Source organism: Sphingorhabdus sp. (assembly GCF_041737645.1).
Taxonomy (GTDB): domain Bacteria; phylum Pseudomonadota; class Alphaproteobacteria; order Sphingomonadales; family Sphingomonadaceae; genus Sphingorhabdus_B.
This window is the reverse complement of sequence record NZ_JBGSRI010000058.1, coordinates 1-55,659: the sequence shown is the minus strand read 5'-3', so window position 1 is coordinate 55,659 and position 55,659 is coordinate 1. Positions and strand designations below refer to the sequence as shown.

The window sequence follows — 55,659 nt, the reverse complement described above, 5'->3', positions numbered from 1 at the left end:
GGTCAAATCAATCGGATTCAAAAGTAGATTGCGAATTTCAAGACTGGCTTTGCCGGTTGCGACATATTGCGCCTTGAACTTCGGTGATTCTTTTAATTCAAAATCCGCACAATGGTTGCAGGTATAGCTTAAATATTCGACGACTTTATTGGGCGCCGAAGGGTTGCCGATGATATGCGCGCCCTTGTCTGTGACCGTAAACGTCGAAAGCCAGTTGCTTTTCGCAGGCGCCGCAAGCGAACCGGCTGAAAAAGCCAGGGCGGTGGTTACCAGAATCGCGAGATATTTTGCATTTTGCGGCATAGGATTAGCATTACCCATATTTGTGACCCCGAACATCTGGAATCACTCACCGTCTTTGGCAAGGCTTTTTGCAAGACTTTCCAGCACGGCGAACAATTCCGGATCGCCGATCTCCCTTAACGATTCGCCTAATTCGAACGGGACCGGCTTTAACAAGGACGGGGTTGCGAGCTTGGCCTCGGGGGGCCGTGACACTGTTCCCTGTCGGATTTTGACGCGGGCAACGGCGGCATATCCGAAAAAGCGGTTTACCCGTTCGATAATCTCGGGAATTACGTGCTGGATCATCGTCGCGTGCGCGCCTTCAACGGTCAACTCCAGCGTTCCGTCAGATTTTTTGCCGAAGGGAAAGCGGATCGCTTCAGGGGCGGAAACGGTCGCATAACGGGTACCGACAATTTCATCCCAACGGCTGACTACCGAACTTTGGACAAATCCGAAACGGCGGAATGCAGCGCGGCCTATTTCGGGCATAAGCGCGGACACCGCCTTTGCTTCTCCGCCCCGGGGACGTTGATAGGGTTTGGGGGTGATCGTCTTTTTCGACCCCCGGTCAGATGTCTTGCCTTTGTCCATTGTCTCATCCATGCCATTTCTGATGAACGGCGTCCAACATTCTGGCCAGAAAATTGGGGATATCGCAGGGCTCCTGCTTGACCATTATGACCGGCATGCAAGGAATTTGCCGTGGCGCAAATTGCCCGGGCAGGGCTTGCCTGATCCTTATCATGTATGGATATCGGAGATTATGTTGCAGCAAACCACGGTTGCAGCTGTGATACCCTATTTCCAGAAATTCACACAGCGTTGGCCCGATTTTGCCGCATTGGCGGCCTGTGATGATGCCGATGTCATGGCGGCGTGGGCAGGGCTTGGTTATTACGCAAGGGCGCGCAATTTAATCCGGTGCGCGCGCACGATAATGTCTGATTTTGACGGCGTAATGCCTGAAGAAGAAACACAGTTGCGGACATTGCCGGGCATTGGCCCTTACACCGCGGCCGCGATAGCGGCGATCGCTTTTGGCAAAAATGCCGTCGTGGTTGATGCCAATATTGAGCGCGTCGTTTCGCGGCTGAAGTCTATTTCAACGCCGTTGCCGCAGGCAAAGCCAAGTATCTATGATGCAACGTCGGAAATTACCCCGAATTTGAGGTCAGGCGACTTTGCCCAGGCGATGATGGATCTGGGTGCGGGTATATGTTCGGTTAAGACGCCGTCTTGTCCTGTGTGCCCGCTAAATGCCCATTGTTCAGCATCAATCGCCGGAAACCCGCAGGATTATCCAGTGAAGGCGCCTAAAAAAGCCAAGCCTGTGCGAACAGGCACAATATATTGGATCACAAAGGATGACCTTGTCTGGCTTGTTCGCCGACACGACAAGGGGATGCTGGCCGGGATGCGTGCTTTACCAGATGATGGCTGGAATGCGCGAAGCGACGGCAATCAAACACCGCCGTTTGCGGCTGATTGGACTTTTTGCCGGACACACGTTTCGCACGTCTTCACCCATTTCTCACTGGATATCGTCGTTACCGTTACGGCATGGCGGGGTAAGGGCGATCCGCCGGTTGAGGGCGAGTGGTGGACCGTAAATTTGCTCGACAAGGCCGGTCTACCGACACTATTCAGTAAAGCAGCAAAAGTGGCAATCGCTTCGGGAGAGACGTAATGGAACATCAGGCAATCAGCGCAGCGGCATTAAATCGGCGCGGCTTTTTGGGCTGGAGCGGCGCGCTTGGTTTGGCTGGCGCGGCAACTGCATTCATGCCAGCCAAAGCTTGGGCATTGGCGATCGAGAAATATCCAACGATAAAGACTCAATTCGACAGCTATGTCGCATCGGGGAAATTGCCCGGAGTTCTGGCGTCGATCGGTAAAGGCGCAATCGCGACTGACGTGATTTCGGTCGGCACCATTGCCCAAGGCGACCAGACACCCGTTGATTTCGATACGCTATGGCGTGTGTATTCGATGACTAAGCCGATTACCGGCATCGCGGCCATGTTGTTGGTGGGCGATGGCAAAATGAAACTCGACCAACCCATTGCCGATTTCCTGCCCGAATTTGCGAAAATGACGGTTCTTTCCGATCCTGAAAATAGTCTTTCGGCGGTGCCCGCCAAAAACCAGATTACTGTCCGGCATTTGCTGACCCACACGTCGGGACTTGGCTATAATATCATAACCAAGGGACCGTTGTTGAAGGCATATAATGAACAGGGCATCAATCCTGCGATAATGAGCCGCTTCCCACTTCCCGGCTTTGAAACCCCGGCACCCACCCCCGATTTGAAGACTTTTGCCGAACGGGTGGCCGCTTTGCCCTTGATTGCAGAGCCGGGTTCAAAGTGGAGTTATTCCATTTCGCTTGATGTCCTTGGCCGCGTAATTGAAGCTGCCAGCGGGATGGATTTTGAAGCCTTTTTGAAAACACGGCTGTTTGAACCGTTGAAAATGACAAGCAGTTATTTCCAAGTGCCCGCCGCCGAAACTAAGCGCTTTGTGACCAATTATGCGCCCGTCAATGGCGTATTGATCCCCATAGATCCCGGGCCGACCAGCATCTATCTCGACAAACCTGCCTTTGCCTTTGGCGGGGCAGGTCTGGTGTGCTCGGCACGCGATTACGACCGCTTTTTGCACATGTTGCAAAATGGCGGGGAACTCGATGGGGTTCGCGTGATGGCGTCCGAAACAGCGGCACTGGCCATGTCCGATCTGTTACCCGCCGGCGTAAATACCGACGGTACATTCGTTGCAGGCGCAGGCAATGGCGCAGGTGGCCGCGTTGGCAAAGGTGCGTTTGAAGGAACATTTGGCTGGGGCGGCGCGGCTGGTACAGTGGCTTTTGTCGATACCCGCCGTAAGGTGCGCGCCGTGTGCATGGCGCAATATGTGCCAAGCAATGTATATCCCTTTCATGAGGAATTTGCAAAATGGGTGCTGAAGGATCTGGGCATAACGGCCTGATCTGATGATGAGCCCAGGCTTTACCGGATCACCTCTCGACCGTGCCGACCGTGTTCGGAATGATATAGAGGCTTATGTCGCGCTGTTGGGGGATTGGCGGGCACGGATTCTCGGGCTAGACGGGCTTGATCCCGTTGTCACCGCCGAAGGCGGATTGATGTGGCATTCGGTGGCTGAGTTATCCGGTTCCGAAGAACTCATCCTGCTTGGCTTGTCCGAAGGAAAGCCGCATTTTGTCGCTTTGGCTGAGGCAGAAGGCGATGTTTTCCGATCCCCTGCAATATGGCGCGCGCTTTCGATGTTACCGGCAGAAGACGCGGCGATATACGGCACCGCGCGTAGCTTGATTGAATGGCATAACGGCCATCGGTTCTGCGGCAAATGCGGACATCTGACGGCGTTGTTCCGCGCAGGCTGGGGCCGCAAATGCGGCAATTGCGGTAAGGAGCATTTTCCGCGCACCGACCCGGTTGTCATCATGCTGGCCGAATATGAAGGCAGGGCGCTCGTTGGTAGGCAGTCGCGATTTCCCCCTGGCAATTATTCGGCGCTGGCCGGGTTCCTCGAACCGGGCGAAAGCATTGAAGAAGCGGTGCGCCGCGAAATCCATGAAGAGGCTGGAATCACCTGCGGTAAAGTGCGCTATGTGACCAGCCAGCCTTGGCCCTTTGGTGGCGCGCAATTGATGATCGCATGTATCGTTGATGCGGTCGATGATGCAATAACGCTCGACACCGACGAGCTTGAGGATGCCAAATGGATCAGCAAGGAAGAGGCGCAAGCCGCGCTTGAAAATGCCGAGTCGCGCACCTTTAACGCACCACCGCCTTTTGCCATCGCGCACAGTTTGCTAAAACATTGGGCCATCACATGACGCCGTTGCGGATCGATATAGTATCCGATGTGGTTTGCCCCTGGTGCATCATCGGCTATCGCCAGGTGCAGATGGCATTGGAAATGTTGGATCAGCCGGTAGCGACCGAAACCTGGTGGCATCCGTTTGAACTGAACCCGAATATGCCGCCCGAGGGCGAGGATACGGCCGAACATATCGCCCGCAAATATGGCAGCACGCCCGAACAAAGTCACGCCAACCGGCAACGCCTTGCCGATATCGGCGAAAGTGTGGGATTCACTTTCAATTATGGCGAGGGGATGCGGATCTACAACACGTTCAACGCCCATAAGCTGCTAACGGTTTTTGGCTCCGAGCGCGGTTGGCAGGCGCAGACGGCTTTAAAAATGGCGTTATTCAAAGCCTATTTTCAGGAACGTCGCGACGTCAGCGATATGGCGGTGTTGGCGGAAATCGCGGAACAACAGGGGATGGAGGCGTCCGTCGCACAAGCATGGATGCTCGACGAAAGCCTGACGCAAGGCGTTCGGGCCGAACAGCGGCAATGGCTAGACGAAAATATCACCGGCGTGCCTGCAATCATTTTCGACCAGAAATTCATGGTTCCCGGTGCCCAGAGTGCTGAGACTTTTGCCGGGGTTATCGGCAAGGTTTTGGCAAAGCGCAACGCCGGGGCGGTTGTGGACTAGGTTGAGGACTGTCCTTTTATCTTAGCATGAAACAACCCCCTCTCTCCTTCAGGGGAGAGGATACGGAGCCTTGGCCGACAGGCCTAGGCGCAGTTGGAGAGGGGCCACAACGGCGAGGTATGTGCGCGATCTCCCCCTCTCCACTGCGTCTAATGGCTAAAGCCATAAGACTTCGTACCTCTCCCCTGAAGGAGAGAGGAGGGTAAGCGGCGGGAAGAAAAAGGCATTCTCCCAACATTTACCGCAGGCAAAACAGCCCTCTCTTAAACCAGCCCCATCTTCATCAAATCGCCCAGCATCTTGGACGGCATGACGTCACGGGCGTCTGCCTCGCCATCTCCAAGATCGGGCGGGGCGTCTTTTTCTTCGAGATAGCGCCAGCCTTGATGCGCGCGTTTGGGGACGCCGCGGACGGGAATAAGGCGCGGTTCTATCCGTATCCAGTGGCGGCCTGCACCATTCTCCATGAAACCGAGTATCGGGCTTCGGCCAATCATGGTGTGGGCATGTATCCAGTACAGCGATCCACCGGCCATTTCTGCGACCCGTTTTGGCAAATAGCGCGTCGTCAGCCGCACTTCGCCTGCCTGTGCATAATGGGTAAGGCGGTCCCGCAAATCGGCGGCACCGGTTGCACCGAAGGCAATTTTGGTCATGTTCAAAGGCATAAGTGCAATATGTCTATCGCAGCTTTACCCTGCAAGCCCACTGAACACGGCCAGCCCCAGGAAAATAAGAAAGCCCATCGAATCGGTGATCATCGTCACGAAGATCGAACTCGAGACAGCAGGATCTTGATCCAGCCGGTCGAGAATGACCGGAATGGCGACGCCGGACAGCCCTGCCAGCGAAATGTTGCACAATATGGCCGCCGCGATGACACCGGCCAGCAACCAATTGCCGAATATCAAGCCAGCGCCAATGCCAGCGATTATCGCGATGGTCGCACCAATCAGCAGCGCAACGCGAATCTCGCGCCAAATAGAGCGCATCGTATTTGATTGGGTCAATTGGTTGGTGGCGAGCGCACGCACCGTAACCGCCAATGTCTGCGTACCGGCATTGCCGCCAATCGAGGCCACAATCGGCATTAAAATCGCCAGCGCCACCATTGTTTCAATGGCCGCGCCAAACTGCGCGATAATGAAGCTTGCGACCATCGCCGTGCCCAGATTGGCAATCAACCAGCGGACGCGCGCCTTGTAACTATCGGCTATCGGCTCGTTAATGTCGCCTTCGCCCGCACCCGATAGCTGAAGAAAATCCTCATCTGCTTCCTCTTGGATGATGTGGACAATGTCATCTGCGGTTATAACGCCGACCAGCCGACCTGATTGATCGACAACGGCGGCCGAAATCAGGGCGTATTTCTGGAACCGGAGCGCGACTTCTTCCTGATCCATATCGACGGGAATTAACGTCTGTTCGTGTGCCATGATTGCGCTGACGGGAACTTTGCGCTGGCTTCGCATGATCCAGCTTAGCTTGCACGTGCCAACAGGCTTGTGCTGCGGGTCGACCACAAACACTTCCCAGAATTCCGTCGTTAGATCCTGATGGTCGCGCAGATAATCGATCAGCTGCCCGACGGTCATATGTTCCGGCACCGCGACCAGTTCGCGCTGCATGATGCGGCCTGCGGATTCGTCGGGATAAGACAGCGCGGCTTCGATGACGGCGCGGTCTTCGGGGTCGAGCTCGGCAAGGACGGCCTGCTGGTCCTCCTCCTCCATATCCTCGATAATTGCGACGGCGTCGTCGGTGTCGAGCTGTCCGGCAAGGTCGGCGACCTGTGCAGCCGGAAGCGCGTCGATGATATCATCGCGCACCCAGTCGTTGATTTCGGCGAGCACCTCGGCGCTCATCAAATCGCCCATCGCCACGGCGAGCGGTCCGCGCCGTTCCGAAGATGTCTGTTCCAAAAGGTCGGCAATATCAGCTTCGTGTAACGGCTCGACGAGGCGTTTGACCTCATCGGTGTCGCCGTCTTGCACCGCTTCAAGAACGCGGGCGACGAAGTCACGGTTCAGGATATTGTCTTCGTCCAGTGTTTCCATGACTTCTTCGTCGATGGTGACGGGTTCGGCTTGTTCGCTGGTCATATGCGGCCTCCCCTCGGAACGTTGGATGCAGGTTGGCATCCTCCTAAGCGTCCATGTTCAAAATGCAATGATTTTGGCTTGGCCACAGCGATTGCTTGCCCTAGGGCTTGCGGCATTCATTCCAGAAGGAGCACGCTATGTCAGATGAAACCCTAACCCTAAGCCTTGATGACGGCGATGTTGTCATCAAACTGCGTGCCGATCTGGCACCAAATCACGTTGCGCGTATCAAGGAACTGGTCGGCGAAGGATTTTACGATGGCGTGAAATTCCACCGCGTCATCCCCGGCTTCATGGCTCAAGGCGGTTGCCCCAATGGCACCGGCATGGGCGGGTCGTCAAAACCGAACCTGATGCAAGAATTCAACGCCGAACCCCATGTGCGCGGCGTATGTTCGATGGCACGGACCAATGATCCGAATACCGCAAACAGCCAGTTCTTCATCTGCTTTGACGATGCCTCTTTCCTTGACCGGCAATATACCGTTTGGGGTCAGGTTATCAGCGGTATGGAACATGTCGACGCGCTGCCCAAAGGCGAGCCGCCGGCGAATCCCGGTGTTATCCGCAAGGCAACAATAGCGTAAGTTTTTGGGGACTGTCCCTTTAGGGACGGTCCCCAATCTATTTCCTACTCGGCGTCGGCCTTTGGCGGCTCTGGCGGACGCATGGCTTCCATGGCGGTTTTTAGCTCGGCGACGGAGATTTTGCCGTCCTTGTCGGAATCGATGAAATCGAAATGCTGGACCATCGGGCCTTGTGCTTCTGTTTTGGCGATGAACCCGTCTTTATCGGCGTCCAGAAAAGCGAAAATCTGTTCAGGACCTGGCATGCCGCCGGCTGGTGGTGCAGGGGTCTGCTGCGCGAACGCGGCGGTGGCGCAAAACAAAAATGCGCCGATAGCGATTGATTTCAGCATGTATTTTCCTTTTTCCTAGTAAGAATTGCGTCGTGCTCAACCCAAGGTGAATGTGCCCTTTACGACCGTTACGCAGTGGCCGGAGAGCCAAGCCTTGTCTCCATCCAAACGGCATTTCAGATACCCGCCACGCGCCGATGCCTGGTGCGCCGTGAATTCGTTGCGGCCAAGTTCCGCTGCCCAATAAGGGGTCAGGACAGCGTGCGCGCTGCCGGTGACGCTGTCTTCATCTACGCCTGCGCCGGGTACGAAAACACGGCTTACCACATCGGTGTCGGTCCCGGGGGCTGTGGCCGTGAAGCTGTCATCGCCAAAGGCGGCCAATGCCTTCATATCAGGTTTCAGCGCAAGGATTTCGGCGGCGCTTTCATAGCGGAACAGATTGTAATGATCCGGATTGCGCCGCATCGACAATGGCTTGCCGCCCATTGCCGCCATCATTTCAGGGATAGTGACGGCGTCTGTGGAAATAGCGGGAAGGGCGACCGCATAGCCGTCCCCTTCGCGCCGGACTTCGAGGATTCCGGCCTTGCGCGTGCGGAATGTGATGCGTTCTTTTTGCGGGTACTGTTCGAGCAAAATATGCCCGCTGGCCAATGTCGCATGTCCACACAGGCGGATTTCGACCGCGGGCGTAAACCAGCGCAGTTCATAGTCCGCCGCGCCGGTTGCATCGGGAATAGTGAAGGCGGTTTCGGCGAAATTGTTTTCCTCGCCGATGGCCTGCATGACGGCATCATCGAGCCATGCGTCCAACGGCATGACCGCCGCCTGATTTCCGGTAAAAGGCCGGTCGGCAAAGGCATCAACGTGGAAATAGGGCAATTCAGTCATGGTCGTGATCCTGATGTTCAATTGTTTCGGACGGGATATAACCGAGTTCGTCCTTATGGCCTTCGGGATCCGGGTGGATCAGCACCTCGACACCGGGAAATTCCTGCATCAGCGCTTCTTCAACCTCATCCATGATTCTGTGCGCCTGCAATATCGTCATGTCGGGGTCGACCCAGACATGGAACTGACAGAAATCATGTACGCCGCTGGACCGGGTTCGCATATCGTGGATACCGCGCAACTGCGGATGACGCATCGCGACTTCGATAAATTGATTGCGCCTTGCCTCCGGCCATTCGCGGTCGAGCAATTGGTCGAGTGCCATTTGGGCGGCGCGAAAGGCACCCCATAACAACCAAAGCGCAATGACCAAGCCGAATAGCGGGTCGGCCCCACGCAGATGTAGAAAGGATTCAAGCGCAATGCCGATGATGACTGCGATATTGAGCAGCAGGTCCGACTGGTAATGGACATGGTCGGCGTGAATGGCGACCGAGCCTGTCTTGCGGACAATCTGCCGCTGATATGCAAGCAGAGCCAGCGTAGCGAAAATAGCAATGACCGAAACCCCGATGCCATATTCGGGGTGCGCCGTTGACTCGTTCGAACCCAGCCTTTCGACTGCACGCCAGCCAATCAGGATCGCGGACACGATGACCAGAACAACTTGGATCAGGGCCGAAAGCGCCTCTGCCTTGCCATGTCCGAAACGATGATTGTCATCCGCCGGACGGGCGGCATAGCGCACGCTGAACAGCGTCAGCAACGATGCGAGGACATCAAAGCCGGTGTCGGCCAGCGACCCGAGTAACGCCACCGATCCGGTTTCGGCGGCGGCAAACAGTTTCAATGCCAAAAGGAATAGAGCCATCGACACGCTGGCAATCGCCGCGCGGGTGGTCAGCGACCCGTGCATTTCGTGATGATGGTTGTGGGCCAGGCTCACGGATAAAGCATTCCACTGGTCCAGCCGCCGGCGGTGCGTTCGTACAGCCAGCGTTCGTGCAGACGGAATTCGCGATCTTGCCAGAATTCGATCCGCTTCGGGCTGACCATCCAGCCGGACCAATGCGGCGGGCGCAGGACGTCCTGCCCTTCAAAACGGGCTTCAGCTTCGGCAAAGCGAGCCTCGAACGTAGCGCGGTCAGCGAGCGGACGGGATTGGTTCGAAGCCCATGCGCCAAGTTGCGAATTGCGCGAGCGGGTGGCGAAATAGGCGTCGGCGACTGCATCTTCGACCGGACTTGCGCCCCCTTCAATCCGGATTTGGCGGCGCAGCGATTTCCAGTGGAACAGCAGGGCGACGTTCGGATTTTCAATCAATTGTCCTGCCTTGCGGCTTTCAAAATTGGTGTAGAAAACAAATCCGCCGTGCGAACCCAAGTCTGCGCCATGTCCCTTCAACAGAACCATACGCACCGACGGTTGCCCGTCCACCCCCGCTGTAGCCAGCGCCATCGCGTTGGAGTCGTTGATTTCACTGGCGCGTGCTTCTGAATACCAGTCATCGAACAGTATGAAGGGATCGGGTCTTTCCATATCGCGGCGATAGGCTAGACTTGCGTCAGTTGAAAGAGGGAAGACATTTTTATGCCTTGGGAAAACATCTTTACCTGGACGAACAGTTGGGCGTTGTTTTGCTGGCTTATACTTGCATTTGCTCCGCAACGGGACCGCGTTCTGCCCTATGTTTTCTATCTGGGATGCGGATTATTGGCACTCACTTATGCGTCGCTTATCATACCGTTGATGGCTGGCTGGATTGATGATGGCGGGCCAGTTGGTCGGCCGCCCGCAGATTTCACGAAGCTGTCGGGCGTTATGTCCTTGTTTGCAAGCCCGGGCGGCACGACAATCGGATGGATTCATTATCTGGCGTTTGACCTTTTTGTCGGCATCTGGGTTGCACGCAATGCCGACCGTCATGGCTATCACCGCGCTGTGCAGATACCAATTTTGTTTTTCGTCTTCATGCTTGGGCCCATCGGATTGCTTTTATATCTGATTTTGCGCGCTACACATAAGGGAAAACCCGAAAATTCAATGCTACCGAGTTGACTTATGTGCAACAATCCCGATTTAGAGTAGTAGAATGCTAACACAGGGACAAGAATGGCCGATCCATATTCGATTTTGGGCGTATCAAAGGACGCGGACGAGAAGGCGATAAAGACCGCCTATCGCAAGCTCGCCAAAGAACTGCATCCGGACAAAAATACTGATAATCCCAAAGCTGCCGACCGGTTCAGCGAGGTTACGCGCGCCTATGACCTTTTGTCCGATGCCAAGAAACGGGCGCAATATGACCGCGGAGAAATCGACGAAAATGGTCAGGCGCGTGCACCATATGGTTATGGCGGCGGTGGCGGATTCGGAGGATCAGGGCAAAATCCGGGAAGCGCGAACTTTGACTTTGCTGGCAGCGGCATCGATTTGGGCGACATATTTGACGGCATTTTTGGCGGCGGCGGTACTGCCGGTGCCAGACCGAACCCCGGACCGCGCCCGCAGCCCCAGCCTTTGGCCAAGGGTGCCAATATCGCCTATGAGCATTTGGTTTCCTTCACTGACGCTGCAACTTTAACCCCGCAGCGCATTACGCTGCGTGACGGCAAAACGGTTGAATTCAAGCTACCCAAGGGCGTCGTTTCAGGGCAGCAGATCCGAATTCCGGGCAAAGGTCAGCCTGGCCCTGCGGGTCATGGCGATGCTATGGTTACTCTGAAAATCGGGAAACATCCCTATTTGTCGCGCGATGGCGATCATATCCGTATCGACCTTCCGATATCGCTGAAAGAGGCGGTGGCTGGTGGTAAAGTCAAAGTGCCTACGGTCGATGGTCCCATATTGCTGACCGTACCGCCGCGTACGAATTCAGGCGCGACCTTGCGGATAAAGGGCCGTGGATTTACCGACAAGGCAGGGGAACGTGGCGATCAATTGGTCAGCTTGATGATCCATCTGCCGCAAGACCCTGCGGAATTGGCGAAGCTGAACGAATGTCTGTCTGATCAACCCGTGCGGGTCAATATGGGTGTCTGAACATTCTCCCCTCTCTCCAGAGGCCCGGGCGCACAGCGCCGCGTTGCATGGCGAGAGTGAAGCCCGCTGGTTCTCGCATCTCGATACTCCGCGACAATTGTGGGAGGTCATGAAGCGCGTCTTTGTCGGCGTGTATAGCGAAGGCTTTGTTCATGCGGGTAACTTTGCCTATCTTTCACTCGTCGTGCTGTTTTCCTTTTGTATTGTGGCGGCCGCGATTGCCGGTGCATTTGGCCAAACGCAATCGGGCATCGCGCTTATCAACGCTTTTTTCCAGACGGTACCGCCCGGCGTTGCTGATGCCCTGCGCGGGCCGGTGGAAAGCGCGATGGCGGCCCGATCCGGCCCACTTTTATGGTTTGGCGGCGCGGTTAGTCTATGGACGACGGCCAGCCTGATTGAAACCATCAGGGATGTGATGCACCGATCCTATGGTACACAGCCGCATCTGCATTTCTGGCAATATCGGTTGAGTTCGCTGGGGACAGTGGTGTTTTCTGTGCTTCTGGCGATGGCGGCATTCAGCGCGCAAGTTATGGTGACGGCAATCGAAGATCTTGTTTACCGCTTCATCCCGTCGGCGCAGAATATTGCAGGATATTTCGCCCTTGGCCGCTTTGTGCCTTTCCTTATATTATTTGCTGCTATCTATCTGATATTCCGGGGCCTGACCCCCCAGAAATATCGCGCGCGCATTTATCCCAAATGGCCGGGTGCGGCGCTGGTCAGTCTGTGGTGGCTTGGTTGTACCGCGGTTTTGCCGTGGTTTCTGTCCACCATTACCAATTACGATGTTACGTATGGCAGCCTTGCCGGTGTGATGGTCGCGCTTATCTTTTTCTATCTGGTCGGCTTGGGCATGGTGACCGGCGCGCAATTGAACGCGGCACTGGCCAACGCGCATGAAAATGGACTAAGGGACCGATAACCCGAACTTTTCAAGATATGAGGATAGTATGAGCGGATTGATGGCTGGTAAACGCGGGCTCATAATGGGCCTCGCCAATGACAAGTCACTGGCATGGGGTATCGCGCAGCGGTTGAAAGCCGAGGGGGCTGAATTGGCATTCAGCTATCAAGGCGACGTGATGGAAAAGCGCGTTCGTCCGCTGGCGGAGCAATTGGGATGCGACTTTCTGATTGATTGCGATGTTGCTGATATGGCCAATCTTGACCGCGCCTTTGCGACGCTCGCTGACACATGGCCGACCATCGATTTCGTCGTCCACGCCATTGGGTTCACCAACAAAGAAGCGCTGCGCGGCAAATATTTCGATGTCAGTCTTGATGACTTTCTCATGACGATGAACATTAGCGTTTATAGCTTCACCGCCGTCGCCAAACGCGCCGCTGCGTTGATGCAGCCGCTTGATCCGGAAACGGGCGAGGGTGGCGGTTCCATGTTGACGCTGAGCTATTATGGGGCGGAAAAGGTCGTCCCGCATTACAATGTTATGGGCGTTGCCAAGGCGGCGCTTGAAGCATCTGTCAAATATCTCGCCAACGATGTGGGGCCAGGCGGCATCCGGGTTAACGCGATTTCGGCAGGGCCAATCAAGACATTGGCGGCATCGGGTATCGGGGATTTCCGCTACATAATGAAATGGAATGAATTAAATTCTCCACTGCGCAGGAATGTAACCATCGACGATGTCGGCGCATCCGCGCTGTATTTCCTGTCGGACCTGTCCAAAGGCGTGACGGGCGAGACTCATCATGTGGATGCAGGTTATCACACCGTCGGCATGAAGCAGGAGGATGCTCCTGATATAGGTTTAGCGTGATGATATCGGGCCATAGCAACGAACTCGTCCTGCTCCTCGCCGGCTGCGCTTTGCTGGTCGGGTTGCACGGATATTGGCACGCGAAGCATTATTGGGAAGGCTTGCCGCCGATACTCGACGGCTTTGTGTCGATGGCTGGATTTTGCGCGGTGATCGCGGCTTTTGTCGGGGGCGGACGGATAGGGCTTGTGTTTAATCATCCCCATGCCGCGCGTGTTCTGGCGATTGCGGTGACAATAATAGCCTATCGCGCGGTGCGGACATGGATTGGCAAGGAACAGGTTCGTTACCACAAGCTGCGCTCGGAAGGGGCCGTAGATCGGTCGTGACGGTGCATCTGGACAGCGACCTTGCGCTGCCGCAAAAGGGCAAGGCAAACTATGCACCCGCTTTTGCGCGAATGGGATGACAGATGAGCTTTAATACCTTTGGCCGCGTTTTTCGCTTTACCACTTGGGGGGAAAGCCATGGGCCTGCTTTGGGTGCGGTGGTCGATGGCTGTCCTCCGGGACTGGCCCTGAGTGAAGCCGATATCCAGCCCTTTCTCGACAAACGCCGCCCCGGCACGTCGCGCTTTACCACCCAACGGCAGGAACCGGACGCGGTGCGGATTTTGTCGGGGGTCTTTGAAGGCCGCACTACAGGAACGCCGATTTCGCTGATGATCGAAAATGTCGACCAACGGTCCAAAGACTATTCGGACGTCGCCACCGCCTATCGCCCCGGTCATGCAGATTACAGCTATGACGCCAAATACGGTTTCCGCGACTATCGTGGCGGGGGCCGGTCTAGCGCACGCGAAACGGCCGCGCGGGTTGCCGCCGGAGCGGTCGCAAGGGCGGTGATCCCTGATGTCGAAATTCTCGCTTATGTCGCTGAAATCGGCGGCGATGCGATTGACCGCGATAATTTCGAAGCGGCACAGATCGGGAAAAATCCGTTCTTCTGCCCCGATGAGGCAGCAGCCGGCCGCTGGGAAAAACTGGTTGATGAAGCGCGCAAGGCGGGTTCGTCGCTTGGTGCGGTGATCGAGTGCGTTGCAACCGGCGTGCCGCCCGGCTGGGGCGCGCCGCTTTATGCAAAGCTGGATAGCGAGCTTGCAGCCGCGATGATAAGCATCAATGCCGTCAAAGGCGTCGAGATCGGGGCAGGCTTTGAAGCTGCGCGCCTGCGTGGGGAGGAAAATGCCGACCGGATGCGGCCTTCGGCTGAAGGTTCGAACCACCCCCAGTTCATGGCGAATAACGCGGGCGGTATCGCTGGAGGTATCTCGACCGGGCAGCCCGTTGTCGTGCGGGTTGCGTTCAAGCCGACCTCGTCCATCCTGACGCCCGTCGAGACCATTACGCGCGAAGGCGAAGCGACGGATATCATGACCAAAGGCCGCCACGACCCCTGTGTTGGAATAAGGGGAACCCCTGTAGTCGAAGCGATGATGGCGCTGGTGCTGGCCGACCAGAAACTGTTGCACCGCGCGCAATGCGGTTAGGAGAACGACCTTGCCCAAGCTGGACATCGAAGCCATCCCGCAAAGTAACGCCACCGGTTATCCTGCGCCCTTTGACCAAGAAGTAGAGGGACGATATTGGCGCAGGCTCGCTCCTGTCGCAGGATTGAGCCAAATGGGGGCAAGCCATGTCGTCTTGAAACCAGGCGGTTGGTCATCCCACAGACATTGGCACGAAGGTGAGGATGAATTCGTGGTCATGCTCTCGGGTGAGGCCATCTTAATCGAAGACGGCGGTGAAACCGTTATGCGTGCGGGTGACGTCGCGGCTTGGCCGGCGGGCGTTCCAAACGGCCATCATCTCGTAAACCGCGCTGACCATGACTGTGTTTTTATAGCGATTGGAACAGGCGACCGAAGCAAAGGCGGCGGATATTCGGACATCGACATGACCTTCAGCGATGAAGGCTATTTCCACAAGGACGGCACGCCTTACCCGACGACGCGGTTAATTTAAGTCGCTGCATCCTCGATGCGCTGGATCGTCCATGTTTCTTCGGCGGCTGCGGCGTACCATTCTTCCATCCATGGATGCGCCATCATTGCCTCGACATAGCTTTGGGCAAAGCCGGGCAGGGTGAAGCCATATGTGACAAAGCGGGTAACAACCGGGGCAAACATAATGTCGGCGGCGCTGAAGGTTCCAAAAAGATACGGCCCTTCTTTTCCGAACCGCGACCGCGCCTCCGCCCAGTTTTGCAAGATGCGGATCGCATCGGCGCGGGTTTCCTCTGATACCGTAAAGCCAGCGACGGTTTTGCGCGTATTCATCGGGCATTCGCGGCGCAGCGCCATGTAGCTACAGTGCATTTCGGCAACCATTGATCGCGCCATAGCCCGGGCGACCTCGTCCTTCGGCCAGTACCGGTCCCGTCCGACCTTGTCAGCGAAATAATCGATGATCGCCAGGCTATCCCACACGACGGCGTCGCCATCCCATATGATCGGGACTTTGCCCGATGACGGCGCAAGGTCGTCCTCACGCTTTCGGGCGTCCCAATTGTCGTCATAAAGCGGCACGATCAGCTCGTCGAAATGCAACCCCGATTGTTTTGCCGCAAGCCAACCGCGCAAGCTCCAGCTTGAATAGGCCTTGTTTCCGATGATGAGTTTCAGCGTCATGACGCGACCGCTTCTAACACCGCGTCGCGCAAATCTTCAATCCCTCCCTTTTTTTCAGCCGATGTCACCGATAAATCGGGATAGGCCGCAACGTGCTTGCGAAGTTTTGTCATTGTGTCGGTTTCGACGGCTTCACGCTCGGTCGCTTTGATCTTGTCGGTTTTGGTGAGAACGATGCGGTAGCTAATTGCTGCATTGTCGAGCATCTTCATGATTTCATGGTCGACTTCCTTGATGCCGTGGCGGCTGTCGATCAGGACAAACACCCGTTTCAGCACGGCGCGACCGCGTAGATAGTCGTTAATCAGATAGCGCCATTGCTGCACCGTTTTAACAGGTGCCTTGGCATAGCCATAGCCCGGCATATCAACGATGCGGAACAACGCAGGATCCCCAACATCAAAGAAGTTCAATTCCTGCGTTCGGCCCGGCGTATTCGATGCGCGGGCCAGATTGTTACGGTTGACCAGCGCGTTAATTAGGCTGGATTTTCCGACGTTCGACCGTCCGGCAAAGGCAATTTCTGGCACCGAGGGTTCGGGCAAAAATTCCAGTTTCGGTGCAGACTTCAGGAATGTAACCGGGCCGGAAAAGATTTTGGAAGTCATGTCATGCATATAAAAAACCGTCACCCTGAACGCGTTTCAAGGTCTTACTTATGCGGCCGAAAGCAAGCTGCTGAAGCGAGTTTAGCATGACAGTCTTTTTGGCGACCATCATTTTCACGTTCCCGCCTTCGCCTTCTCCCGCGCTTTTTCCTCGGCTTCTTTTGCCATCTGTTCCTTAAGAATCGGATGCCGCGAATAAAGCCATTTTTGTTGTGCGATGGAAATCACGTTCGACATAACCCAATAGAGCTGAAGCCCGGCCGCGAAAGGTGCCATGATGAACATCAGGAACCAGGGCATAATCGCAAAGACCTGTTTTTGAACCTCGTCCATCGGTTGTGGATTAAGCTTCTGCATCAGCCACATCGTCACGCCGAGCAGGATGGGCAGAACGCCAATCGCAAGGAATGTCGGCGGGTCAAAGGGTATCAGACCGAACAGGTTGACCGGAGTCAAAGGATCGGGCGCCGACAAATCCTTGAGCCACAACGCGAACGGCTGATGCCGCATTTCAATGCTCAACATCAAAATCTTGTACAGCGCGAAAAAGATCGGAATCTGCAACAAGATGGGCAGGCAACCGGCAAGCGGATTGACCTTTTCATCCTTGTACAGTTTCATCATTTCTTGTTGCAGGCGCGGCTTGTCGTCTTTCAACCGTTCCTGCAATGCCTTCATCTTGGGCTGAACAGCCCGCATCTGCGCCATCGAAGCGAACTGTTTCTGCGCGACGGGGAACATGAATAGGCGGACGATGACGGTCAGGCCGAGGATCGCGACGCCGAAATTGCCGAAAACACCGAACAGCCAGTGCAAAATCCAGAAGAAAGGTATGGCGATGAACCAGAACCAGCCCCAATCGATGGCATAATCCAGCAAAGGTATGCCCTGCTTGTTGGCATACATATCGAGCGTTTCGACTTCTTTGGCGCCTGCAAAGAGGCGCGAAGTCTGCGACATGGTTGCGCCGGGGGCCACTTTACTCTGGGTCGCATTCACCATTTGCGTCCAGTAATAGCCATCCGCAGTCTTGAACGAAGCGTTGGTTTTGACCTTTTGGTCGGGGACCAATGCGGTCAACCAATACATTTCGGTCACGCCCATCCAGCCGCCGGTGGTGCTGTAATCCAACTCGCTTTTGGGCGCTTCGATCACTTCATCATAGTTGATGTTGACAATTTTGCCGTCAAACACGCCCATGGGCCCGACATGGATCTTCCAGGTATCAGGGTCAGGTGATTTGCCATTGCGGCTTAACAGCCCGAATGGGGCGACTTCGGCTTCCGTGGCTGCGCCATTGGTAAAGCGCTGCTCTGCGGTAATCATGTAATATTTGTCGACCGTCAGGATGATTTCGAACTTCTGCAGCTCGGGGTTAATCCAGCTAAGGGTCACCGGCGTTTCTGGCGTCAGCTTATTGCTGCTTGGCGTCCAAACGCTTTTGTCATCGGGGGCAACAATGCCCTTTCCGACCCAACCGAAGCGGGCAAAATGCGCCTTTGATGTACCTGATGGCGCGAATATACGGACTGGCGGTGAATCTTTGGGCAATGCCGTGCGATGCGCAAGCAGTTGCAGGTCATCGATCCGCGCGCCTTCAAGGTTGACCGAGCCTTTCAGTTTTGGCGTTTCGATCAGGATACGGGCGGACCCTTTGAGTGCGTCGCCCAACGGAATATTTTTCGCGGCGGCGGCCGATGTGATGGCTGCACCTGTTGTAGCCGAGCCGCTGGGCGTGTCTGTCGGGGCACCCTCGGTCGGGGCAGTCGCGTTCTCTGCAACCGGAATGGCCGACGGGAAGAACGTGCTGGCGACATAGGGCCAGCCGAACAGGATAAGGCCTGTCAGCAAAACTGCAATTATCAGGTTACGCTTGTCGTCCACGTTTAACTTTCCCCGTTATTCAATCTGTTGGGTGGTTCATGGCACGGGGTCGTGCCCGTGTCCGCCCCAAGGTTGGCAGCGCAATAGCCGTTTGATGGCCAGCCAGCCACCCTTAATTGCGCCATATTTCTGAAGCGCCGTAATCGCATAGGCCGAACAACTCGGGCTGTACCGACACGTCGGTGGCAAGATGCGCGATGGGCCGATCTGCCACCCGCGTGCGACCAGTATGAGCACCCGTGCGATCATTGGCACAGCTTATCCAGCGCCTTGGCCATATCCGTGCGCAATTCGCCAAAATCCCTTTCAATCCCGCCATCGCGTCCGATCAGGATATGATCGGCTCCGGCTTTACCCTTCTCGGCCAGCATTTCCCGTGCAAGAGCGCGAAAGCGGCGGCGCATCCGGTTGCGGACGACGGCATTGCCCACCTTTTTGGTGATGGTGATGCCAAGCCGAATCTCGGGCTGGTCGTCTTGCCGGTCTTTTACCAGCAAAACAAAACCGGGAGTTGCGTAACGCTTCCCCCGGTTGGCGGCCAAAAAGTCGGACCGTTTTTTGATGACGCTGTAACCGCGCATGTCGCGGCCTGCCGTCGCTTGGATCAGGCCGAAAGTTTCTTGCGGCCACGCGCGCGGCGCGAGTTAAGGATGTTGCGGCCAGCGGCGGTCGACATACGCAGACGGAAACCGTGGCGACGGGCACGCACGAGATTGCTCGGCTGAAAAGTGCGCTTCATGACTGTAATCCTTAATTTTTAGTCGGTATGAAATGAAAAGGGCCGCCGAATCTGTCCAGCGACCGCCTTTGTTGACGTGGCCATTATGCCCGGGGCGAGGAAAAGTCAACATCGGTCATGGCAGTTTCATGCCGATATCATCGCGCCGGAACATATGCAGGATATCGCGTTTGACGTCAGGGAAGGGGGGGCGTTTCCGAACTTTGCTGCGCCTGAGGGCCCAATCTGCCCACCGGCCATATTCGGGGTGGCGCTTTGACAGCCTCGAATAGCGCTTTTTGGCCCACAGCGAATGCTTGAGAATAACTCCCAGCCCAATGATGAATAAAGCAAGACCGCCCGGCCCCGGAAGCCAGCTCACTAGAGGAGCGGCGACGATCAGAATCCAGCCCAATATCACCATCGCCCACCTGTAAGCGGATGAATCGGTCCATTTCTTTGACTGGGCTTTCTGCATCGTCATGATGTGGGTTAGCCACAACGGTGTTGCAAGTTAATGTCGGTCGGACCGAAACAGATTGAAGTTGCGGCGCAAATTTACAACACTGTAAACAATTTGTGGCAGGCAAGGATAAATTTGCCGCAATACTCTTCCAAAACCTACAGAAACCGCCATATAGATAGCATTATGCCGAACGCTCTCCCTCACCTTCACCATATTGGCGTACTGCCTGCCGATATTGATTTCATGGGCCATGTGAACAACGCCCGTTATCTGAACTGGGTGCAGGATGCAGTGCTTGCTCACTGGCATAAACTCGCGCCGCCAGAAACCGCGGCCAAATATCTGTGGGTCGCACTGAAGCATGAAATCACCTATCGAAAGCCCGCTTTCCTGGACGACGATGTGATCGCGATGGTTGTGCTTGAAAAAGTGCAGGGCGCCCGTTCATTTTACGATACGGTGATAAAGCGTGGCGAGGAAGTGCTGGCCGAGGTGAAGTCAAGCTGGTGCTGCATCGATGCAGAAACCCTGCGTCCGGCGCGGATCGCGAACGAAATACAGGAATATTTCTTTCCCAAGGATTGAGGTGGGGGGTGCCCCTCTCCAACTGCACATAAAGGGGAAATGTAGAGCGCTATTCCCCTCTCTCCTTTAGGGGAGAGGTACGTAGTCTTGTGGCTTTAGCCATTAGACGAAGTGGAGAGGGGGAGGTCGTGCGCAAACTTCAATATTGCTGCCCCTCTCCAACTGCGCCTAGGCCTTTCGGCCAAGGCTTCGTATCCTCTCCCCTGAGCCGAAGGCGGCCGGAGGCCAACGGGAGAGGGCGAGGTGGGACACAAGCCTCCAAAACCCAACCGCAATCAAAAAATCGGGTCGTTCGCTCCGCCATCATCGAGCAGCGTGGTTTCGGTGTGAATGCCGCATTCGACCTTGTCCCAGCCTTTCCACCGGCCAGAACGCGGATCTTCGCCCGGAGCGACCTTTGTGGTGCACGGCGAGCAGCCGATGGAGGGATAGCCTTGTTCCACCAGCGGATGCGCAGGGAGATCATGTTCGGCCATATAGGCGTCCAGACGCGCCTTGTCCCAGTCGGCCAGCGGATTGACCTTCAGGCGGCCTTCCTCGATTTCAAAGCGGGGCAGAGCTTTGCGGGTCGATGACTGAAACGCCTTGCGACCGGTAAATTGGGCATCGAAACCTGCCAGAGCCGATTTCAGGGGCAAAACCTTGCGGATTTCGCAGCAGCCGTCCGGGTCATAGGACCAGCGTAGGCCCGTGCCGTCCTTTTGAGCGAGCAACTCGGGATCTGGTGTCAGGTTACGCAGGTCGATAAACCCAATCTTTTCGCGCAGTTCTTCGCGATAGGTAATGGTCTCCGGAAAATGCTTGCCCGTTTCCAGAAACAGCACGGGTACATTGGGGTCGATGCTCGCGATCAGGTGCAGCAATACGGCGCTTTCTGCGCCAAAGCTGGAAACAATCGCTGCATCGCCAAGCATGTTTTCCTTGAGCAACACCGTCAGCATCTCGACCGTATCGCGCCCACGGAACATGTTATTGAGGCGAACGGCGTCGGCCTCTGTGTAACGGGGCGCTGTGTCGATCCGGTCAATGATGCGGACATGCTCACCCATGGCGCAGCTTCCATACCGGTACGGCGGCATCGGCGGCACCCTGATAGACATTCTCGTAACGCGCAAAAGCGGCCTCGACATCGGCGGGATTGAGCGAACCCTCGGGTGCAAAGCTGTCAAAGCCGCAGCGCCGCATGAAGGCGATCTGGTCGACAAGCACGTCACCCTGCGCCCTCAATTCACCAGTGTATCCGGCTTCGCGCAGGATGCGCGCCGAGCTATAGCCACGCCCGTCCCGAAACTTCGGGAAGGCCACCTCAATCAGCGTAAGCCGATCCAGAAACGGAATCAGGGCGCGGGCGTCGTCATCGGGCTCCAGCCGGACTGCGGTCGCGTTCGACTGGTCCAGGAAGGCGTCGAGCGTGACTGAAGGTTGTTCGGTGACTTCATCGTCGCGATAGCGGAACTCAACCATAAATCGCCTCCTTGAACGGTTCCATGCCCACACGACGGTAGGTATCGACGAAGCGTTCATCACCGTCACGCAGTTCGCGATATTTTTCGACAGCCTTTTCGACCGCATCGATAATACCGTCTTCGTCGAACCCGGGACCGGTTATCTTGCCGATCGAAACATCCTCGGCACCCGATCCACCCAATGTCAGCTGGTAATTTTCCACGCCTTTTTTGTCGACGCCGAGGATACCGATGTGCCCGGCATGGTGATGGCCGCAGGCGTTGATGCAGCCCGATATTTTGAGCTTCAGCTCACCGATGTCGCGTTGCCGTTCCGCATCGGCAAAGCGCGTTGCGATCTTCTGTGCAATGGGGATCGAGCGGGCGTTGGCGAGACTGCAATAATCAAGGCCTGGGCAGGCGATGATATCGCTGATCAGGTCAAGATTGGCGTTGGCAAGTTCCGCTTCGCGCAGGGCGTGCCAGACAGCATATAGGTCGCGCTTGGCAACGTATGGCAGTACGATGTTCTGCGCGTGCGTTACCCGCAGTTCGTCGAAGCTGTACTTCTCTGCTAGGTCAGCCATGACATCGATCTGCGAAGACGATGCATCGCCGGGGATTCCGCCAATCGGCTTCAAACTGATATTTACGATGGCATAGCCCGCCTGCTTGTGCGGCTTCACATTCTGGTCAAGCCAGACGGCGAAATCCGGGTCGCTGCGGTCAGGTTCAGCTTCGGTGGCTTCAAAAGCCGGCGGTGCGAAGAAAGCAGTGATGCGTTCAAGTTCAGCCAAAGGCGGGTCGATGCCCAATGTTTTCACATGGGCAAATTCTTCCGTAACCTGACGGCGATATTCGTCAGCGCCGATTTCGTGCACGAGGATTTTGATCCGTGCCTTGTAGACGTTATCGCGGCGTCCATAGCGGTTGTATACGCGCAGGCAGGCCTCGATATAGCTAAGCAGGTCATCAGCCTCAACAAACGGATTGATCTCCGGCGCGATCATCGGGGTCCGGCCCATGCCGCCGCCAACGAACACACGTGCGCCCAGAACGCCGTCTTTCTTCACGAGTTCAAGCCCGATGTCATGCAAACGCATCGCCGCGCGGTCTTCTGGTGACGCGATGACCGCGATCTTGAATTTGCGTGGCAGGTAGCTGAATTCCGGGTGGAAAGTTGACCATTGGCGCAGCAGTTCGGCCAACGGACGAGGGTCGGCGACTTCATCTGCGGCAGCGCCTGCATATTGGTCCGAACTGATGTTGCGGATGCAATTGCCGCTGGTCTGGATGGCGTGCATCTCGACACTGGCCAGATCCTCAAGCAGGTCGGCGCATTCTTCCAGCTTGATCCAGTTATACTGGATGTTCTGGCGCGTGGTGAAATGGCCGTAATCCCGGTCATATTTGCGCGCAATGTGAGCGAGCATCCGCGTCTGGCGGCTGTCGAGCGTGCCATAAGGAATGGCGACGCGCAGCATATAGGCGTGCAGTTGTAGGTATAGACCGTTCATCAGCCGCAAGGGCTTGAACTGGTCTTCCGTAATTTCCCCCGCCATGCGGCGATTCACCTGATCGCGAAATTCCGCCACGCGGGCGTCGACGATGGCTTGGTCGTAATTGTCATATTTATACATGTCAGATGATCCAATCGCCAGCAGCGGGGTCTGCGGGTTTGAGGGTAAGGTCGGGACGGACGGTCGGGCCAAGCGCGCGCACGCGGTCCTTGATGTGCGCGGGGCGGGGGCCTTCGGGGGTGTCAATCGCGTCGATGATATAGGGGGCATTCACACGCCGCGCGCCTTCTTCGGCGTGCAAAATGGCTTCACCGCTTTCACCGACATCGACGGCATCTTCGACATGGATCGACCAGCCACTGCCGGTCCACCAGGTGACGGCACCCGAACCCAATTCATTTCCGGTCAGTAATTTCACGCCAAAGTCTCCGCTTGTTTAGCAAAATGGATGAGCCGGTCTTCGGCATCGGATTTCAGAACAACATCGCCGACGATGATAATCGCGGGTGAAGTGACCTTCTCACGCACAATCATGTCGCCAAGATCGGTCAGGATCGTCCGCAACGCGCGCGAATTTGGCCGCGTAACGCGTTCGAGGACGGCGACGGGCGTGTCGGGCGACAGGCCGTCGCAAATCAGCTTTTCGGTGATATCCGCAGCAGTGGCGATGCCCATATAGATTACGAGCGTGCGTCCCTTGCCAGCAAGCCCGGCCCAGTTCTGGTCGGTAAGGCCCTTGCACTGCCCAGCGACAAAGGTCACTGCGCTCGACGCGTCGCGGTGGGTGAGGGGGAGCAGCGCACCTGCGGCCCCGCCCATCGCAGCGGAAATGCCGGGAACTACCTCGACATCGATACCGGCTTCACGGCAGGATTCGGCTTCTTCACCGCCGCGTCCGAAGATGAAGGGATCGCCGCCCTTGAGGCGCACGACCATATGCCCTGCGAGGGCCTCACGCACGAGGATGTCATTGATGCCTTCTTGAGGCACCGTGTGCTTTGACCGGCTCTTCGCCACTGAAATCAGCCGCGCTGCCGGGTTAATCATCGCCATGATCGCGTCATCGACCAGACCGTCATGCACGACGACATCTGCCGTCGAAATCAGGCGCGCCGCCTTGAGTGTCAGCAGTTCAGGGTCACCGGGACCTGCACCAACCAGAAAGACTCTTGCTTTTTTCATCCAGCCAAAATGCGCCGGATGAAGCGCTGCTTCAAATGAGGATAAGTTGGTGTTGCCCTAGAAGAACTTTAGGACATTATTTTCCCGGGCTGGGAGCAGCGCTTTCTTCGTCTTTCATCCCGATGCCGATCATCGCCTTTGGCACCTCATTTTCCGAGGAAACGACAGGATAGGCGCAATAATCGGCTGCGTAATAGGCGCTAGGGCGATGGTTGCCTGATAGGCCAATGCCGCCAAAGGGGGCGGCCGATGACGCGCCATTGGTGGGCGCATTCCAGTTCACGATGCCGGCGCGACTGTTGGCCCAAAATTCGTCATATTGCTGGGCGGTCCCGCCTATCAACGACGCTGAAAGGCCAAAACGGGTGTTGTTGGCCTCAATAATCGCCGCGGTGAAATCTGCGACACGGATAATCTGGAGCAGCGGGCCGAAGAGTTCGATGTCGGGTCTTTCCTTCATATCCGTGACGTCGATCATGCCGGGCGAAAGAAATGGCCGCCCCTGAATCGGCACTTTCATATGTTTGATGGGCCGCCCGCCACGACTCATCAACGCCAGAAAGCTCTCAACCAGATTATCACAGACGTCGTTATCGATAACTGGCCCCATGAATGGTGGCGGCTCGCCATGCGGTTCGCCGATGATTAGCCGGTCCGCGATTTTCTTCACCTCGCTGACCAAAAGGTCGTAGATATCGTCTTTGACAATCAGGCGGCGCGCGGCGGTGCAGCGTTGTCCTGCGCTTAAAAAGGCAGACTGCACGACCAACACAGCCGCGCTGTGAATATCACGGGTGTCCCACACGATAATCGGATTATTGCCACCCATTTCGAGGGCAAGGATCTTGTCAGGTCGATGGGCAAACTGCCGGTTGAGGGCGATGCCGGTCTGGGCCGATCCTGTGAACAATAAACCGTCAATGTCAGGGTGCGCCGACAATGCCTTGCCGATGTCGGGTCCTCCGTGAACGACGCGCACGACATTCTCTGGAATCCCGGCCTTGTGATAAAAATCGACGAGCATCTGGCCGCTTGCCGGTGTCTTCTCCGACGGCTTGAAAACGATGGCATTGCCCGCAATCAGGGCGGGGATGATATGTCCGTTCGGCAGATGTGCCGGAAAATTATAAGGCCCCAGGACCGCAAGTACCCCATGCGGCTTGTGCCGCAGCGCGCTTCTGGTTCCGGCCTTGCCATCCAGACGCCGTTGCGCGGTCCGGTCGGCATAGGCCCTGATTGAAATATCGACCTTGTTGATGACGGATTCAACTTCGGTTCGTGCTTCCCAAAGCGGCTTTCCGGTTTCGCGTGCGATGACGTCGGCAAATTGTTCCAGATCGGCGCGCACGCGGTTTGCAAAACTGCGGACACGCTCAATCCGTTCGGACAAGGGTGCAGCGGCCCAGTTGGGCCATGCCGATCTGGCTTTGGCCACTTCGGTATCGACATCGCTCGTCCGCCCGCGCCAAAGTTCGGCGCCTGTTGCGGGTTCGAAGGATATCAGTTCGGACACATAATGCCTTTTGTTATTATGGTTAATATCGGTCCACTATAATCTGAACGCAAACATTTTATATCAGGTAAATCAATTCTGTAAAACTCAACGCTGTGAAAGTGCATGCCCCATGATCCGGATCGCTTCCACCTTTTGGTGCAACGGCTGCCAATCATCGTGCTCTGCGATTGGGGCCCATATATGTTCGACTTCGGCTATCAGCATCGAACAAGGCGGCGATGCTGTCCAATAGGAAGTCCCGGAGTCGTCCTGGGACGGATATTTCGCGAGCAATGCTTCGAAATCTACGCCGTGTTCATGTGTTTGGTCTGACCATCCGATGCGCCCGCCGCGATAGGCATGGAAAAACACATCGATCGGAATCTTTCCCCGCACCATGAACCGCTCGCCGGCTTCGACCAGTTCGCGGTCGCGGTCGATCCCCTGTGACTGCACACCTAGCCGCCACAAAAATCGCGTGATAATGGCGGACTGAAAAAGTGCAGGAAAGCGTTCCAGCGCCTCGATCAACGGAGGCGCTTCGCATATCAACCGCAACGATACCGCTAGCTGACCGAGATTCCAGTGCATCGCCTCGGCCTGTCGTCCAAAAGCATAAAGGCCGCTTTCATCAAAATAGGCAGCGGTGAAATGCGGGTCCCAATATTCGGTGAACCGCCAAGGCCCATAGTCGAAGCTTTCCCCGGTAATGTTGATATTATCGGTATTCAAAACGCCGTGCACGAATCCGGCCACCATATAAGAAGCGGCCAAATCTGCGATGCGTTCCACGGCGAGGTGGAGCAGTTGCGCCGCCGGATTTTCGCCGGGGGTTTCATTGTACAAAATCGTCAAACAATAACGCACCAGCCGCGCCATCATGTCGGCGTCACCCTCCGCCGCTATGCGCTGGAACGTGCCGATACGGATGTGGCTATGACTGAGCCGCACGAGCACCGCAGAGCGTGTGGGCGAAGGCTCGTCTCCTCGGACCAATTCTTCGCCGGTTTCAATGACGGAAAATGTTTTTGACGTATTTACGCCAAGCGCTTCGAGCATCTCTGTCGCCAAAATCTCGCGGACTGCGCCTTTCAAGGTAAGCCGTCCATCGCCCCGTCGACTATATGGTGTCGTTCCCGACCCTTTGGTCGCCAGATCAAGCAAACGGCCATGGCCATCGCGTAACTGGGCGAACAGAAATCCCCGCCCGTCGCCGATTTCCGGATTATACACCCGGAACTGGTGACCGTGATAGCGCAGGGCAAGCGGTTCCGGCATATTGTCAGGTAAAGGCTCGAACCGGCCGAAGTGTCGCACCCAGTCTGCATCGCTTAAATTCTCGAGCCCCACGGTTGCAGCCCAGCGGTCATTGCGGAACCGCAATATGGTCTCGGGAAAATTGGCCGCTTTGACCGTGTCGCCAATTTTTGCACCAAGGCTGGCGATTTTCGGATCAGGGCGATAGGGGGAGGACAGAACTTTAATATGCATCGGTCCTGTTTGGGCGGGGCGCAAGGGAAAGGCAAGTATGGCGGCAGTTCGCATCCTTCATTTGCACAGCAGTTTCAATCTCGGCGGGCAGGAATCGCGCACGGTGCGATTGATGAATCATTTTGGCGATCAGGCCGAGCATAGTATATTATCGGCTGTCCCCGATGCATTTGGCGCGGCGGATGCCATAGACAGACGGATCAAGTTTAGCCTGCCAAAGGATGCTGCGCCATCGCTGGCCGGAATGCCCGGCATGGGCCGCTATCGCAAGCTGGCCGCTTATATGAAACGATTCCATCTGGTGCTCAGCTATAACTGGGGCGCGATGGACGGTGTAATGGCGCGTACATTATTGGGACAAGCCCAAGGTTTGCCGCCGCTGATCCACCATGAAGACGGTTTCAACCATGACGAAATCGACCGCCTGAAGCAGCGCCGCAACTGGTTTCGAACGATAGCATTGCAGCGTGCCCATTCGCTTGTGGTGCCGTCGAAAACGCTGGAGAAAATTGCGCGCACCGCCTGGCATCAGCCGCTCGACAAGATTTGCCGCTTTCCCAACGGCATCGACACCGACCATTATAACCGCCGTCCGCAACGCGGCTCCTTTCCCGGTTTTCAAAAGCGCGAGGGCGAAATTGTGGTCGGAACCATTGCGGGGCTACGGACAGTCAAAAACCTGCCACGTCTTGTCCGTGCTGTGGCGGCGGCCGGCCCCAATATCAGGCTGGCTATTGCGGGTGAAGGGCCGGAGCGGGGAGCCATTTTGGCCGAGGCCGAGCGGTTGGGAATTGCCGACCGTGTCATGATGCCGGGTTTTTTGAAGGACCCGGCGCGTTATATCCGGTTGTTCGATATATTCGCGCTGAGTTCTGACAGCGAACAATATCCGATTTCATTGGTCGAAGCGATGACCAGCGCAATTCCGGCGGTTTCGACCGATGTGGGTGATGTCCGCAACATCGTTGCGCGGGAAAATCTGCCGTTCATCGTCGCCCGTGATGACGAAGCCGCATTGGCCAATGCGATTGCGACGCTGGCTAATGATGTCGTTTTGCGTCATAATGTCGGTGATGCCAACCGGACGATTGCCTGTTCGCAATATGACGAAGCAACAATGTTCGCCCGATATCGCCAGCTTTACGGGTCTGCGATGAAGCGCGCCGATTTTGCGCGACAAGCATGATTGTTTGGGATAGCGGCGAAATATAGGAGCAAGGGAAGGTGCTTTCGGGCGCCAATTACAATACATAGGGGTCGTGTTTGTGTTCAAGGGTCTAAAACCCATTATCTATGGTGGCCGTGAAGTCTGGCCATTGGTTGAAGGTGGCAAGGGTGTTGCTGCGACCAATCATGCAAGTTCGGGCGCGTGGGCTGCTGCTGGAGGTATCGGGACGGTGTCGGCGGTGAACGCTGACAGCTATGACGAAAATGGCGACATGATACCGCAGGTTTTCCATGGCAAAACCCGGGCCGAACGCCATGAAGAGCTTGTCGAATATGGCATCAAGGGCGGCATCGCGCAGGTAAAGCTGGCGCATGAAATCGCTGGCGGCAAGGGTGCGATCAACATCAACGTTTTATGGGAAATGGGCGGCGCCCAGCGCATATTGCACGGCATCCTGGAAGCAACGCCGGGGATGGTAACGGGCGTTACCTGCGGGGCAGGAATGCCCTACAAGCTGTCCGAAATTGCTGCGCAATATAGCGTCTATTATCTTCCGATCATCAGTTCGGCACGGGCATTTCGCGCGCTCTGGAAGCGGGCTTATCATAAGGTGCCTGAATGGCTTGGGGCCGTTGTTTACGAAGATCCCTGGCTTGCTGGCGGCCACAATGGTCTGTCAAACGCTGAAGACCCGCGCAGTCCGGAAGACCCTTATCTACGTGTCAAAGCGCTCCGCGAAGTCATGCGGGCCGAGGGTATTCCCGACACATTACCGATCATCATGGCAGGCGGCGTCTGGTTCTTGCGCGAATGGGACAATTGGATCGACAGTCCCGAATTGGGACAGATTGCTTTTCAGTTCGGCACCCGGCCATTGCTGACACAGGAAAGCCCGATACCCGGCGGATGGAAAGATGCCCTGACCAAGATCCCCGAAGACGGCGTCTTGCTGCACCAGTTTTCGCCAACAGGTTTTTATTCCAGTGCGGTTATCAATCCGTTTCTGGAGGAACTGCAAGCGCGTTCGGCACGGCAGATCAGGTACATGCAGGCGGCTGATCCTGAACATACGATCCAGCTTGATGTCGGCGTAAAGGGAAAGAATTTCTGGGTAACACCGGCCGACCTGATGAAGGCGCGGGAATGGGATGCACGTGGCTTTACCGTCGCGCTCAAGACACCCGATAACAGTCTCGTATTTGTGACCCCGAAATCGGGAGAGGTCATCCGCAAGGACCAGAAGGATTGCATGGGCTGTCTTTCGCATTGTGGTTTTTCCTCCTGGAAGGACCATGATAATAACAGCACCGGCCGCCTTGCCGATCCGCGTAGTTTTTGCATTCAAAAGGCGTTGCAAAACATCGCACATGGCGCGCCGATTGACGAAAATCTGATGTTTGCAGGGCATAGCGCTTATTTGTTTGGCAAGGATCCATTTTATTCCAATGGGTTCGTTCCGACGGTTAAACAACTGGTGGATCGCATCCTGACCGGCGATTGATTACCGCGGTCATTTACCGATTATTGACCTTATCCCGTTATTTTTCGGTATAGGGGATGCTGATGGGTTATATGACGTCGCAATATCGTAAAGTCGAACCCGCGCGGCTTGAGCAGCGCGAGGCTCAGCGTCATCCCGTATTACTGGGCCGAGCAAGCGTCCAAGACAATGGTAAAGAGACGTTGGAAGCCAGCCTTGTCGACCTGTCCGTATATGGCTGCCGCGTGTTAATTGACGGCGGCATCACCGTCGGTGACCGCATCTGGTTACGTCTCGCCGGAAGCCATCCGATCAGCGCCACCGCTGTGTGGGCCGAGGGCAATCGGTTGGGTTGCAAATTTGACGAGATGCTCGACCGGGCGTTGTTTCGGGAATTGACGATACAGGGCTGTTGACCCTACCCATGCGCTCGTTCATGATTTAATCAGACGATTAAATCAAAGGATGAAGCGATGGATTTCAGTCTTACCGAAGAACAGCAGTCTCTCAAGGAATCCGCACGCAGTTTTGCCCAACGTGAACTCGCGCCCTTGGCCGCGAAACTCGAGTCCGAAAATAGCGCCCTGCCACACGCTGCTGTCAAGCGCATGGCGGAAATGGGATTTTTGGGGATCAATATCCCTGAAGAATTGGGCGGGATGGGCCTGTCTAATCTCGATGCACTCATTGTGCTGGAAGAACTCGCAAAGGTATCGAGCGCGGTCGCATTTCCCGCATTTGAAGCCAATGTCGGCCCAGTCCATGCGATCCGCCATTTTGCACCGGAGGCGTTAAAGCACCGCATTGTGCCCGCCGTGTGTCGCGGTGACATGATCGTTGCGGTATCGATGTCCGAACCCAATGCCGGAACCGCGCTGACGGATTTGACTACGCGCGGCGTTATTGACGGTGAGTTTGTGACGCTGAACGGGTCAAAACGCTGGTGTTCGGGCGGCGGTCATAGCGACGCCTATCTTGTTTATACCCGTCTGTCCGATACGCCGGGGGCCAAGGGTATCGGCGCAGTTCTTGTTGAAAAAGACACGCCGGGCCTCAGCTTTGGCGAGGCGGAAACTTTGATGGGATTTCGCGGTGTGCCTTCGGCGGATATCTATCTCGACAATGTGCGGGTTCCGGTGGGCAATATCGTGGTTCCGGCCGGCGGCTTTGCCAAGTTGATGGAGGCGTTCGACCTTGAACGGTGCGGCAACGCAATTATGGCACTGGCCCAGGCATCGGGCGCATTAGAAGATGTGCTCGCTTATGTTCAGGAACGCCGCCAATTTGGAAAACCGCTCGCAGATTTTCAGGCAGTTCAATTGAAACTGGCCGAAATGCAGATGGAATTAGAGGCCGCCCGCCTGCTGATTTACCGCGCCGCGGTCAACGCCGATAAGGGCTTACCGTCCATTCTCGACAGCAGCACCGCCAAATGTTTCGCAAACCAGATTGCGCGCAATGTCACCGGCAATGCGGTCCAATTAATGGGGGGCTACGGCTATTCCACAGCCTATCCGATGGAACGCCGGATGCGCGATGCATGGGGCTGGGGCATCGCAGGTGGGGCAATCGATATCCAGAAGGTCAATATCGCAAGCGCCATGGTCGGGCGGCGGTTTGACCAGCGACGGTGAGGGCTTAAAAACCCCGCTCCCGTTAATGCGCGGCACCCCAGCTTGGACCGGTGCCGATTTCAACGCCAAGAGGAACCGAAAGTTTCACCAAAGGCTCCGCCGCGTTCGCCATGATCGACCGGATGATGTCGCTTGCCGCAGCCACATCATCCTGCGGCAATTCGAACACCAGTTCGTCATGCACCTGAAGCAGCATTTTGACGTGTGACAGACCCGCTTCTGCCAGCGCAGGCCCCATGCGAACCATCGCGCGTTTGATAATGTCCGCGCTGGTCCCCTGAATCGGCGCATTGATCGCAGCGCGCTCGCTGCCCTGCCGTTCCGCCTGATTGGCGGACTTGATGCGCGGGAACCAGGTTTTGCGGCCGAACAAAGTCGTTGAATGTCCGCATTCGCGAACGTCCGCTAGGGTTTCCTGAATATAGTTCGATATACCGGGAAAGCGTTTGAAATAGGCGTCGATCAAGGCCTGCGCCTCGTCTGGCGTCGATTCCAGCCGCTTGGCGAGGCCCCAGCGGGAAATGCCATAGAGGATCGAAAAGTTGATGGTCTTGGCGCGGCCACGGGTGTCGCGGTTGACCTCGCCAAACATTTCCTGCGCGGTGCGGGCGTGAATATCCTCACCCTTTTCAAAAGCATCACGCAGCGGCGCGACATCGGCAAAATGCGCGGCAAGGCGCAGCTCGATCTGGCTATAGTCTGCCGACAGGATGACGTTGCCCGGCTCGGCGACAAAGGCGTCGCGAATTTGCCGGCCCATTTCCGTGCGGATCGGGATATTCTGCAAATTGGGATCGGTCGAGGACAGACGCCCGGTTTGCGCGCCGACCAGTGAATAGCTGGTGTGGACCCGACCGGTTTTCGGATTAATCTGTTCCTGCAGACTGTCGGTATAGGTCGATTTCAGCTTCGCCAATTGCCGCCAGTCCAGCACTTTGCGCGCAATTTCAACGCCCTGTCCGGCCAGATCTTCCAGCACCGTGACATCGGTCGAATATTGCCCCGACTTGCCCTTCTTGCCGCCCTTATGCCCCATTTTTTCAAACAGGATATTGCCCAATTGCTGCGGGCTGCCGATGGTGAAGGGCTGCCCCGCCAGTTCGTGGATTTCCTTTTCAAGACTTTCCATTTGCGCGGCAAATTCACCCGACAAACGCGCCAATACAGCGCGGTCGACTTTAATCCCGGTGCATTCCATTTTTGACAGGACAGGCACCAATGGCCGATCGACCAGTTCATAGACTGTCGAAACCTTGTCCGGACTCAGCCGCAATTTCAGATGGTGCCACAAGCGCAAGGTGACGTCGGCATCCTCCGCCGCATATTTTGTCGCATCGGCAAGCGGCACTTCAGCAAAGCCGATCTGGCTTTTGCCGGTGCCGGTCACGCTTTTGTAAGTGATGCATTCGTGCCCCAGATGCAGCCGAGCCAGTTCGTCCATGCCATGGCCATGATCGCCGGCGTCGAGCGCAAAGCTCATCACCATTGTGTCGTCAAACGGCGATATTGTAAGGCCATGCTGGGCCAATACACTGATGTCATATTTGAGGTTCTGGCCGATTTTCAAAATGCTCGGTTCGACCAGCAATGGCTTCAACCGCGCCAGCGCCTCGGCAAAGGGAATCTGATCCGGATTTTCGGCAAGCAAATCCGTGCCACCATGACCAAGCGGGACATAGCAGGCTTCGCCGGGCGCCACGGCAAGGCTAAATCCGACAAGACGCGCCGTGACCGCTTCCAAGCTGTCGGTTTCAGTGTCGAAGGCCACAAGACCCGTTTCCATCGCCCGCGAAATCCAGTGGTCAAGCCGGTCGACCGTTGTCACGCATTCATAAACATTCACATCAATCGGCGGCATTGCGGGTGGCAGCGCGGCCTTGCCCACGACCGGTGCGTTTGCCGCGCCATCACCTTTGCTGGTCGCCTTGGGGTTACCAGCGATTGCCTTGTTCGCCGCCGCCGTATTCGCCACTTGTCCGATGCGTTTAAGGAGCGAATTGAACCCGTGATGCTGCAGGAACGCCGCCAAGGGTTCTTCCGGAATAGCGCCGAGCATCATGTCGTCGATCGGAATAGGCAAAGGGCAATCTTCTTTCAAAGTCACCAGCACCTTTGACAGCCGCGCCTTGTCCGCATGTTCGATCAAATTGTCGCGCATCTTCGACGGCTTCATGCCCGGCGCGGCGGCCAGCACGCTTTCGAGGTCGCCAAATTCCTGAATCAATTTGGTCGCGGTCTTCGGCCCCACGCCGGGGACGCCGGGGACATTGTCCACGCTGTCGCCCATCAACGCCAGCACATCGCCTACCTTTTCCGGACCGACCCCAAATTTCTCGATGACTTCTTCGGCACGGATGCGCTCATTTTTCATGGTGTCGAACATATCGACGCAGGGCTCCACGAGCTGCATCAGGTCCTTATCGGACGACACAATGGTAACATGCCATCCGGCAGCACACGCCGCCTTGGCATAGCTTGCGATCATGTCGTCAGCCTCGACATTATCTTCCTCGACCATGGGAAGCGAAAAGGCGCGCGTCGCATCACGGATCATCGGGAATTGCGGACGCAGATCCTCGGGCGGCTCTGGCCGGTTGGCCTTGTACAGATCATAGATTTCGTTACGGAACGACTGCGAACTTTTGTCCAGAACCACCGCCATATGGGTCGGGCCGTCGGCCTGATTCAGGTCATCGGCAAGCTTCCACAGCATGGTTGTGTAGCCATAAACCGCCCCCACCGGTTCCCCATGGATATTGGTCAGCGGCGGCAGGCGATGATACGCGCGGAAGATATAGGCGGAGCCGTCAACGAGGTAGAGGTGCTTTTGTTCGGACATACCGCATCCGATAGCAGCGGCGGGTTGGCAAGCCTATGCCAAAATGCTGTCTTTCGCAGTTGATGGCGTCAAATTGACGTGCCAACCGTCAACAGGATTGCGGTACATAAAAGCGCTTGCCGCAATGGGGTTCGTCTGGCAGCCAACATCCATGTCGATTTTCAGCCAGTTTGATCTGATGGCGCGGGGCGGTGCGCTTGCGCTGCTCGCCTTGTGGAGCTGGCTGTTGATCCGTGACCATCGCGGACAGTTTTCCGCAAGGGTTGCAGTAGTGATGAACGGCGCCATCGCATGTTATCTGTTGATCACATCGGGTTGGTTTTATCGTCCTTCGTTTTTTGGACTCATCCTCGCCTTGTTCGGCAGCTCGACGCCGGGCATTTTCTGGATCTTTGCACGGTCATGGTTCAACGATGAGCAACATATCAGGCGGCGGGATTTGATTTTGGTGACCGCAGCAGCCGTGAACATTCTGGTCATGCAGCTGACTTTTTTCGACTATCCGATAGTCAATACCATCACCGGCACGTTTTTCAGAATCGGTATGCTGGCATTTGCAGCTGCGGGATTATGGGAGGCATGGCGCGGCCGTGACGGTGATCTGATCGAGAGCAGGCGGCGTTTGCGGCCAAGGCTTGTCGCCACCGTTGGTACATATGTCGTGTTAATCGCGATCAGCGAAATTGCCGTTTACAATCTGGGCATGGCGCGTTGGTTGGTAAGCACCGTCAATAGCAGTATCGTGTTCATTACATTCCTGTTTTGCGCGGCGATGTTCCAAATGCGTCAGGCAGAACTGTTCGGCACCCTGATTAACGAAGTCAAATTGGCGGCGCCCAAAGCCACCGGCGATGATCCGCTGATTGGCAAATTGCTGGGCTTTATGGAAACAGAAATGGCGCATCGCGATGAAACCATGTCCATTGCAAAGCTTGCGTCGCAATTGGGGGAGCAGGAATATCGCTTGCGCCGTGCAATCAATGGTCAGCTAGGCTATCGCAATTTTGCCGCATTTTTGAATGGCTATCGTCTAGCCGAGGTGAAATCTGCGTTGGCCGACCCGACGCAAAAAGATGTGCCGATTATCACCATCGCCCTTGATGCAGGCTTCGGCTCACTCGGCCCCTTCAATCGCGCATTTCGGGAGGCAGAAGGCATGACACCCACCGCATATCGGTCCAAACACACTGGTTGATTTCGAAATCGGCTAGCCGGATTTTGAAAATGGGCAGCATGTGTTGACGCAACACGGCAGGGGCATAAGCACATCTGCCAAGGAATAATTAAATGACAACCGGAATTCCTCCCCTTGATATCCTCCTTGCAAAAGGCCCGTTCATTTTCGCCTTTGATTTTGGACGCTATCTGATTGCTGCGTCGATAACATTTGCCATCGTCTGGCTGTTACGACGGTCGGCCATCAAAGCGCGCAAGATCCAATCGCGCGAGGCAACCGCCGCCGACATACGACGTGAATTCCTCCAGTCGCTTCAATCTGCAATGGTTTATACCTTGGGCGCGGCCTTTCTTATTTGGGGTACGCAAAACGGAATTTTCAAATGGTTCAACGGCAGCTTTGGCCTTGCAACCGACCTTCTCATCCTTGCTGCAATCGTCATCGCCCATGACGCCTATTTCTATTGGGCGCATAGAACGATGCACCATCCACGCCTGTTCAAACATTTCCACCGCGCGCATCACCGGTCGATTACACCCACCCCTTGGGCGGCATATAGCTTCGCCATTCCAGAGGCTGTGGTCATGTTCATGTTCGTCCCGATCTGGCAGTTTTTTGTGCCGACACCGGGCTGGGTCATGTTCGTATGGCTGAATTTCCAGATCATCCGGAATGCGATGGGCCATGCCGGGTTCGAATTTTTCCCGCGCTGGTGGCTATCCACTCCGCTGACGAGCTGGATTAACACAACGGTGCACCACGACCTGCATCACAATGGCGGCTTCAACACCAATTACGGATTGTACTTCACATGGTGGGATAAATGGATGGGCACCGAGAATGTCAATTACCATGTCAAATTTGCCGAAGTGGTGGGGCGTGACGACAAAAGAGTCGAAGAGGCGGTAGGAGTATATAGCTAACAAAGAAAGAGGGTGACGCAGTCATGTGTCAAAGTTTGTTCGCGCGAACGTTGTTATCTGCACGGCTGCACCCACTTTTCGCTTTAAGGTACCTCACCGCCCCAAATTCTGCTGACTTCGATAAAACCGAACCGTCCAGCATTTTCAAAACGGCACCAGCCCTTATCGCATTCGTCGATAAATCCGACGACACCGGGTTCAACCCGCCAGGAAATCCGCGAAGTGGTTTGGGGATTTTCCCGCAACGAACCTATCCCGCTGCCGGTAACCACCGCTGTCCGCTTAGGACTGAGCAGGCGGACGTGGACCCAGCCTTGATCGCCATCGGGGTCTTCAACCTTGCGCCAAACACTGTGGGTGGCGACGACTTTAACCGGCAAATTTTCGCGCCTATAGACCCATTTTACCGGAAATTCCGTGCTTGGACCGGTCCGCATTCTCGCCTCGGGTTGCTTAATCGAGGCCCAGTAAGGAGCCTTTTGTTGCGCCTGACCATTTGCGGCTGCCGCACTCAGAAAAACACCGATCAGGGCCGCGCCGTGCCATATGAATTTCAATCGATTTGCCATTATCTTATCCCAAACACGGACCCTATACGGCAAGCAATAGCAACAGCGCAACCATGCTGTCTTGACGTCAGCACGAAATGCGCTTTACTCGGCGGATGCCAGAACTCAGCCGCATCGAACGCCCCAAAGTCAATGTGACCCGCCAGCTTTTGCCTATGGTCGAAAGCAGGATGGCCGAACTTTTTGACGCTTCATTCAATGCCGACGACACGCCGATGTCTCACGCGCAACTTGCCGATAGTATGGCCGATTGCGATGTGTTGGTGCCAACCGTTACCGATCGCATCGACGCCGACCTGATTGCCGCCGCTCCGCCGCGTCTGAAACTAATCGCAAACTACGGCGCTGGCGTTAATCATATCGATCTGGCTGCGGCCAAAGCCAAAGGCATCATGGTCACCAATACGCCGGGCGTATTCACCGACGACACCGCTGACCTGACAATGGCCTTGATCCTCAATGTCCCGCGCCGCTTGGGGGAAGGTCACCGGCTGATGCGAAGCGGTGGATGGCAGGGATGGAGCCCGACAGGAATGCTCGGTCACCGGATCGGGGGAAAAACGCTCGGGATCATCGGGTTCGGACGGATTGGCGAGGCCGTCGCTCTGCGGGCAAAAGCATTCGGGTTGAACATCATTTACAACCAACGCCACCGCCTGCCCGCGAGTGTGGAAGAAGAATTGGGTGTCGGCTTTGAACCCGATATCGACCGTTTGGTAAGCCGCGCGGATATTATCTCGCTGCATTGTCCACTAACCACGGAAACCGACAAGATCATAAATGCCCAGCGGATAGCCTTGATGAAGCCGGATGCTTATATCATCAACAGCTCGCGCGGCGAACTGATCGATGAAGAGGCGTTGATGGACGCGCTGGAAAGTGGCCGGATAGCAGGCGCTGGTCTGGATGTTTATACGCATGAGCCTGCGGTCAATGCCCGTCTACTCACCGTTCCCAATGTCGTACTGCTTCCCCATTTGGGGAGTGCTACATTCGAAGGGCGCGGCGCATCCGGCGAACGGGTGATCGCCAATATCCGGATGTGGGCCGACGGTCACCGGCCATCCGATCAGGTACTTGACGGCTGGTCGTGAGTAATTTTATGCCATGAACTGGCCGTTAACTGTAATTTTGTGCATTGAGCATCCGCCGAAGCTGTCTTAGGACACGCCCAGAAAAATAGGGGCGGGATGCGGACGTGATCAAAAACATATATTCTACACTGGTGGTTGCTGGTGCGATGCTGGCGACACCGGCCTTTGGTCAGGATACAGCCATCATGGTTGCCGAGGCTGACAGCGGCGACAGTGCATGGATATTGACGTCATCAGCTCTCGTCCTGATGATGACGATACCTGGATTAGCCCTGTTTTACGGCGGCCTTGTTCGTGCGAAGAACTTCCTGTCGGTGCTGGTGCAATGCGGTGCCATTGCGGCCGTTGCGTCGGTCATTTGGATCGCCATCGGTTACAGTCTTGCGTTCTCTGTTAACGGCAACAGTGTCATCGGTTCGCCTGAAAATTTTATGTTCAATGGCCTGCTGGATTCAGTGCGTGAAGGGCAATCCATCGGTGAACTGGCCTTTGCCCTGTTCCAGATGACCTTCGCCATTATTACACCTGCACTCATTGTCGGTGCATGGGTGGAACGCGCACGGTTCGGCTGGGTCGTCGCCTTTAGCGCGCTGTGGTCTTTGCTGGTTTACATTCCCGTGACACGCTGGGTGTGGGGCGGCGGGTTTCTGGCCGAACAGGGTGTTATCGATTTTGCCGGCGGTATTGTTGTGCACACGACAGCAGGCGTTTCCGCGCTTGTCGTTGCCCTGATGCTTGGAAAGCGCATCGGTTTTCCAAAAACATTGATGTTGCCGCACAGCCCGGCGTTGACCGTTGCAGGTGCCGGCCTGTTGTGGGTCGGCTGGTTTGGCTTCAATGGCGGTTCTGCGCTTGCAGCCAATGATGCGGCGGCCAGTGCGATTATCAACACCCATGTCGCGGCATCTGTGGCCGCATTGGTCTGGATATTGATTGAACGGTTCAAGGTTGGGAAATCAACCGCGGTCGGTTTTGCCACGGGTGCTGTTGCAGGTCTGGCGACCATTACCCCCGCCGCTGGAACTGTCGGGCCGGGCGGCGCAATCATCATCGGCCTGTTGGCCGGACTGGTTTGTTTCTGGTGCGTTGGCCTGATCAAGGGCACGTTGAAAATCGATGACTCGCTAGATGTATTCGCGGTGCATGGCGTAGGAGGGATGCTCGGGTCGCTTTTGCTAGCAATATTCGCCAGCGAAAGCCTGGGCGGTGTCGGCTATGCCGAAGGCGCCGGCATGGGGACGCAATTGTGGATCCAGTTAAAAGGCGTGGCGATTGTTGCTGTCTATTCGGCGGTGGTGACGTTGATTATCGGCTATATGGTCTCAATGGTCCTGCCGATGCGGGTTAACGAGGATCAGGAACGCGACGGGCTGGATATCGCCAGCCACGGCGAACGGGCGTGGGATCTGGATTAGGTTAACGCAGGAGCCGCGAAGGTCTCGGACTATTTCAGCGCTGAATGTGGGCTTGGCAATGGCCCAACTGTCCCGAAACTGTAACGCAGGTGACGTGAACGCGTAACTTGCCGCGGTTATTCGGCAGTTCCAGTTGAAGCAACATCTGGAAAAATCATGACAAAGGTCGCAAAAAAGAACGAAATCGGGGGTGTTTTCGATCCGAAAATGCCGGATTGGTTCCATGAAAAGGAACCACGCAGTTTCCAACCAAAAAAGAAATACAGGACCGTCTGGATTTCGGATATCCACCTCGGCACATCGGGCTGCAACGCTGAATTGCTGCTGGATTTCTTGCAAAGTATCAAATGTGAAACGCTTTACCTCGTCGGTGATATTGTCGATGGATGGCGGCTTCGTAAAGGCTGGTATTGGCCGTCGAGCCACAATGAAGTGCTCCGCCGTATCCTGAAAATGGCGCACAAGGGCACACGCGTGGTCTATATTCCGGGCAACCATGACGAAATGTTCCGTGATTATGTCGGCCTTGGCTTTGGCGGCGTCGAACTAGCGCATGAGGCGATCCACGAAACAGCCGATGGACGGTTGTTGCTCGTCACGCACGGCGATATGTTTGACAGCGTCGTGCTTTATGCCAAGTGGCTGGCGTTCCTGGGTGACACGGCTTACACATTTTTGCTGAAGGCCAACGTATGGCTGAACGCTGTTCGCCGTCGCTTGCATCTGCCTTATTGGTCGCTTTCGTCCTATCTGAAAATGCGGGTCAAAAATGCCGTCGCATTTATCGGCGAATATGAAGAAGCCGTGGCGCGCGCAGCAATCGAGCGCGGCGTTGATGGCGTTGTATGCGGACATATCCACCATGCGGAAATTCGCGATTTTGATGGCGTGACTTATTATAATGACGGCGACTGGGTCGAAAGCTGCACCGCGTTGGTTGAAGACAAGCATGGCAATATGTCGATTGTCGATTGGGCCGAAGAAAACCGCCAGCGTAAATATGCCGCCAAAATGGAAACCGTTTCCGCATGAGAATTGCAATCGCAACGGACGCATGGCGGCCGCAAATCAATGGCGTTGTCCGCACGCTTGAAATGACGGTCAAATTGCTCCGCGAACGCGGGCATGAAGTGTGCGTCATCAGCCCGGACCAGTTTCGCACGGTGCCTTGTCCGGGCTATGGTGAAATACGGCTGGCGCTTGCTCCGCGTTTTGGCTTGCGAAAAAAACTGGCGGAATTTGTGCCTGATATCGTCCACATCTCGACCGAAGGACCGATAGGATGGAGCACCCGTCGTTGGTGCATGGTCAATTCGGTGCCATTTACAACAGCCTTCCATACCCGTTTCCCGGATTATGCGTCGGTTCGTACCGGGCTTTCGGCAGATTTTTTCTGGCCGGTCATGCGTATTTTCCACAAACCCTCGCGTGCGGTTTTGTCGGCTACGCCCCGATTAAGCGAAGAGCTTGCAAGCCGGGGCATTTCGCATACCCGCCCTTGGACACGCGGCATTGACACCGGCATATTCAAGCCTGGGTTGGCGCCACATCCTGCATTGGCCAATTTACCCCGACCCATTTTGCTGTCAGTCGGCCGTGTCGCAATCGAGAAAAATCTTGAGAGTTTTCTCGATGCAGCAGTCCCCGGCACGAAAGTCGTGGTCGGGGATGGTCCTGCGTTGGCGGAACTAAAGGCGCGTTATCCCGACGCTGTATTCACCGGCAGCCTGAGCGGTGCCGAATTGGCACAAGCCTATTGCGCGGCGGATGTGTTTGTATTCCCCAGCAAGACCGATACATTTGGTTTGGTGATGATCGAAGCACTGGCCTGCGGCGTTCCCGTTGCTGGATATCCGGTGCCCGGTCCATTGGACATCATCGGCGCACAGGGACGTGGTCCTTATGACGACCTGTCCGAAACCGTCGGATCTGTGTCTGAATCTTTGCCGACCGCGATAGAAAATGCCCTGCTTTGCGACCGGCAGGACGCCGCCGCTTACGGCGCGCTTTTTACTTGGGACAATGCGCTCGACCAGTTTCTCGCTGCGCTGCATTCGGCACGTCGACATGTATTGGAGACGGCTTAGTTCACGGCCTAACCGCGGGGCCGGGTCTGCCTGTACGTGCCCAAAAGCCTGACCGAGTTGCAATGGAAACGCAATTCGTCAAGCGCCCGGTCAACGGCAATATCGCCCGGCGCGCCTTCAATGTCGGCGAAAAATTCGGTCGCCGCAAAGCTGGCGCCATTTTGGTAGCTTTCCAATTTTGTCATGTTGACGCCGTTCGTGGCAAATCCGCCCATGGCCTTGTACAGCGCGGCGGGAATATTTTTCACCTCGAAGATGAAGGTGGTCATCAATGTGCCGTCCACCGCCGACCGATCGGCGGGTTCGCGGGATAGAACGACAAAGCGCGTCATGTTACTCGCATCGTCTTGCACGCCATCGTTGATGGCGACCAGGCCGTACAATTCGGCTGCAATTGGGGGTGCGATGGCACCAGCGCTGGGGTCATCACTGTCCGCGACAAATGCCGCCGCCGCCGCTGTATCGGCGTAGGCGACAGGGATGATCCCATGTTCGCGCAAATAATGGCGGCATTGGCCCAAAGCTTGCGGGTGGCTCATCGCGGTCGTCAGCTTTGCGTCGGCTGATTTGGCCATCAGACAATGCCGGATCAGCATGAAATGCTCGGCAATGATGCTCAACCCCGATTCGGGCAAAAGGAAATGGATGTCGGCAACCCTGCCATGCAACGAATTTTCAATGGGAATAATGGCGCGTGCGGCCTTTCCGTCTTTCACGGCATCAATAGCATCTTCAAAGGAAAAACAGGGCAGCGGATGACAGGCGTTATCAAATTCAAGCGCCGCCAAATGCGAATTTGCGCCAGGTGCACCCTGAAATGCAACGGCGCGGGCGGGTTCGGCGGCTGCAACGGCGGTCATTTCCTTGACCTTGGCAAGGGCGGGGGCGGGATAACTGTTCATGGTGACGCTGCGTTACGGGACTGAAACATATCGGGCAAGACCGGATTTCCGCTCTTGCACGGCTTCCTTTCGGCTATTAGAGGGGCAGGGAATCCAGCGGCTCCTATGGCCGCATGCAGTGAACAGCATAACAGGGCAGACAATCAATGGACGATCGCAGTAACACAATCGCAGGATGGGTTTTGGCCGGCGGTATCGCCGCTTTGGGTTTGACCATCGCTTCGGGCATGTATTTCCATCGCGGTGAAGTTGAAAAACCTGGCTACGCAATTCAAGGTGCCGAGGCGGATGGCGCAGGCGCTGTTGCGGCGGTTCCAATCGGGAATATGATGGCCGTTGCTGATATGTCCAAGGGCGAAGCGATTTTCAAAAAATGCGTCGCTTGCCACACGATTGCACAAGGTGGCGCAAATGGTATTGGGCCAAATCTGTGGGGCACAGTTGGCAAGCCGCTTGGCAGCCATGCCGGATTTGCCTATTCCGATGCCCTGAAGTCAAAGGGTGGAACCTGGACATTCGAAGCTTTGAACGAATGGTTGGCGAACCCTAAAAAATATGCGCCGGGTAACAAGATGACCTTCGCCGGACTTGGCAATCCGGAGGAACGCGCCGCGGTGCTGTTATATCTGAACAGCCAAGGTTCGAACATTCCGCTGCCTTCGCCGGTTGAGGCTGCGGTTGCAAATGCCGCTGCGGACGAAGCCGCACCTGCTGCTGGTGCAGTTGAAGCGCCAAAAGCGGAAGAAGCGGCCGCGAAATAACTGTTTCTATGAGTTCACGGCCTAAACTTCGTAGAAATCGCAGATAGCTCTCCAAGCTTCGTCTGCGGTTTCCACGAAACGAAACAGCTCCAGGTCGGGCGGGCTGATGACGCCTTCGAGCATCAGTTCTTCGAAGTTAACAACGCGGTTCCAGAAATCTTTGCCGAACAACAGGATCGGCATTTTCTTGACCTTTCCGGTCTGCACCAGTGTCAGCAATTCGAAAAATTCGTCGAATGTGCCAAAACCGCCGGGGAAAACCGCTACGGCGCGAGCGCGCAATAGAAAGTGCATTTTACGCAAGGCAAAATAGTGGAACTGGAAGCTCAAACGAGGGGTGACGTAAAGGTTCGGGGCTTGTTCATGCGGCAGAACAATATTCAAACCGACTGATTCAGCACCAACATCATGGGCGCCGCGATTGGCCGCTTCCATGATGGATGGCCCACCGCCGGAGCAGACAACAAAATGGCGGCGTCCTTCTTCATCGGTGATATGCGCCTGGCTGGCCAATTGTGCAAGTTGCCGCGCTTCTTCATAAAAGCGTGATTTTTCTTGCATACGCTCTGCGATAATGCGCGATCGGTCGTCGGTGGCCGCAGCCAGCAACTCTTCGGCTTTGGCCGGTTCAGGAATACGCGCCGAGCCGTAAATGACCAACATCGACCCGATATTTGCCTCATCCAAAAGCATTTCGGTTTTGAGCAGTTCCAACTGAAACCGCACCGGGCGCAAGTCTTCGCGCAAAAGAAACTCTGCGTCTTGAAACGCAAGCCGGTATGATTTGCTGCGGGTTTGGGGGGTGGAAAGCTGTTGCTCGGCGAAGTCGGCTTCTTGTTCGGCTTTATAGAAGCGGCGATCGGTAATTTTGGTGTCGTTCATTAGGACGGGTTTAGTCGCGCCGCCGAGCTTTTGCCACCCCTTATCGGCAATAAGCAGAGCCATCTTTCATGGATTTAGCCATATCGAAATGAAAATGATTAGCGTGTGCCCCGTTATAATCGGGGCCAAGTACCGTGCCAAAGCGTTTGCAGGCCGATTGGTGTAATCTTCTGAGGAAATTGCGTTCCTGCGATGTACCGTTCCACCCGCTTAGCAACGAAATGCGGCGGCCATCGCGCAATACAAATGCCGAGACGTCGATTGCATTGGCATAAGCGTGCTGGGATAATTGGCCAGATCGTCCATTGTTGACGTTACGGCAACTATACGTGCCAAACGTCTCTATTCTGACTACATCGGTGCCGAGATAATGGTTTGCCGCCGGTCGGACAGCGTGCTTTGCCCAAGCGGCAAAGTTTGCGGCCAGCGGACAGGTTATCGGGCCAAGATTGCTGGTTTCGGTGCCGAGGTCCATAATCCTTATAGTGTCGATCGTGCGGCAGCCGCCGCCTTTATATTGATTGGGAAGAACGGAAAACCGAACATTTTGCGCCCGCAATTCACTTAGGCATTTTCGTGATTCAGCGGTTTGGAAGCTGTCATTTGTCGCACGCGGGACGTCACGCCCATCTCTGCCCCCGCACCCCGATATGGCGAGCGTCATTGCGATCAGCACCGGAATATGGAAATTGCGCTTCTTCATCGTCCTGAGTTTAGCAAATCGAGGTAATCTCGTCACTTAGTTAATGTTCTCACAAGATGCCTCCAGCCGAAAGAAGGCACCATCGGGCGCAAATCTCGGGACATAAATTGTTACAATTTCATCATTGCCAGCATGACGCATGGACACTATCGCCAAAGCATGTTGCGATTCATTCTTAATAAGAAGCCGGTGTTTTGGCTTTTGCTGGCCATTCCGGCGTTGTTGATGCTCTCCCGTTTTTTTTCGGGTGATGTGCTGGCGATGGATATGCTGCACCCGACGGGCGAATGGTCCGCCCGCCTGATGATTTTTGCAATGATATTAAGCCCGCTTGTTGCCTTGCTGGGGCCAAAGCCCTGGCTGGGCTGGCTCGTTCAGCGACGCCGTTCCTTGGGCGTGGCGGCTTTTGCCTATGCGGTGCTGCATCTGATTTTCTACGTGATTGATATGGGCAATCTGGACGACATGTTGGCCGAATTCTGGGCGCTTGGAATATGGACAGGCTGGGCTGCGATGCTGCTATTTGTGCCGCTCGCTATCACCAGTAACGATGCCTCGATGCGGCGATTGAAGGCGGGGTGGAAGCGGTTGCAGCGACTGGTATATCCAACGGCTGTGCTGGTGCTTGTCCATTGGATATTCATCCACAATAATCTAGGCCCTGCTTTGGTACACTTCATTCCATTGGCGCTTCTGGTCGCTGCCCGATTTTTTCTGTCCTCTAAATTTCAACCTAAAGGAGCATGAATATGCGCGTGTTTAATACTTTCGCAGTCGCTGCTGTTGCAGCCGTCACACTGGCATCGGTTCCCGCCTCTGCGACCGGTGTGATAACCTGTAAAGCTGGCCCGGTATCTGGCTGGAAAAGCAAAGATACGCTCGATCAAAAGCTGACTAAGGAAGGTTGGACTGTCCGCAAATCCAAGGTCGATGGCGGCTGTTACGAAGTCTATGGCACGACGCCAGAAGGGGATCGTGTCGAGGCTTATTTCCATCCGGTATCGCTTGAAAAACTGTATGTCGCAAGGCGCGGTGAAGTGTTGTTCCGTAAATCCGGTTACTGAACAGGGCAACGATAGTCATTGACAAATTCGGGGCCGCGCCTAAACGCGGCTCCGGGCCACGCGGTCCCAACGCCGCGCTGCTCTCTGCAAGGAGAAGCTTACATGACTATCAGTAAACCCGCCAACAAACCGGCGCGTCCGTTTTTTTCTTCCGGTCCCTGCGCGAAGCCGCCGGGTTGGGAAGCTTCCAAATTAGCTACCGAATCGCTGGGCCGCTCACACCGCGCCAAGATCGGCAAATCGCGTCTTCAGCTGTCCATCGACCTGATCCGCGAAGTGCTGCAGGTGCCCGATACCCACCGCATTGGCATCGTACCTGCTTCCGACACCGGGGCCTATGAAATGGCAATGTGGACCATGTTGGGTGCGCGTCCGGTAACAGCAACCGCCTGGGAAAGTTTCGGAGAGGGCTGGGTGACCGATGCCGTCAAGCAGCTGAAAATCGACCCCAATGTTATCCGCGCCGATTACGGGCAGCTGCCCGATATGGCGTCAATAGACCAAAGTCATGATGTTTTGTTCACTTGGAATGGGACAACTTCTGGCGTTCGCGTTCCGAACGGCGACTGGATCGCCGACGACCGTGAAGGTCTGACCTTCAACGATGCGACCTCGGCGGTGTTTGCCTATGACATGCCATGGGACAAGCTCGATGTGACCACCTTCTCCTGGCAGAAGGTATTGGGCGGCGAGGGCGCTCATGGCGTCCTTATCCTCGGCCCGCGCGCGGTGGAGCGGCTGGAAAACTACACCCCTGCTTGGCCGTTGCCCAAAATATTCCGCCTGATGTCGAAAGGCGCGCTGGCCGAAGGCGTGTTCAAGGGCGAAACCATCAACACCCCGTCGATGCTCGCGGTCGAAGATGTCATCTTCGCGCTTGATTGGGCGAAAAGCGTAGGTGGATTGCAAGGTCTTATGCGACGTTCGGATGCCAACGCGGCCGCGCTTGGCAAGATTGTCGCCGACCGGGCTTGGTTGGGCCATCTTGCCGCAGACGAAGCGACACGGTCGAAAACGTCGGTCTGCCTGACCGTCGAAGGCGCGGATGAAGCGTTCATCAAGAAATTCGCCGCTTTGCTCGAAGCCGAAGGTGCCGCCTATGACATTGCGGGCTACCGCGATGCACCGCCGGGTCTGAGGATATGGTGCGGCGCGACCGTCGATACTGCCGATATCGAGGCGCTCGGACCATGGTTCGACTGGGCCTACCAAGAGACCAAAGCCTAAACCCGAAGCATTTTCGTCCCCGCAACGGCGGGACTCTGTGTTCCCCGATCAAGCCGGGGAACCCGACAAAAATCAGGAACCACTCATGACAAAACCTCGCGTACTCATTTCCGACAAAATGGACCCCAACGCCGCCAAGATCTTTGCCGAGCGCGGCTGTGACGTCGATGTCATCACCGACAAGACCCCCGAAGAACTGGCCGCCATCATTGGCGATTACGATGGTCTTGCCATCCGCAGCTCGACCAAGGTCACCAAGGCCATCCTCGACGCCGCAACCAACCTGAAAGTCATCGGTCGCGCGGGTATCGGCGTCGACAATGTCGATATCCCCGCTGCTTCGGCCAAGGGCGTCGTGGTGATGAACACCCCGTTCGGCAACTCGATCACCACTGCGGAACATGCAATCGCCCTGATGTTCGCCCTTGCACGTCAGCTGCCCGAGGCGAACGCGCAGACGCAGGCGGGCTTGTGGCCGAAAAACGGCTTCATGGGCGTCGAAGTCACCGGCAAAACGCTGGGCCTGATCGGCGCGGGTAACATTGGCAGCATCGTCGCCAGCCGCGCGCTGGGCCTGAAAATGAAGGTTGTCGCCTTCGACCCGTTCCTGACCGCAGAGCGCGCGATCGAAATGGGTGTGGAAAAGGCCGATCTCGATACGTTGCTGGCCAAAGCGGATTTCATCACACTGCACACGCCGTTGACCGACCAGACCCGCAACATCCTGTCCAAGGCAAATCTCGCCAAGACAAAGAAGGGCGTCCGCATCATCAACTGTGCGCGTGGTGGCCTTGTCGATGAAGAGGCGCTGAAAGAAGCGCTTGATAGTGGCCAAGTCGCAGGCGCGGCGTTGGACGTGTTCGCAACCGAACCCGCCAAGGAATCTCCGCTGTTCGGCACGCCAAACTTTATTTGCACCCCGCATCTGGGTGCATCGACCAATGAAGCGCAGGTCAATGTCGCGCTTCAGGTGGCTGAACAAATGGCCGATTATCTGGTCACAGGCGGCGTCACCAACGCGCTCAACATGCCCAGCCTGTCTGCCGAAGAGGCACCGAAGCTGAAGCCTTATATGACCTTGGCCCTAAAACTGGGGTCGCTTGTCGGCCAACTCGCGCATGATGATCTCGACAACATTGCGATCGAAGTTGAAGGCGCGGCTGCGGAACTGAATATAAAACCGATTACGGCGGCGGTGCTTTCCGGTTTCATGCGGCGTTTTTCGGATGCAGTGAACATGGTCAACGCCCCCTATCTCGCAAAGGAACGCGGCTTTGATATCCGCGAAGTACGCCACGACAAGACCGGTGCGTATCACACGCTGATCCGTGTGACTGTCAACACCAGCCAAGGTCCTCGCTCGGTCGCCGGAACCCTTTTTGCAAATAGCGAAGCGCGGCTGGTCGAAATCTTCGGCATCAGTCTGGAGGCGGAGCTTGAGGGTAACATGCTCTATATCGTCAACGAAGACGCGCCCGGCTTCATCGGCCGCGTCGGCACGACCTTGGGCGAGGCGGGTCTCAACATCGGCACTTTCCATCTGGGCCGCCGCAGTGCCGGTGGCGAGGCGGTCTTGCTGCTGTCGATGGACTCCAAAATCGAAGAGCCAGTGCTGTGGCAGTTGTGCAAGTTGCCAGGCGTCAAAACCGTAAAGGCGCTTAAATTCTGATCGGGGCTTTCCCGAAAAGCATTTTCGCGTAAAGAGCCCGCATGACCAGCATATCGCCCGATTTACTACCCGAAGGATTCCGCGACCGTCTGCCTGTGCAGGCCGAGGCTGCGGTTCGGGTAGCGCGGGCCATGCTCGACGTCATGGCGTCGAACGGCTATGCGCGTGTCAGCCCCGCCATCGCCGAGTTCGAAGCCAGCCTGTCGGCACGCAGCGGCGGCGCAACGCGTAACAGCCTGCTGCGTTTCACTGACCCTGTGTCGGGGCATACGCTGGCCTTACGCGGGGATATCACCGTGCAGGTGGGCCGCATCGCCACAACCCGCATGGCCGATGCGCCGCGCCCGTTACGCTTGTGCTACCACGGCCAGATCCTGCGCTTGCGTGCGCGCCAGTTGCGGCCTGAGCGGGAAATCACCCAATTGGGCGCGGAACTGATCGGCAATGACAGCGTCGCTGCGGCCTCGGAAATTGTGACCGTCGCGGTCGAGGCGCTAGAAGCTGCGGGTGTCAGGGATATCACTGTCGATTTCACCTTGCCCGATTTGGTCGAAACGCTGGCTGCAAAAGCCTTGCCGCTGTCGCCCGACAAGATCGATGCGGTGCGGTCGGAACTCGACATGAAGGATGCAGGCGGATTAAGCGCACTGGGGGCGGACGCCTATCTGCCCCTGCTGGCGGCGACCGGGCCCTTTGCCGAAGCCGTGCAGAAGTTGCGCGCGATTGACGCTGGCGGCGCGCTTGCATCGCGGATCGGGGCGCTGGAAACAATCGCCGATTCGCTTGGCGACCGCGCCACCATCACGCTCGACCCCACCGAACGGCATGGCTTTGAATATCAAAGCTGGTTCGGCTTCACGCTCTTTGCCAAAGGCTATACCGCCGCACTTGGCCGTGGCGGCACTTATGCCATCGCCCGCACCGCCCGCGACGCCGAAGTCGCCACCGGCTTTTCGCTCTATCCCGACCCGTTGATTGATTTCGTAGCCGAAAGGGAAGAAAACCGCCGCCTGTTCCTGCCACTTGGGACGCTGGCGTCCAAAGCGGCGCAGATGCGGAGCGAAGGCTGGATTACAGTCGCGGCGCTGGATGAGAACGACAGTGCCGCAGCGCTCGACTGCGCCTATATGTTGACTAACGGCCGGGCAGAGCCGATCTAGTGCATTCCGGGAAGGCGCGGGGTCCAAACTCTACCAAACCGGTAAAATGCTGACCCGTTGCCATTCGTAGTTTCAACCTACGCCGTCACCTTGAACGAACGTCCAGTTTTGGGCTGTTAGTCGAAGCAAACTAAACTGCATCTCAAAGCATTATTGATTGCTACTCGTCCATGTCCAACGGACGGGTGTGTTTAAATCTGCGCTGCTTGCGGCATGGTCGGCATGCAGACATCATCAAGACCGAGCACATGGGTCAAGCGGCCAAGTGCAATCCAGGAGCCGATGGAGAATGTCATATCTACGATTTCGGCATCGGAAAAATGCTGGTGCATCCGGTTCCAAAAATCGACATCTGTCTTTAGCCCCTTTGGCTTTTCTCCCAGCCGCTCGGCAAATTCTATTGCTAATAGCTCACGCCCACTGAACCCGGTTGCCGCGCGCCAGTTTTCAACGTCATCGTAAAATCCCTCATCTGGCGGGGTATTGTCGCGGATCGATGAGGCTTTCGCCACGTCGCCGCCGCTGCGTTCGATATGTCCTAATAAATCGCGATCGGCGCGCATAGTAAGACACAAAGCGCAGCCATTTATCTGAGCCGTGCGCATCCTTGCTGCCTCCATCTCACGCATCGACAGCTTTGAGTTCTCATAGACAGCCAGCGAATATTGACCCGCTGCCATGCCAATTTCAGGAGCGTAATGCGTCCAGACATAAGCGGAGGGATCGGCTTCGAATTTGGCAGGAATGGCAACATTTGGCATGGGGCGGTCCTCTCGATGGATCTAGTCATTTTGTCTTGTAGGTCAAATCGCTGACGACGCAATTTCTCGATAATAAAACAAACATAGATGATTGTTTTATTATCGCCAAGCGGTTTGCCTTAAACCGTGTCTGACGTACCGAGGATGACGGTCGCCTGGCTGGATGATGTGCCCCCCTTGAAGCCGCCAGCCTACCCCCCAAACACCCCCTTCAACCAATCATCCACCACCGCCGTTGCGGGATAATCTTCATCGCCCAGCTTGCGGTTGATTTCCATATGTCCGCGCAGGCCTTTGCCTTCGAACGCCTGTAGTTTCACGGCTGTGCCGTATTTCCGCAGGGCGGCGGCTAGCGCGGTGGATTGGCGGGCGCCGTCTTTGCGGTCGACGTGCAGGATCAGGAAAGCCGGCGCGTTGGGGGAGGGGGCGTGCCAGTAAGGCGATAGCGCCCTTTGCCGCGCAGGGTCGAGCCCGAAGGCTTGCTCATAAGTTTCCGCCATAAATGCCCCCCCTTCCTTCATCTGGGCGGGTATGTCATAGGCCGCGCCATCCAGCGGGATGACACCTTTCAAGGCCGAGGGCCGCAAGCCGACATTTTGCAGATACACAGGATCGGTACCAACCAACGCCGACAGATGCGCGCCGGCGCTGTGGCCCATCAGGACGATCCGGTCGGGGTCGATGCCCAGTCGCCGTGCGTTGCTCCGTAAATAAGCGATGGCTGCGGCAACGTCGCTCGCCTGTTGTTCAACCGTCGCGTCGGGGACCAGACGGTAGTTGATGCTGGCAAAGGCATAGCCTTGGGCGCGATAATGCGGGGCCTTGCTTTGGCCGGTGGCGTTATTCTTGTCGCCGCGTTTCCATCCACCGCCGTGGACGAATATCACCAAAGGCGCCTTATCCTGCGGGCCGCGCCAGAAATCGAGCTTTTGCAAGTCATGGCTGCCATAGGCCATTTCTTTGCCGCCTGCTGCGGCACGCGTAGCGATTGAGTCACCTTCGTCCCGCTGTCCCCGTTGTGCCACTGCACAGGTACCGACCATGGCCAATGCCACGCCACCTAAAATCCATTTACGCATCTTTTGCCTCCATTGACGCTTTAGGGTGGACGTTTTGCGTCCATAGTCATAACGGGACGCACGGCGAATCCCTTCGCAGAAAAATCCTTCTGTGCAGAAAAAGGCCCTTCAGTCAGGGAATTTTGAATGGCAAATGTAACCGTGATCGGCGCTCAATGGGGCGACGAAGGTAAAGGCAAGATTGTCGATTGGCTGGCCGAACGGGTCGATGCCGTGGTCCGTTTCCAGGGCGGCCATAATGCCGGACACACTCTGGTGGTTGGCGAAAATGTCTATAAATTGTCGCTGCTGCCTTCGGGTATTGTCACCGGCACGCTGTCGATCATCGGCAATGGCGTGGTGCTTGATCCTTGGGCCTTGCGCGACGAAATGGCGAAGCTGCGCGGGCAGGGCGTTTCCATCACTACCGAAAATTTCGCACTGGCGGATAATTGCGCGCTGATCCTGCCGATCCACCGCGATCTGGACGGGTTACGTGAAGCCGCGGCCGGGTCGGGCAAGATCGGCACGACCGGACGCGGTATTGGCCCAGCCTATGAAGACAAGGTCGGCCGCCGTGCCATCCGTGTGTGCGATCTGGCGCATCTGGATGCGCTGGATTCGCAGCTTGACCGCCTATGCGCGCACCATGACGCGCTGCGCGCCGGATTTGGCGAACCGCCGGTGGACCGGGTGCGGTTGATTGCGGACCTCAAGGAAATCGCCCCCTTTGTGCTGGAATATGCCCAACCTGTCTGGAAGCGGCTTAACAAGGTCCGCAAGGCAGGCGCGCGGATCCTGTTTGAAGGCGCGCAGGGCGTTCTGCTTGACGTTGATCATGGCACCTATCCCTTTGTCACCAGCTCAAACACTGTATCGGGCACCGCTGCGGCAGGGTCGGGTCTGGGGCCGAGTGCCGCCGGGTTCGTGCTGGGCATTGTGAAAGCCTATACCACGCGCGTCGGGTCCGGGCCTTTCCCGACCGAACTGGAGGATGAAACCGGCCAGCGTCTGGGCGAGCGTGGGCATGAATTTGGCACGGTCACCGGACGCAAGCGCCGCTGTGGCTGGTTCGATGCCGTCATCGTGCGGCAAAGCTGCGCGGTATCGGGCGTGACCGGCATCGCGCTTACCAAGCTCGACGTGCTCGACGGCTTTGAAACCATCAAGATCTGCACCGGCTATCGCCTCAATGGCAAGGTCTATGACTATCTGCCCGCACATGCGGCGGATCAGGCCTCGGTTGAGCCAATCTATGAAGAGATGCCCGGCTGGCAGGAAACGACCGCGGGCGCGCGTAGCTGGGCCGATCTGCCGGCACAGGCGATCAAATATATCAGCCGCGTGCAGGAACTGATCGAAACGCCGGTGGCGCTGGTCAGCACCTCGCCCGAACGCGAAGATACGATTTTGGTGCGGGACCCCTTTGCGGATTAACCGCTCTTCAACTCCGCTTTCAGACGCAGGCTTGCGCGCCAGAAGAAGAAGGCGGGGATGATCCCCAGCCATGCGGCGCCGAACAGGACCCAGCGGACGCTGTCTTGTCCGGCGATCGGCACCAGCGCGTCTGACAAAACGCCGAACAGCAATGGGCCCATGCCAAGGCCGATCAGATTCTGCCCGAACACGACCATAGAGGCGGCCATTGCGCGAGCTTCGGGGCGGACGAGGCCCTGCACGCAGGCATAAGCCGGGCCGTAATAAGCGGAGTTGAGGATGGTCGGCACGATCAGTAACGCGACCGCGATGCGCCAGTCATCTACCCAATAGCCAGCGAACAGGATGGGCGCGGCAATCGCCATGCCGACGGCGGGGAAGGTCAGCAGATGGCGTTTGTTTTTCTTGCCGAACTTGTCCGCCATTTTACCGCCGAGCAAGGTCCCGATTACGCCCGCTACGCCCAGTGCCACCGCCATGGACAGACCTGCTTCGGTGGTGGACAGCCCGTGGGTGCGGATGAAAAAGCTGATCGTCCACAGGCCTTTGCCATAGCTTAAAAAGGCGGTGAACGAGGCCGCGATGAAAATATAGAGATAAGCGCGGGAGGAGAATACTTCACGGAACGCCTCGCCGACGAGTAGCTCGACTTTCTTCGGCCCGTTCTGCGCTGCATCGCGGACGGGGCCGTCTGTGCGGCGAGGCTCACGGATGATCATCGGTAGGATAAGCGCCAGCAGCAATCCCGGTGCGCCCACTAGAAAGAGCGCGGCGCGCCAGCCATATAGATCGTTGACGATCCCGCCGATCACCAGCCCGAGCAGGCTGCCGACGGGTACGCCAAGCCCGAAAAAGGCGATGGCAGAGGACCGTTTTTCAGGCGGCACGCAATCGGTGATGAGCGAGTGTGCGGCTGGCGTGCATCCTGCTTCACCGACGCCGACCCCGATACGCGCCAGCAGGAGCTGGACAAAATTCTGGGCAAAACCCCACAGCGCGGTCATGGCGGACCATAAGGCGAGCGAGACCGAAATCAGCGTCACACGGTTGGTGGATGCGCGGTCGGCGTAGCGGGCAATGGGAATGCCCAGCACCGCATAGAAAACCGCAAAGGCGGGTCCCGCCAGCAATCCTAGTGCGGTGTCGCTAAGCGAGAGGTCGCGCTTGATAGGTTCGGCCAAAATGTTGACGATCTGCCGGTCAAGAAAGTTCAGCGTGTATACGATCAGCAGCATCCACAGCATCAAGCGCGGAGTCGTCGCCGTTTTGCTCCGCATCGATGCCGGTTGGTCCATTAAACTCTCCTTCTCTCTCGTGCCGGTTATCGTGCAATTTTTGCCTTTGTCAAAGCGTGCGCGCCAAAATAGTTGCTGTGCGGCCCGTTTTCGCGATACGATCCGCTTCGAACCGTTCTGTATTCACGCTGGGATGGAAATAGCTTGTTGCTCGATCGGGTGTCGGGGCGCATGGGCGAGGAACATGACAACACGCGAAACTACGGCCTTGCTGCCGCTTGACGACATTGGGCTGGATCTCTCTTTGGGTGACCGTGCCATGGTGACCGCTTATGGCGCGATTCAATGGCCGTGGCTGTTACGCAGCCTGCATGGCGGGCGAAAGGCGGATAAGGCTGCGCTGCTGGAATATCTGGACCTGTCGCCCGATGCGTTGCCCAATTTAGGAAGTTGGAAAGCCGATACGCATTTCTTGTGGCACATCACCCGCGCAATCGAAGAAATGCGTCCGGCGCAGGTTGTCGAACTTGGCTGCGGCGCGTCGACCTTCATCATTGCCCGCGCACTTCAGAAATTCGGAGGCGGGTCGTTAGTCAGCTATGACCAGCATGGCGAATTTGCCTCGATCACGCAGCAATGGATCCGTGAAAACGGCCTGCCCGCAGAGATCCGGCACGCGCCTTTGGGCCCATCCCCTGCGGGCTGGCCCGGCCATTGGTATCAGCTAAGCGATGTACCGGCTGAAATTGACCTGCTGATCGTCGACGGACCGCCTTGGGCGATCCATCCTTATGTGCGCGGGGCGGCGGCGAGCCTGTTTCCGCGTATCCGGCCCGGCGGGCGCGTACTGCTCGACGATGCCGCGCGCCCCGGCGAGCGGGTGGTTGCG

Annotated in this window: 61 protein-coding genes (1 of these 61 only partly in view); 31 read left to right on the top strand and 30 right to left on the bottom strand. The window is 56.4% G+C overall.

Annotation, left to right across the window (positions count from 1 at the left end):
* On the bottom strand, positions 1-339 hold the 5' portion of the coding sequence (locus ACEW72_RS10940; RefSeq protein WP_373476413.1) for a thioredoxin domain-containing protein. The gene continues 381 nt to the left of window position 1, outside the view; 339 of the gene's 720 nt are visible here — the first part of the coding sequence; it begins with the start codon at positions 337-339; its stop codon lies beyond the left edge, outside the window.
* 6 nt (positions 340-345) lie between these two features.
* Positions 346-891 (bottom strand): DUF721 domain-containing protein, encoded by a 546-nt coding sequence (locus tag ACEW72_RS10935; protein WP_373476412.1) that lies wholly within the window; start codon positions 889-891, stop codon positions 346-348.
* A gap of 10 nt (positions 892-901) precedes the next feature.
* Between ACEW72_RS10935 and ACEW72_RS10930 the strand changes: the two genes are divergently transcribed.
* The 4 genes from ACEW72_RS10930 to ACEW72_RS10915 are packed head-to-tail and all read left to right on the top strand — an operon-like array spanning position 902 to position 4,821.
* On the top strand, positions 902-1,975 hold the full coding sequence (locus tag ACEW72_RS10930; RefSeq protein ID WP_373476411.1) for an A/G-specific adenine glycosylase: 1,074 nt from the start codon (positions 902-904) through the stop codon (positions 1,973-1,975).
* Positions 1,975-3,276, top strand: a complete 1,302-nt coding sequence (locus ACEW72_RS10925) for a serine hydrolase domain-containing protein (RefSeq protein ID WP_373476410.1) — start codon at positions 1,975-1,977, stop codon at positions 3,274-3,276. Before ACEW72_RS10930 ends, ACEW72_RS10925 begins: the two co-directional genes overlap by 1 nt.
* Before the next feature lie 4 nt (positions 3,277-3,280).
* Positions 3,281-4,150 (top strand): NAD(+) diphosphatase, encoded by an 870-nt coding sequence (nudC, locus tag ACEW72_RS10920; RefSeq protein WP_373476409.1) that lies wholly within the window; start codon positions 3,281-3,283, stop codon positions 4,148-4,150.
* Entirely contained in the window at positions 4,147-4,821 is a 675-nt protein-coding gene (locus ACEW72_RS10915; protein WP_373476408.1) for a DsbA family oxidoreductase, read from the top strand. Before nudC ends, ACEW72_RS10915 begins: the two co-directional genes overlap by 4 nt.
* A gap of 263 nt (positions 4,822-5,084) precedes the next feature.
* On the opposite strand, the gene ACEW72_RS10910 is transcribed toward ACEW72_RS10915, so the two are convergent.
* Complete coding sequence (locus ACEW72_RS10910; RefSeq protein ID WP_373476407.1) at positions 5,085-5,489, bottom strand: DUF1489 family protein; 405 nt, start codon at positions 5,487-5,489, stop codon at positions 5,085-5,087.
* A 24-nt stretch (positions 5,490-5,513) separates the two neighbouring features.
* Positions 5,514-6,923, bottom strand: a complete 1,410-nt coding sequence (gene mgtE, locus ACEW72_RS10905; protein WP_373476406.1) for a magnesium transporter — start codon at positions 6,921-6,923, stop codon at positions 5,514-5,516.
* Between the two features lie 137 nt (positions 6,924-7,060).
* Between mgtE and ACEW72_RS10900 the strand changes: the two genes are divergently transcribed.
* Positions 7,061-7,510, top strand: coding sequence for a peptidylprolyl isomerase (locus ACEW72_RS10900; protein ID WP_373476405.1), 450 nt, complete (start codon positions 7,061-7,063; stop codon positions 7,508-7,510).
* Positions 7,511-7,554: 44 nt separating this feature from the next.
* Here the strand turns inward: ACEW72_RS10900 and ACEW72_RS10895 are convergent, their stop codons facing one another.
* Genes ACEW72_RS10895 through pdxH form a run of 4 tightly spaced genes read right to left on the bottom strand, consistent with a single transcriptional unit; the run spans position 7,555 to position 10,215 of the window.
* On the bottom strand, positions 7,555-7,842 hold the full coding sequence (locus ACEW72_RS10895; protein ID WP_373476404.1) for a hypothetical protein: 288 nt from the start codon (positions 7,840-7,842) through the stop codon (positions 7,555-7,557).
* Between the two features lie 36 nt (positions 7,843-7,878).
* The gene (locus ACEW72_RS10890) at positions 7,879-8,676 is read right to left on the bottom strand and encodes a PhzF family phenazine biosynthesis protein (RefSeq protein WP_373476403.1); all 798 of its coding nucleotides are present in this window, start codon (positions 8,674-8,676) and stop codon (positions 7,879-7,881) included.
* Positions 8,669-9,592, bottom strand: coding sequence for a cation diffusion facilitator family transporter (locus ACEW72_RS10885; protein ID WP_373476421.1), 924 nt, complete (start codon positions 9,590-9,592; stop codon positions 8,669-8,671). Before ACEW72_RS10885 ends, ACEW72_RS10890 begins: the two co-directional genes overlap by 8 nt.
* Positions 9,593-9,618: 26 nt before the next feature.
* A complete protein-coding gene (gene pdxH / locus ACEW72_RS10880) occupies positions 9,619-10,215 on the bottom strand; it encodes a pyridoxamine 5'-phosphate oxidase (RefSeq protein WP_373476402.1) in 597 nt (198 codons plus the stop codon).
* Positions 10,216-10,266: 51 nt separating this feature from the next.
* On the opposite strand from pdxH, the gene ACEW72_RS10875 reads away from it, so the two are divergent.
* The 7 genes from ACEW72_RS10875 (at position 10,267) to ACEW72_RS10845 (ending at position 15,466) form a co-directional block, all read left to right on the top strand.
* Positions 10,267-10,734 carry an ABA4-like family protein gene (locus tag ACEW72_RS10875; RefSeq protein WP_373476401.1) on the top strand — a complete coding sequence of 156 codons (468 nt, stop codon included), beginning with the start codon at positions 10,267-10,269 and terminating at the stop codon, positions 10,732-10,734.
* 54 nt (positions 10,735-10,788) lie between these two features.
* Complete coding sequence (locus ACEW72_RS10870; RefSeq protein ID WP_373476400.1) at positions 10,789-11,718, top strand: DnaJ C-terminal domain-containing protein; 930 nt, start codon at positions 10,789-10,791, stop codon at positions 11,716-11,718.
* Positions 11,711-12,646, top strand: coding sequence for a YihY/virulence factor BrkB family protein (locus tag ACEW72_RS10865; RefSeq protein WP_373476399.1), 936 nt, complete (start codon positions 11,711-11,713; stop codon positions 12,644-12,646). Before ACEW72_RS10870 ends, ACEW72_RS10865 begins: the two co-directional genes overlap by 8 nt.
* Positions 12,647-12,674: 28 nt before the next feature.
* Positions 12,675-13,502 (top strand): enoyl-ACP reductase FabI, encoded by an 828-nt coding sequence (gene fabI, locus ACEW72_RS10860; protein ID WP_373476398.1) that lies wholly within the window; start codon positions 12,675-12,677, stop codon positions 13,500-13,502.
* A complete protein-coding gene (locus ACEW72_RS10855; RefSeq protein ID WP_373476397.1) occupies positions 13,499-13,831 on the top strand; it encodes a hypothetical protein in 333 nt (110 codons plus the stop codon). Before fabI ends, ACEW72_RS10855 begins: the two co-directional genes overlap by 4 nt.
* 83 nt (positions 13,832-13,914) lie before the next feature.
* Positions 13,915-14,991, top strand: a complete 1,077-nt coding sequence (aroC, locus tag ACEW72_RS10850; protein WP_373476396.1) for a chorismate synthase — start codon at positions 13,915-13,917, stop codon at positions 14,989-14,991.
* Positions 14,992-15,001: 10 nt separating this feature from the next.
* On the top strand, positions 15,002-15,466 hold the full coding sequence (locus ACEW72_RS10845) for a cupin domain-containing protein (protein WP_373476395.1): 465 nt from the start codon (positions 15,002-15,004) through the stop codon (positions 15,464-15,466).
* Here the strand turns inward: ACEW72_RS10845 and ACEW72_RS10840 are convergent.
* The 7 genes from ACEW72_RS10840 to ACEW72_RS10810 form a co-directional block, all read right to left on the bottom strand.
* Positions 15,463-16,125 (bottom strand): glutathione S-transferase family protein, encoded by a 663-nt coding sequence (locus ACEW72_RS10840; protein ID WP_373476420.1) that lies wholly within the window; start codon positions 16,123-16,125, stop codon positions 15,463-15,465. The genes ACEW72_RS10845 and ACEW72_RS10840 overlap by 4 nt on opposite strands.
* Positions 16,126-16,127: 2 nt before the next feature.
* Positions 16,128-16,748, bottom strand: a complete 621-nt coding sequence (gene yihA / locus ACEW72_RS10835) for a ribosome biogenesis GTP-binding protein YihA/YsxC (RefSeq protein WP_373476394.1) — start codon at positions 16,746-16,748, stop codon at positions 16,128-16,130.
* Positions 16,749-16,853: 105 nt separating this feature from the next.
* Positions 16,854-18,623, bottom strand: a complete 1,770-nt coding sequence (yidC, locus tag ACEW72_RS10830; protein WP_373476393.1) for a membrane protein insertase YidC — start codon at positions 18,621-18,623, stop codon at positions 16,854-16,856.
* A gap of 36 nt (positions 18,624-18,659) precedes the next feature.
* Complete coding sequence (yidD, locus tag ACEW72_RS10825) at positions 18,660-18,872, bottom strand: membrane protein insertion efficiency factor YidD (protein WP_373476419.1); 213 nt, start codon at positions 18,870-18,872, stop codon at positions 18,660-18,662.
* On the bottom strand, positions 18,869-19,186 hold the full coding sequence (gene rnpA, locus ACEW72_RS10820) for a ribonuclease P protein component (RefSeq protein WP_373476418.1): 318 nt from the start codon (positions 19,184-19,186) through the stop codon (positions 18,869-18,871). Before rnpA ends, yidD begins: the two co-directional genes overlap by 4 nt.
* A 41-nt stretch (positions 19,187-19,227) precedes the next feature.
* On the bottom strand, positions 19,228-19,362 hold the full coding sequence (rpmH, locus tag ACEW72_RS10815; RefSeq protein WP_373476392.1) for a 50S ribosomal protein L34: 135 nt from the start codon (positions 19,360-19,362) through the stop codon (positions 19,228-19,230).
* 115 nt (positions 19,363-19,477) lie between these two features.
* Positions 19,478-19,825, bottom strand: coding sequence for a hypothetical protein (locus ACEW72_RS10810; protein WP_373476391.1), 348 nt, complete (start codon positions 19,823-19,825; stop codon positions 19,478-19,480).
* 165 nt (positions 19,826-19,990) lie between these two features.
* Between ACEW72_RS10810 and ACEW72_RS10805 the strand changes: the two genes are divergently transcribed.
* Positions 19,991-20,392 (top strand): acyl-CoA thioesterase, encoded by a 402-nt coding sequence (locus ACEW72_RS10805; RefSeq protein WP_373476390.1) that lies wholly within the window; start codon positions 19,991-19,993, stop codon positions 20,390-20,392.
* A gap of 275 nt (positions 20,393-20,667) precedes the next feature.
* On the opposite strand, the gene ACEW72_RS10800 is transcribed toward ACEW72_RS10805, so the two are convergent.
* The 7 genes from ACEW72_RS10800 to ACEW72_RS10770 all read right to left on the bottom strand — a co-directional run bounded on the left by ACEW72_RS10800 (position 20,668) and on the right by ACEW72_RS10770 (position 27,525).
* Entirely contained in the window at positions 20,668-21,441 is a 774-nt protein-coding gene (locus ACEW72_RS10800; protein WP_373476389.1) for a phosphoadenylyl-sulfate reductase, read from the bottom strand.
* Positions 21,434-21,856: a DUF934 domain-containing protein gene (locus tag ACEW72_RS10795; RefSeq protein ID WP_373476388.1), complete on the bottom strand. Its 423-nt coding sequence runs from the start codon at positions 21,854-21,856 to the stop codon at positions 21,434-21,436. Before ACEW72_RS10795 ends, ACEW72_RS10800 begins: the two co-directional genes overlap by 8 nt.
* Positions 21,849-23,477, bottom strand: a complete 1,629-nt coding sequence (locus ACEW72_RS10790) for a nitrite/sulfite reductase (protein ID WP_373476387.1) — start codon at positions 23,475-23,477, stop codon at positions 21,849-21,851. Before ACEW72_RS10790 ends, ACEW72_RS10795 begins: the two co-directional genes overlap by 8 nt.
* Before the next feature lies 1 nt (position 23,478).
* A complete protein-coding gene (locus ACEW72_RS10785) occupies positions 23,479-23,775 on the bottom strand; it encodes a DUF2849 domain-containing protein (RefSeq protein WP_373476386.1) in 297 nt (98 codons plus the stop codon).
* Entirely contained in the window at positions 23,772-24,539 is a 768-nt protein-coding gene (gene cobA, locus ACEW72_RS10780; protein WP_373476385.1) for a uroporphyrinogen-III C-methyltransferase, read from the bottom strand. The genes ACEW72_RS10785 and cobA overlap by 4 nt, the downstream gene beginning before the upstream one ends.
* A 76-nt stretch (positions 24,540-24,615) precedes the next feature.
* A complete protein-coding gene (astD, locus tag ACEW72_RS10775; RefSeq protein ID WP_373476384.1) occupies positions 24,616-26,052 on the bottom strand; it encodes a succinylglutamate-semialdehyde dehydrogenase in 1,437 nt (478 codons plus the stop codon).
* Between the two features lie 87 nt (positions 26,053-26,139).
* Positions 26,140-27,525, bottom strand: coding sequence for a protein adenylyltransferase SelO family protein (locus ACEW72_RS10770; protein ID WP_373476383.1), 1,386 nt, complete (start codon positions 27,523-27,525; stop codon positions 26,140-26,142).
* Between the two features lie 37 nt (positions 27,526-27,562).
* Here ACEW72_RS10770 and ACEW72_RS10765 point away from each other — a divergent pair, with 37 nt between their 5' ends.
* From ACEW72_RS10765 to ACEW72_RS10750, 4 genes are all read left to right on the top strand, one after another.
* Positions 27,563-28,711, top strand: a complete 1,149-nt coding sequence (locus ACEW72_RS10765; protein ID WP_373476382.1) for a glycosyltransferase family 4 protein — start codon at positions 27,563-27,565, stop codon at positions 28,709-28,711.
* A gap of 79 nt (positions 28,712-28,790) precedes the next feature.
* The gene (locus tag ACEW72_RS10760) at positions 28,791-30,194 is read left to right on the top strand and encodes an NAD(P)H-dependent flavin oxidoreductase (protein WP_373476381.1); all 1,404 of its coding nucleotides are present in this window, start codon (positions 28,791-28,793) and stop codon (positions 30,192-30,194) included.
* 62 nt (positions 30,195-30,256) lie between these two features.
* Positions 30,257-30,589, top strand: coding sequence for a PilZ domain-containing protein (locus ACEW72_RS10755; protein ID WP_373476380.1), 333 nt, complete (start codon positions 30,257-30,259; stop codon positions 30,587-30,589).
* A 57-nt stretch (positions 30,590-30,646) separates the two neighbouring features.
* On the top strand, positions 30,647-31,807 hold the full coding sequence (locus ACEW72_RS10750) for an acyl-CoA dehydrogenase family protein (protein WP_373476379.1): 1,161 nt from the start codon (positions 30,647-30,649) through the stop codon (positions 31,805-31,807).
* A gap of 22 nt (positions 31,808-31,829) precedes the next feature.
* Here ACEW72_RS10750 and polA read toward each other — a convergent pair whose 3' ends face one another.
* Positions 31,830-34,646, bottom strand: coding sequence for a DNA polymerase I (gene polA / locus ACEW72_RS10745; RefSeq protein ID WP_373476378.1), 2,817 nt, complete (start codon positions 34,644-34,646; stop codon positions 31,830-31,832).
* A gap of 43 nt (positions 34,647-34,689) precedes the next feature.
* Between polA and ACEW72_RS10740 the strand changes: the two genes are divergently transcribed.
* Together ACEW72_RS10740 and ACEW72_RS10735 are read left to right on the top strand one after the other, a co-directional pair.
* Positions 34,690-35,841: a helix-turn-helix domain-containing protein gene (locus tag ACEW72_RS10740; RefSeq protein ID WP_373476377.1), complete on the top strand. Its 1,152-nt coding sequence runs from the start codon at positions 34,690-34,692 to the stop codon at positions 35,839-35,841.
* 92 nt (positions 35,842-35,933) lie between these two features.
* Positions 35,934-36,746: a sterol desaturase family protein gene (locus tag ACEW72_RS10735; RefSeq protein WP_373476376.1), complete on the top strand. Its 813-nt coding sequence runs from the start codon at positions 35,934-35,936 to the stop codon at positions 36,744-36,746.
* Between the two features lie 83 nt (positions 36,747-36,829).
* On the opposite strand, the gene ACEW72_RS10730 is transcribed toward ACEW72_RS10735, so the two are convergent.
* Positions 36,830-37,315, bottom strand: a complete 486-nt coding sequence (locus ACEW72_RS10730) for an SH3 domain-containing protein (RefSeq protein ID WP_373476375.1) — start codon at positions 37,313-37,315, stop codon at positions 36,830-36,832.
* A gap of 95 nt (positions 37,316-37,410) precedes the next feature.
* On the opposite strand from ACEW72_RS10730, the gene ACEW72_RS10725 reads away from it, so the two are divergent.
* The 4 genes from ACEW72_RS10725 to ACEW72_RS10710 all read left to right on the top strand — a co-directional run bounded on the left by ACEW72_RS10725 (position 37,411) and on the right by ACEW72_RS10710 (position 41,911).
* Positions 37,411-38,409: a 2-hydroxyacid dehydrogenase gene (locus ACEW72_RS10725; RefSeq protein ID WP_373476374.1), complete on the top strand. Its 999-nt coding sequence runs from the start codon at positions 37,411-37,413 to the stop codon at positions 38,407-38,409.
* A gap of 104 nt (positions 38,410-38,513) precedes the next feature.
* Positions 38,514-39,824: an ammonium transporter gene (locus tag ACEW72_RS10720; protein WP_373476373.1), complete on the top strand. Its 1,311-nt coding sequence runs from the start codon at positions 38,514-38,516 to the stop codon at positions 39,822-39,824.
* A 207-nt stretch (positions 39,825-40,031) separates the two neighbouring features.
* On the top strand, positions 40,032-40,856 hold the full coding sequence (locus tag ACEW72_RS10715) for a UDP-2,3-diacylglucosamine diphosphatase (RefSeq protein WP_373476417.1): 825 nt from the start codon (positions 40,032-40,034) through the stop codon (positions 40,854-40,856).
* Positions 40,853-41,911 (top strand): glycosyltransferase family 4 protein, encoded by a 1,059-nt coding sequence (locus ACEW72_RS10710; RefSeq protein WP_373476372.1) that lies wholly within the window; start codon positions 40,853-40,855, stop codon positions 41,909-41,911. The genes ACEW72_RS10715 and ACEW72_RS10710 overlap by 4 nt, the downstream gene beginning before the upstream one ends.
* Before the next feature lie 8 nt (positions 41,912-41,919).
* Here ACEW72_RS10710 and ACEW72_RS10705 read toward each other — a convergent pair whose 3' ends face one another.
* Positions 41,920-42,813, bottom strand: coding sequence for a prephenate dehydratase (locus tag ACEW72_RS10705; protein ID WP_373476371.1), 894 nt, complete (start codon positions 42,811-42,813; stop codon positions 41,920-41,922).
* 146 nt (positions 42,814-42,959) lie between these two features.
* On the opposite strand from ACEW72_RS10705, the gene ACEW72_RS10700 reads away from it, so the two are divergent.
* Complete coding sequence (locus tag ACEW72_RS10700; RefSeq protein ID WP_373476370.1) at positions 42,960-43,574, top strand: cytochrome c family protein; 615 nt, start codon at positions 42,960-42,962, stop codon at positions 43,572-43,574.
* Between the two features lie 21 nt (positions 43,575-43,595).
* On the opposite strand, the gene ACEW72_RS10695 is transcribed toward ACEW72_RS10700, so the two are convergent.
* Both ACEW72_RS10695 and ACEW72_RS10690 read right to left on the bottom strand, forming a co-directional pair.
* Positions 43,596-44,456 (bottom strand): LOG family protein, encoded by an 861-nt coding sequence (locus ACEW72_RS10695; protein WP_373476369.1) that lies wholly within the window; start codon positions 44,454-44,456, stop codon positions 43,596-43,598.
* A 40-nt stretch (positions 44,457-44,496) separates the two neighbouring features.
* Positions 44,497-45,159 (bottom strand): extensin family protein, encoded by a 663-nt coding sequence (locus tag ACEW72_RS10690; RefSeq protein WP_373476368.1) that lies wholly within the window; start codon positions 45,157-45,159, stop codon positions 44,497-44,499.
* 159 nt (positions 45,160-45,318) lie between these two features.
* Between ACEW72_RS10690 and ACEW72_RS10685 the strand changes: the two genes are divergently transcribed.
* The 5 genes from ACEW72_RS10685 (at position 45,319) to ACEW72_RS10665 (ending at position 50,279) form a co-directional block, all read left to right on the top strand.
* A complete protein-coding gene (locus ACEW72_RS10685; RefSeq protein ID WP_373476367.1) occupies positions 45,319-45,906 on the top strand; it encodes a sulfite oxidase heme-binding subunit YedZ in 588 nt (195 codons plus the stop codon).
* A gap of 2 nt (positions 45,907-45,908) precedes the next feature.
* The gene (locus ACEW72_RS10680) at positions 45,909-46,223 is read left to right on the top strand and encodes a PepSY domain-containing protein (protein WP_373476366.1); all 315 of its coding nucleotides are present in this window, start codon (positions 45,909-45,911) and stop codon (positions 46,221-46,223) included.
* Between the two features lie 102 nt (positions 46,224-46,325).
* Positions 46,326-47,450 carry a phosphoserine transaminase gene (locus ACEW72_RS10675; RefSeq protein ID WP_373476365.1) on the top strand — a complete coding sequence of 375 codons (1,125 nt, stop codon included), beginning with the start codon at positions 46,326-46,328 and terminating at the stop codon, positions 47,448-47,450.
* A gap of 85 nt (positions 47,451-47,535) precedes the next feature.
* Positions 47,536-49,119, top strand: a complete 1,584-nt coding sequence (serA, locus tag ACEW72_RS10670) for a phosphoglycerate dehydrogenase (protein WP_373476364.1) — start codon at positions 47,536-47,538, stop codon at positions 49,117-49,119.
* 41 nt (positions 49,120-49,160) lie between these two features.
* Positions 49,161-50,279: an ATP phosphoribosyltransferase regulatory subunit gene (locus ACEW72_RS10665; protein WP_373476363.1), complete on the top strand. Its 1,119-nt coding sequence runs from the start codon at positions 49,161-49,163 to the stop codon at positions 50,277-50,279.
* 191 nt (positions 50,280-50,470) lie between these two features.
* Here ACEW72_RS10665 and ACEW72_RS10660 read toward each other — a convergent pair whose 3' ends face one another.
* Both ACEW72_RS10660 and ACEW72_RS10655 read right to left on the bottom strand, forming a co-directional pair.
* Positions 50,471-51,040 (bottom strand): carboxymuconolactone decarboxylase family protein, encoded by a 570-nt coding sequence (locus ACEW72_RS10660; RefSeq protein WP_373476362.1) that lies wholly within the window; start codon positions 51,038-51,040, stop codon positions 50,471-50,473.
* Between the two features lie 191 nt (positions 51,041-51,231).
* Entirely contained in the window at positions 51,232-52,083 is an 852-nt protein-coding gene (locus tag ACEW72_RS10655) for an alpha/beta hydrolase (RefSeq protein ID WP_373476416.1), read from the bottom strand.
* Between the two features lie 162 nt (positions 52,084-52,245).
* On the opposite strand from ACEW72_RS10655, the gene ACEW72_RS10650 reads away from it, so the two are divergent.
* Complete coding sequence (locus ACEW72_RS10650) at positions 52,246-53,535, top strand: adenylosuccinate synthase (protein WP_373476361.1); 1,290 nt, start codon at positions 52,246-52,248, stop codon at positions 53,533-53,535.
* On the opposite strand, the gene ACEW72_RS10645 is transcribed toward ACEW72_RS10650, so the two are convergent.
* Entirely contained in the window at positions 53,532-54,830 is a 1,299-nt protein-coding gene (locus ACEW72_RS10645; RefSeq protein WP_373476360.1) for a spinster family MFS transporter, read from the bottom strand. The genes ACEW72_RS10650 and ACEW72_RS10645 overlap by 4 nt on opposite strands.
* A gap of 184 nt (positions 54,831-55,014) precedes the next feature.
* Between ACEW72_RS10645 and ACEW72_RS10640 the strand changes: the two genes are divergently transcribed.
* On the top strand, positions 55,015-55,659 hold a 645-nt coding region (locus tag ACEW72_RS10640), incomplete at its 3' end, for a class I SAM-dependent methyltransferase (RefSeq protein WP_373476359.1).

Excerpts from the sequence above, each read along its gene's own strand:
- ACEW72_RS10935 (WP_373476412.1), bottom strand. The coding sequence starts at position 891 with ATGGATGAGACAATGGACAAAGGCAAGACATCTGACCGGGGGTCGAAA.
- ACEW72_RS10930 (WP_373476411.1), top strand. The coding sequence starts at position 902 with ATGAACGGCGTCCAACATTCTGGCCAGAAAATTGGGGATATCGCAGGG.
- ACEW72_RS10925 (WP_373476410.1), top strand. The coding sequence starts at position 1,975 with ATGGAACATCAGGCAATCAGCGCAGCGGCATTAAATCGGCGCGGCTTT.
- nudC (WP_373476409.1), top strand. The coding sequence starts at position 3,281 with ATGATGAGCCCAGGCTTTACCGGATCACCTCTCGACCGTGCCGACCGT.
- ACEW72_RS10915 (WP_373476408.1), top strand. The coding sequence starts at position 4,147 with ATGACGCCGTTGCGGATCGATATAGTATCCGATGTGGTTTGCCCCTGG.
- ACEW72_RS10910 (WP_373476407.1), bottom strand. The coding sequence starts at position 5,489 with ATGCCTTTGAACATGACCAAAATTGCCTTCGGTGCAACCGGTGCCGCC.
- mgtE (WP_373476406.1), bottom strand. The coding sequence starts at position 6,923 with ATGACCAGCGAACAAGCCGAACCCGTCACCATCGACGAAGAAGTCATG.
- ACEW72_RS10900 (WP_373476405.1), top strand. The coding sequence starts at position 7,061 with ATGTCAGATGAAACCCTAACCCTAAGCCTTGATGACGGCGATGTTGTC.
- ACEW72_RS10895 (WP_373476404.1), bottom strand. The coding sequence starts at position 7,842 with ATGCTGAAATCAATCGCTATCGGCGCATTTTTGTTTTGCGCCACCGCC.
- ACEW72_RS10890 (WP_373476403.1), bottom strand. The coding sequence starts at position 8,676 with ATGACTGAATTGCCCTATTTCCACGTTGATGCCTTTGCCGACCGGCCT.
- ACEW72_RS10885 (WP_373476421.1), bottom strand. The coding sequence starts at position 9,592 with ATGCACGGGTCGCTGACCACCCGCGCGGCGATTGCCAGCGTGTCGATG.
- pdxH (WP_373476402.1), bottom strand. The coding sequence starts at position 10,215 with ATGGAAAGACCCGATCCCTTCATACTGTTCGATGACTGGTATTCAGAA.
- ACEW72_RS10875 (WP_373476401.1), top strand. The coding sequence starts at position 10,267 with ATGCCTTGGGAAAACATCTTTACCTGGACGAACAGTTGGGCGTTGTTT.
- ACEW72_RS10870 (WP_373476400.1), top strand. The coding sequence starts at position 10,789 with ATGGCCGATCCATATTCGATTTTGGGCGTATCAAAGGACGCGGACGAG.
- fabI (WP_373476398.1), top strand. The coding sequence starts at position 12,675 with ATGAGCGGATTGATGGCTGGTAAACGCGGGCTCATAATGGGCCTCGCC.
- aroC (WP_373476396.1), top strand. The coding sequence starts at position 13,915 with ATGAGCTTTAATACCTTTGGCCGCGTTTTTCGCTTTACCACTTGGGGG.
- yihA (WP_373476394.1), bottom strand. The coding sequence starts at position 16,748 with ATGCATGACATGACTTCCAAAATCTTTTCCGGCCCGGTTACATTCCTG.
- yidD (WP_373476419.1), bottom strand. The coding sequence starts at position 18,872 with ATGATCGCACGGGTGCTCATACTGGTCGCACGCGGGTGGCAGATCGGC.
- rpmH (WP_373476392.1), bottom strand. The coding sequence starts at position 19,362 with ATGAAGCGCACTTTTCAGCCGAGCAATCTCGTGCGTGCCCGTCGCCAC.
- ACEW72_RS10810 (WP_373476391.1), bottom strand. The coding sequence starts at position 19,825 with ATGACGATGCAGAAAGCCCAGTCAAAGAAATGGACCGATTCATCCGCT.
- ACEW72_RS10805 (WP_373476390.1), top strand. The coding sequence starts at position 19,991 with ATGCCGAACGCTCTCCCTCACCTTCACCATATTGGCGTACTGCCTGCC.
- ACEW72_RS10800 (WP_373476389.1), bottom strand. The coding sequence starts at position 21,441 with ATGGGTGAGCATGTCCGCATCATTGACCGGATCGACACAGCGCCCCGT.
- ACEW72_RS10795 (WP_373476388.1), bottom strand. The coding sequence starts at position 21,856 with ATGGTTGAGTTCCGCTATCGCGACGATGAAGTCACCGAACAACCTTCA.
- ACEW72_RS10790 (WP_373476387.1), bottom strand. The coding sequence starts at position 23,477 with ATGTATAAATATGACAATTACGACCAAGCCATCGTCGACGCCCGCGTG.
- cobA (WP_373476385.1), bottom strand. The coding sequence starts at position 24,539 with ATGAAAAAAGCAAGAGTCTTTCTGGTTGGTGCAGGTCCCGGTGACCCT.
- ACEW72_RS10770 (WP_373476383.1), bottom strand. The coding sequence starts at position 27,525 with ATGCATATTAAAGTTCTGTCCTCCCCCTATCGCCCTGATCCGAAAATC.
- ACEW72_RS10765 (WP_373476382.1), top strand. The coding sequence starts at position 27,563 with ATGGCGGCAGTTCGCATCCTTCATTTGCACAGCAGTTTCAATCTCGGC.
- ACEW72_RS10755 (WP_373476380.1), top strand. The coding sequence starts at position 30,257 with ATGGGTTATATGACGTCGCAATATCGTAAAGTCGAACCCGCGCGGCTT.
- ACEW72_RS10750 (WP_373476379.1), top strand. The coding sequence starts at position 30,647 with ATGGATTTCAGTCTTACCGAAGAACAGCAGTCTCTCAAGGAATCCGCA.
- polA (WP_373476378.1), bottom strand. The coding sequence starts at position 34,646 with ATGTCCGAACAAAAGCACCTCTACCTCGTTGACGGCTCCGCCTATATC.
- ACEW72_RS10740 (WP_373476377.1), top strand. The coding sequence starts at position 34,690 with ATGCTGTCTTTCGCAGTTGATGGCGTCAAATTGACGTGCCAACCGTCA.
- ACEW72_RS10735 (WP_373476376.1), top strand. The coding sequence starts at position 35,934 with ATGACAACCGGAATTCCTCCCCTTGATATCCTCCTTGCAAAAGGCCCG.
- ACEW72_RS10730 (WP_373476375.1), bottom strand. The coding sequence starts at position 37,315 with ATGGCAAATCGATTGAAATTCATATGGCACGGCGCGGCCCTGATCGGT.
- ACEW72_RS10725 (WP_373476374.1), top strand. The coding sequence starts at position 37,411 with ATGCCAGAACTCAGCCGCATCGAACGCCCCAAAGTCAATGTGACCCGC.
- ACEW72_RS10715 (WP_373476417.1), top strand. The coding sequence starts at position 40,032 with ATGCCGGATTGGTTCCATGAAAAGGAACCACGCAGTTTCCAACCAAAA.
- ACEW72_RS10710 (WP_373476372.1), top strand. The coding sequence starts at position 40,853 with ATGAGAATTGCAATCGCAACGGACGCATGGCGGCCGCAAATCAATGGC.
- ACEW72_RS10705 (WP_373476371.1), bottom strand. The coding sequence starts at position 42,813 with ATGAACAGTTATCCCGCCCCCGCCCTTGCCAAGGTCAAGGAAATGACC.
- ACEW72_RS10700 (WP_373476370.1), top strand. The coding sequence starts at position 42,960 with ATGGACGATCGCAGTAACACAATCGCAGGATGGGTTTTGGCCGGCGGT.
- ACEW72_RS10695 (WP_373476369.1), bottom strand. The coding sequence starts at position 44,456 with ATGAACGACACCAAAATTACCGATCGCCGCTTCTATAAAGCCGAACAA.
- ACEW72_RS10690 (WP_373476368.1), bottom strand. The coding sequence starts at position 45,159 with ATGAAGAAGCGCAATTTCCATATTCCGGTGCTGATCGCAATGACGCTC.
- ACEW72_RS10685 (WP_373476367.1), top strand. The coding sequence starts at position 45,319 with ATGTTGCGATTCATTCTTAATAAGAAGCCGGTGTTTTGGCTTTTGCTG.
- ACEW72_RS10680 (WP_373476366.1), top strand. The coding sequence starts at position 45,909 with ATGCGCGTGTTTAATACTTTCGCAGTCGCTGCTGTTGCAGCCGTCACA.
- ACEW72_RS10675 (WP_373476365.1), top strand. The coding sequence starts at position 46,326 with ATGACTATCAGTAAACCCGCCAACAAACCGGCGCGTCCGTTTTTTTCT.
- serA (WP_373476364.1), top strand. The coding sequence starts at position 47,536 with ATGACAAAACCTCGCGTACTCATTTCCGACAAAATGGACCCCAACGCC.
- ACEW72_RS10665 (WP_373476363.1), top strand. The coding sequence starts at position 49,161 with ATGACCAGCATATCGCCCGATTTACTACCCGAAGGATTCCGCGACCGT.
- ACEW72_RS10660 (WP_373476362.1), bottom strand. The coding sequence starts at position 51,040 with ATGCCAAATGTTGCCATTCCTGCCAAATTCGAAGCCGATCCCTCCGCT.
- ACEW72_RS10655 (WP_373476416.1), bottom strand. The coding sequence starts at position 52,083 with ATGGTCGGTACCTGTGCAGTGGCACAACGGGGACAGCGGGACGAAGGT.
- ACEW72_RS10650 (WP_373476361.1), top strand. The coding sequence starts at position 52,246 with ATGGCAAATGTAACCGTGATCGGCGCTCAATGGGGCGACGAAGGTAAA.
- ACEW72_RS10645 (WP_373476360.1), bottom strand. The coding sequence starts at position 54,830 with ATGGACCAACCGGCATCGATGCGGAGCAAAACGGCGACGACTCCGCGC.